The 57,671-nt window shown below is 71.0% G+C and carries 3 protein-coding genes (1 of these 3 running past the window's edge); 2 read left to right on the top strand and 1 reads right to left on the bottom strand.

Annotated elements, in window-relative coordinates:
• The coding region annotated (locus D7X74_RS04485; RefSeq protein ID WP_147446468.1) for a non-ribosomal peptide synthetase crosses the window boundary (this coding region is incomplete at its 5' end): on the top strand, positions 1–25,586 show 25,586 of its 32,116 nt. The annotated region extends 6,530 nt beyond the left edge of the window.
• A gap of 355 nt (positions 25,587–25,941) precedes the next feature.
• Entirely contained in the window at positions 25,942–56,625 is a 30,684-nt protein-coding gene (locus D7X74_RS04480) for a non-ribosomal peptide synthase/polyketide synthase (RefSeq protein WP_120531667.1), read from the top strand.
• 73 nt (positions 56,626–56,698) lie between these two features.
• On the opposite strand, the gene D7X74_RS04475 is transcribed toward D7X74_RS04480, so the two are convergent.
• On the bottom strand, positions 56,699–57,496 hold the full coding sequence (locus D7X74_RS04475) for a DedA family protein (RefSeq protein ID WP_120531666.1): 798 nt from the start codon (positions 57,494–57,496) through the stop codon (positions 56,699–56,701).
• Between the last annotated feature and the right edge of the window lie 175 nt (positions 57,497–57,671).

Raw genomic sequence — 57,671 nt, 5'->3', positions numbered from 1 at the left:
ACGCCTCCACGCTGGAGGTCTGGGGACCGCTGCTCTTCGGCGGTCGGCTCGTCGTCTTCCCGCCCGTTCCGCCCACCGACCTGGACCTGCTGGCCCACGTCCTCCAGCACCATCGCGTCACCACGCTGCACCTGACCGCGGGCCTCTTCGCGCAGGTGGTGGACCTCAAGGCCGAAGCGCTCAAGGGCGTGCGGCAGATGCTCACGGGTGGCGACGTCGTCTCCGCGCCGCATGTGCGTCGCTTGGTGCAGGAGCTGGGCATCCCCGTCACCGCCTGCTACGGCCCGACGGAGACCACCCTCTTCGCCTCCACGCACCGCATGACGGACGCGGCCCAGGTGGGGAACACCATCCCCATTGGTCGGCCCATCGCGGACACGCAGCTCTATGTGCTGGACGCCAACGGCCAGCCGGTGCCCCCGGGCATCCCGGGCGAGCTGTTCATCGGCGGTGATGGCCTCTCGCGCGGCTACCTGTCGCGTCCGGACCTGACCGCCGAGCGCTTCGTCCCGAACCCCTTCTCCACCACCGCCGGTGAGCGCCTCTACCGCACGGGAGACCTGGCGCGCTGGAGGCCGGACGGGGTGATGGAGTTCCTGGGCCGCGCGGACAACCAGGTGAAGGTGCGTGGCTACCGCATCGAGCTGGCGGAAGTGGAAGCCGCGCTGCGCGCCCACGCGGACGTGCGTGAGGCCGTGGCCGTGGTGCGCGAGGACGTGCCCGGCGACAAGCGGCTGGTGGCGTACGTGGTCCTGCACCAGGACGTCGAGCCGGCCGCGCTGCGCGCGTTCCTGGCGCAGCGGCTGCCGGAGTACATGCTGCCGTCCGTTTTCGTTCCCCTCGCGGCCCTGCCCCTGACGGCGAACGCGAAGGTGGACCGCAAGGCGCTGCCGGCCCCGGAGGGCCTGCGCACCACGAAGCGCGAGTACATCGCGCCCCGCACGGAGATGGAGCAGCGGCTGGCCACGGTCCTGGCCCAGGTGCTGCGCGTCGAGCGCATCGGCGTCGAGGACAACTTCTTCGAACTGGGCGGCGACTCCATCATCAGCCTCCAGGTGGTCGCGCGGGCGCGTCAGGTCGGCGTGCAGCTCTCCGTGCGCGACCTCTTCCAGCACCCGACGCTGGGAGCCCTGGCGGTCGTAGCCAAGGAGAGCACGGTCAGCCTGGCGGAACAGGGCCCCGTGGTGGGCGAGGTGCCCCTCACGCCCATCCAGCTCGATCTGCTGGAGCGCGACCCTGAACACGCCTACCACTTCAACCAGCCGCTGCTGCTGCGGGCCCGTCAGCCCCTGCAGGCGGGCCCCCTGGAAGAGGCCCTGCGGCTGCTGCTGTCCCATCACGACGCCCTGCGCCTGGGCTTCAGCCGGGACGCGGGCGCGTGGCGTCAGCGCAACGCCGCCCCGGACGAGGCTCCCCTCTCGCTGATCCAGGTGGACCTGTCGTCGCTCCCCGCCGGTGACCGGCTGGGCGCCATGGAGGCGGAAGCCCGTCGTCTCCAGTCCAGCTTCGACCTGTCCCGGCCGCCGCTGGTGCACGCCGCCCTCTTCCACTTCGGACCTGACGAAGCCCAGCGCCTGCTGCTCGTCGTCCACCACCTGCTGGTGGACACCGTCTCCTGGCGCGTGCTCGTCGAGGACCTGGAGGGCGCGTACCAGCAACGGCTCGCGGGCCGGTCGCCCGTGCTGCCCGCGAAGACGACGTCCTTCCTGGCCTGGGCGCGCAAGCTGGAGGCGCACGCCCTCTCCGACACGCTCTCCGTGCAGACGCGGCTCTGGCTGGACGAAGCACGCCAGGACATCGCCCCGCTGCCCGTCGACGCTTCGGGCCCCAACACCTTCGAGTCGAGCCGCGCGGTGGCCGTCCGGCTGGAGACCGATGAAACGCGGCTGCTCCTCCAGGAGACGCCGGCCGGCTGGCGCGCGCAGATCAACGACGTACTGCTGACGGCGATGGCGCTCGCCTTGCGCGAGTGGACCGGCCAGTCGCGCGCGCTCATCGACCTGGAAGGCCACGGTCGCGAGGAGCTGTTCGCGGACGCGGACGTGTCCCGCACGGTCGGTTGGTTCACGACCACGGCCCCCGCGCTGGTGAAGCTGCCCGAGGGTGGCTCTTACGGTGACAGCCTGCGCTCGGTGCGCGACTCGCTGCGCAAGTGGCCGCACCACGGCCTCGGCTACGGGCTCTTGCGGTACATGGGCCCGCCGGACGTCCGTGAGCGGATGGCGGCCTTCCCCCGGGCACAGGTGGCCTTCAACTACCTGGGCCAGCTCGACGGCGCGTCCGCCGCCAGCACCCTCTTCACCCTGGGCGATGATCCGGTCGGCAGTCCGGTGGTGGCGCGCGCGTTGCGTCCGCACCTGCTGCTCGTCAACAGCTCGGTGCGCGAGGGACGGCTGCAACTGGACTTCGTCTACAGCCACCACCTGCACCACGCCTCCACCATCGAGACGCTGGCCCAGCACTTCCTCGCGTCCCTGCGCGCCCTCATCGCGCAGCGGCACTCCGAGGACGCACGCCAGATGTCACCGGGCGACTTCCCGCTGGCCCGCCTCGCGCCCGCGTCGCTCAACGCGCTGCTGGCGTCGCAGGGGCCCTCCGTGGAGGATCTCTACCCGCTCTCGCCGCTGCAGCAGGGCATGCTGTTCCACGCCCTCTACGAGCCGGACTCGGCCTTCTATTTCGAGCAGCGCTCCTGGTCGATCCACTCGGCCGTGGACATCGACGTGTTCCGCAAGACCTGGCAGGCGGTGGTGGACCGCAACCCCATCCTGCGCACGAGCTTCGTGTGGAAGGACCTGGACGCGCCCCTCCAGGTGGTGCACGCGCACGCCCCGCTGCCGTTTGAACAGCACGACTGGCGACACCTGTCCGAGGAGGAGCAGAAGGCCCGGCTGGAGCGGTTGCTCGTGGAGGATCGCGAGCGCGGATTCGACCTCGCCCGGGCGCCGCTGATGCGGCTGACGGCCATGCGTGCCTCCGACACGACCTGGCGCTTCATCTGGAGCCACCACCACCTGCTGCTGGACGGCTGGAGCTCCGGCCTCTTCTTCCAGGAGGTCTTCGCCCTCTACGACGCCTTCAGCACCGGCGCGACGCCCGCCCTGCCGACGCGGCCTCCGTACCGCGAGTACATCGCGTGGTTGCAGCGGACCGACCCCGCCGCGGACGAAGCCTTCTGGCGCGGCTACCTGGCCGGGCTGAGCACGCCCACGCCCCTGCCCGCCGCACACCCGGCGCTGACGGATGGCGGCGTGGCGGATCCGCGCAGCCTGGAAGTGGCGCTGTCGGCGGAGACCACGGCGGCGCTCCAGGCGTTCGTGCGCCAGTACCAGCTCACGCTCAACACCCTGGTGCAGGCCGCCTGGGCCCTGGTGCTCGCGCGCTACGGCGGCATGCAGGACGTCCTCTTCGGCACCACGCTGGCCGGGCGTCCTCCGGAGCTGGAGGGCTCGGAGTCCATGCTGGGCCTGCTCATCACCACGCTGCCGGTCCGCGTCCAGCTCCCCGAGGAACACGCGCCCCTGCTGCCCTGGCTCCAGAAGCTCCAGGAGCAGCAGCTGGGCATCCAGAAGCACCAGCAGACGCCGCTGGTCACCGTGCAGTCGTGGAGCGACATCCCCCGGGGCACGCCGCTCTTCAACACCCTGCTGGTCTACGAGAACTTCCCTGTCGACGAAGGGGTGCTGAAGCGCTCCACCGCGCTGGACCTGCGCGACCTCACCACGGGCGAGAGCACGCACTACGCGCTCTCCGCCTCCGCCATCCCGGGTGGCAACCAGCTCCGGCTGAACCTGGCGTATGAAGCGCGCCGCTTCGAGCCCGGGTCCATCCAGCGCATGCTGGGCCACTGGACCCAGGCCCTGGCGTCGCTCATCCAGACCGACGCCCGCCTGTCCGACCTGACGCTCGTCACATCCGAGGAGCGCGCGCGGCTGGTGGGTGAGCTGTCCGGCGACGTCCTGGAGTTCGAACGCGACGCCACGCTGCACGGCCTCCTTGAAGAACAGGTGGCCCGCACGCCGGACGCGGACGCAGTGGTGTTCGAGGAGACGACGCTCTCCTTCCGTCAGCTCGACACCCGCGCCAACCAGTTGGCCCGGCACCTGCGGTCGCTGGGCGTGGGCCCGGAGGTGACGGTGGGCCTGTGCCTGGAGCGCTCGGCGGAGGCCATCGTCGCGCTGCTCGCGGTGCTCAAGGCCGGTGGCGGCTTCGTGCCGTTCGACCCGACGGCCCCGGCCGCGCGCAAGTCGTTCCTGTTGAAGGACTGCGGCGCGTCCGTGCTGCTGACCTCGCGCGCCATCGTGGACGCGTGGAAGCCCGACGTGGCGCACGTGGTGCGGCTGGACTCCGAACAGGAGAAGGCGCACCTGGCGTCGCTCTCCGGGGAGGCCCTGCCCTCGTCGGCCCGTCCGGAGAGCCTCGCGTACGTCATCTACACGTCCGGCTCCACGGGCACGCCCAAGGGCGTGATGGTGCAGCACCGCTCTGTGCTCAACCTGCACCGGTCGCTGACGCGGACCATCTACGCGGGCCTGCCGCGCGGCCAGCGCATCACGGTCAACGCGCCGCTGTACTTCGACGCGTCCATCGAGCAGGTCCTCCAGCTCCTCGACGGCCACTGCCTGGTGGTCGTCCCCGAGGACGTGCGCCTGGATCCGGAGCGGATGCTCCCGTGGCTGGAGCAGCGGCGCATCGACGCGCTGGACTGCACGCCGTCGCAGCTCAAGCTCCTGCTGGCCGCGGGCCTGTTGGAGCGCGCGCACGTGCCGGCCCTGTTGTCGGTCGGTGGTGAGGCGCTGGACGAGGTGATGTGGCGGCAGCTCGCCGCGACGAAGCGCACGCGCGCCTTCAACGGCTACGGCCCCACCGAGTGCACCGTCGACGCCACGACGTTCCCCCTCCAGGGCGCTGCCCAGACGGTCCCGGTCATCGGCCGGCCCGTCCACAACCTGCGCGCCTACGTCCTCGACGAGCGTCAGCGGCTGGTGGCGTTCGGCATGCCGGGCGAGCTGTGCTTCTCCGGTGAAGGCGTCGCGCGCGGCTACCTGGGCCGGCCGAACCTCACGGCGGAGCGCTTCCTGCCCGACCCGTTCAGCCCCGAGCCCGGTGCACGCCTGTACCGCACGGGCGACAAGGCCCGCTGGCGCGAGGACGGCACGCTGGAGTTCATGGGCCGCCTGGACTTCCAGGTGAAGGTCCGTGGCTTCCGCATCGAGCTGGGCGAAATCGAAGCCACGCTGCGCGGCTACCCGGGCATCCGGGACGCGGTGGCGCTGGTGCGCGAGGACGTGCCCGGCGATGCGCGCCTCGTCGCCTACGTCGTGCCGGAGGTGGACACCGCGCCCCTGCGCGAACACCTGCGCAAGCACCTGCCGGAGTACATGGTGCCCGCCGCGCTGGTCGCCCTGCCCGTCCTGCCGCTGACGCCCAACGGCAAGGTGGACCGCAAGGCCCTGCCCGCGCCGGAAGCGTCGCAGCTCGGCGCGAGCACCTACGTGGCGCCCGAGACGCCGACCGAAATCGCCCTGGCCACGCTCTGGGGTGAGCTGTTGCGCGTGCCCGCCGTGGGCCGTCACGACAACTTCTTTGAACTGGGTGGCCACTCGCTGCTGGCCACGCAGGTGGTGTCGCGCATCCGGTCCACGCTGGGTGTGGAGCTACCTCTGGGAGACCTGTTCAGCGCTCCCACGGTGGCGGAGCTGGCCGCGCGGCTGGTCCATGCTGCTCGCGCCAAGACGCCGCCGCTCGTCCGGGCGGACCGGACGTCGGCGCCGCCGCTGTCGTTCGCGCAGCAGCGGCTGTGGTTCATCGATCAGTTGGAGCCGGGCACCACGCTCTACAACATGCCGCTGCCGCTGCGCTTCACCGGTGCGGTGGACGAAGGGGCGCTGCGCCAGAGCCTGGATGCACTGATCGCCCGGCATGAGGTCCTGCGCACCACGTTCCGCGTGGAAGCGGGCCAGCCCGTGCAGCACATCCACGTCGGGGCCACCGTGCCCTTCGAGTCCGTGGACCTCACGGACATCGCCGACACGACCGAGCGTCAGGCCGAAGCGAAGCGACGCGCCATCGCGGAGTCCCGCCGTCCGTTCAACCTGGAGCAGGGGCCGGTGATTCGCGCCCTGCTGCTCAAGTTGGACGCGCAGGAGCACGTGCTCGTGCTCCACCTGCACCACATCGTGTCCGACGGCTGGTCGTTGGGCGTGCTGGTGCGCGAGATGACGGCGCTCTACGAGGCCTTCCGCCACGGACAGGCCCCTGCTCTGCCGGAGCTGCCCGTGCAGTACGCCGACTTCTCCGTGTGGCAGCGCGGCTGGCTCCAGGGTGAAGTGCTGGAGGCGCAGCTCGGCTGGTGGAAGCAGCAGCTGGCGGGCGCGCCCCACGCGCTGGACCTGCCCATCGACAAGCCGCGTCCGGCCGTCGCCACCCAGCGTGGCGGCGCGGTGCCCGTGCACCTGCCGCGCGTCCTCGCGGAGAAGGTGGAGGCCCTGGCCCAGCGTGAAGGCGCTACGCCCTTCATGGTGTTGCTCGCGGCGTTCCAGACCGTGCTGCATCGGTACTCGGGACAGGACGACGTGCTGGTGGGCTCGCCCATCGCGAACCGTCGCCATGCGGAGACGGAGGGCCTCATCGGCTTCTTCGTCAACACGCTGGTGCTGCGCGGAAGCTTCGGTGCGCGGCCTTCGTTCCGGCAGCTCGTCGCGCAGGTGCGCACCACGACGCTGGGCGCGTATGAGCACCAGGACATCCCGTTCGAGCGGCTGGTGGAATCACTCCAGACGACGCGCGACCTGTCCCGCACGCCCCTGTTCCAGGTGATGTTCGCGTTGCAGAACGCGCCCCTCCCGGAGCTGGTGCTGCCCGGCCTTTCCGTGAAGGCCGCCGACATCGGGGGCCGAGGCACGTCCCAGTTCGAGCTGAGCCTGGACCTCAACCGTGAGGCGGACGGCTTCGTCGGACTCATCGACTACGCGACGGACCTGTTCGAGCGCTCCACCGTCGAGCGCCTGATGACTCACCTGCGGGTGTTGCTGGAGGGCGCACTGGAGCGTCCGGACGCACCGCTCGCGGACCTTTCCTTCGTGGATCCCGAGGAGCGTCAGCGACTGCTGGGTGACCTCAGTGGCACCGTCGCGGACTTCGACCGCGAGGCCACGCTGCATGGCCGGATTGAACGGCAGGTGGCCCGCACGCCGAACGCGGACGCCGTGGCGTTCGGGGACACGACGCTTTCCTTCCGGCAGCTCGATGCCCGCGCCAACCAGCTCGCCCGACACCTGCGCTCGTTGGGCGTGGGTCCTGAAGTGACGGTGGGCCTGTGCCTGGAGCGGTCGGCCGAGTCCATCATCGCGCTGCTCGCCGTCCTCAATGCCGGCGGAGCGTTCGTGCCGCTCGACCCCGCAGCACCCGCCGCGCGTCGGTCCTTCATCCTGGGCGACAGCCACGCATCCGTGCTGCTGACCACCCAGGCCCTGGCGGAGGCGTGGCGGCCCGACGTGGGCGCCGTCGTGTGCCTCGACGCTGAACAGAAGCCCTGGTCGGAGCTGTCATCGGAGGCACTGGCCTCCAACGTGGGCCCGGAGAACCTGGCCTACGTGCTCTACACGTCGGGCTCCACAGGTACGCCCAAGGGGGTGGCGGTGCAGCACCGCTCCGTGCTCCACCTGCATCAGGCGATGGCGCGAGACATCTACGTGCAGCCGCAGCGCGGCCTGCGCGTCAGCGTGAACGCGCCGCTGTTCTTCGACGCGTCCATGGAGCAGGTCATCCAGCTCCTGGACGGGTACTGCCTGTGCCTCGTCCCCGACGAGACGCGCAAGGACCCGGAGGCGATGCTCTCGTGGTTGGAAGCGCAGCTCATCGACTCGCTGGACTGCACGCCGTCGCAGCTCAAGCTCCTGTTGGACGCGGGCCTGCTCGAACGGGCCCACGTGCCGGCGCTGCTCATCGTCGGTGGTGAGGCGCTGGACGAAGTGACGTGGCGGCGGCTCTCCACGACAAAGCGCACGCGCGCCTTCAACGTGTACGGCCCTACCGAGAACACCGTCAACGCGACGGCCTGGGCCCTCCAGGACGCGGCGCAGTCGCTGCCCGTCATCGGCCGGCCGCTGGACAATGTGCGGGCGTACATCCTCGACGCGCAGCAGCGGCTGGTGCCCTTCGGCATGCAGGGCGAGCTGTGCCTCTCCGGTGAAGGACTCGCGCGCGGCTACCTGGGCCGTCCGGATCTCACAGCGGAGCGCTTCGTTCCGAATCCGTTCAGCACGGAGCCCGGAGCGCGGCTGTACCGCACGGGCGACAAGGCCCGCTGGCGCGAGGATGGGACGCTGGACTTCATGGGCCGCCTGGACTTCCAGGTGAAGCTGCGCGGCTACCGCATCGAGCTGGGGGAGATTGAAGCCACCCTGCGCTCGCACCCGGGCATCCGGGACGCCGTGGCCCTCGTCCGCGAGGACGTGGCCGGTGATGCGCGCCTCGTGGCCTACGTCGCGCCGGAGGTGGACACCGCGACGCTGCGCGAACACCTGCGCAAGCACCTGCCCGAGTACATGGTTCCGGCGGCATTCATGGCCCTGCCTGCCCTGCCGCTGACGTCCAACGGCAAGGTGGACCGCAAGGCCCTGCCCGCGCCGGAAGCCTCGCAGGTCGGCTCACGCAACTACGCAGCGCCGGAGACGCCGACGGAAGTCGCGCTGGCCGCGCTGTGGAGTGAAGTGCTGCGCATCCCCACCGTGGGACGGCACGACAACTTCTTCGAGTTGGGTGGCCACTCGCTGCTGGCCACGCAGTTGGTCTCTCGCGTGCGCGCCCACTTCGGGGTGGAGCTGCCCCTGCGCGCGTTCTTCGAACGGCCCACCGTGGCCGCGCTGGCCGCGCTGATTGATTCGTTCCAGGGCCCGGATGGCACGGGTGCGTCCCTGCCCGCGCTGGTGCGTGGGGAGCGGCCGGACGCGCTGCCCCTGTCGTTCGCCCAGCAGCGGTTGTGGTTCATCGAGCAGTTGGGTGCGGCGGGCACCGCGTACAGCCTGCCCATCGCTCTGAAGCTCGAAGGCACGCTGGACACCATCGTGCTGCTCGCCGCGTTCGATGAGCTGGTGCGCCGTCACGAAGCGCTGCGCACCACCTTCCATTCGGACGAGGGGGCGCCGTCGCAGGTCATCCACCCGCCCTTCCCCATGCCCCTGCGGCACGTGGACCTCACGGTCCTGGCGTCGAGGGAAGAGCGTGAGTCGGAGGCCAATCGGCTCGCACTGGAGGAGGCGCGGGCTCCGTTCGACCTGGAGCAGGGCCCGCTGTTCCGGGCGCTCCTGCTGAAGCTGGCCCCCCAGGAGTACGTGCTGGTGCTCAACACGCACCACATCATCTCCGACGGTTGGTCCGCGGGCGTCCTGGTGCGCGAAATGGGCGCGCTCTACGCGGCCTTCTCCGAGGGCCTGCCCTCCCCGCTGCCGGAGCTGGCGGTGCAGTACGCCGACCACACCCTCTGGCAGCGCGGCTGGCTCCAGGGCGACGTGCTGGAGCAGCAACTCGGCTACTGGCGCGAGCAGCTGGACGGCGCTGAACCGTTCCTGGATCTGCCCACGGACTTCACGCGTCCGGCGCAGCAATCCTTCCAGGCGGCGGACGAACACCTGGTGCTGTCGCGCGAGCTGACCGACGCCCTGGAGACGTTGGCGAAGCAGGAGTCCGCCACGCCGTACATGGTGCTGCTGTCGGCCTTCAAGCTGCTGCTGCACCGGTACTCCGGCCAGGAGGACGTGCTCATCGGTTCGCCCATCGCGGGCCGCCGTCACGCCGAGTCCGAAGCGCTCATCGGCTACTTCGCCAACACCGTCGTGCTGCGTACGCAGGTGAAGGACACGCTGACCTTCCGCGAGCTGCTCGCGCAGGTGCGCACCACGACGTTGGGGGCCTACGAGCACCAGGACCTCCCGTTCGAGAAGCTGGTGGAGGCCCTGAAGCCGGACCGCGACCTGAGCCGCACGCCGTTCTTCCAGGTGACGTTCACCCTGCAGAACTCGCCGATGCCGGAGCTGGTCCTTCCGGAGCTGACGCTCAGGGGCCTGGACAATGATCCGGGCATCATCCTCTTCGACCTGCAGCTCGTGATGAACCGCGGGCCCGACGGGTTCACGGGCGGGCTGCTCTACAACACAAGCCTGTTCGCGCAGCCCACGGCGGCGGGCATGGTCCAGCGGCTGGTGCTGTTGCTGGAGGCCGCCGTCCGCGCGCCGGATACGCGCCTGTCCGACCTGCCCCTGCTCACGAATGGGGAGCGCCGACAGGTCCTCGTCGAATGGAACCGCACGTCCCGCGACTACCCGCGTGACGCCTCCGTGGCCGCGCTCTTCTCCGCGCAGGCCGCACGCACGCCCAATGCCCTGGCGCTGAAGTCCGGCGAGCAGACGCTCACGTACGCGGCGCTGGACCGCGACTCCAACCAGTTGGCGCACCACCTGCGCCGCCTGGGCGTGAGGCCCGGAGACCGGGTCGGCCTGTGCCTGGAGCGCTCGTTCGAGCTCATCGTCGGCATGCTGGGCATCCTCAAGGCCGGGGCGGCCTACGTGCCGGTGGAGGCGAAGTATCCGGCCGACCGCATCACCTGGATCCTCCAGGAGGCGGGCGTCAGCGTGCTGGTGACGCAGGAGTCACTGGCGGATGAACTGCCGTCGGTGGCGGACCTCCAGGTCCTCATGGACGGGGACGCGGCGGTGCTGGCGAAGCAGCCGGAGACCGCGCTGGACGTGGAAGTGCCGGCCGAGGCGCTGGCGTACGTGATGTTCACGTCGGGCAGCACGGGGCGCCCCAAGGGCGTCAGCGTGCCCCAGCGCGGCATCGTGCGGCTGGTGCGTGGCAACGACTTCATCCACTTCGGGCCGGAGGAAGTCTTCCTCCAGTTGGCGCCGGTCGCGTTCGACGCGTCCACGCTGGAGGTCTGGGGTGCGCTGCTCAATGGCGCGAGGTTGGTGCTCGCTCCGCCCAAGGCGCTGTCCCTGGAGGAGACGGGTGCGCTCCTCACCACCGAAGGCATCACCACGCTGTGGCTCACCGCCGTGCTCTTCGAGCAGATGGTCAACGACCAGGGCGAAGCGCTGGCGAGGGTGCGGCAGGTGCTGGCGGGCGGCGACGTGCTGCCCGTGGAGCGCGTGCGCGACCATCTGGCGCGGATGCCTTCGGGCTCCGTGCTCGTCAACGGCTACGGTCCCACGGAGAACACCACGTTCTCCGCCACGTATGCCCTGGGTGCCGGGGACAGCGTGGGCCGGTCGGTGCCCATCGGTCGGCCGCTGGCGCAGTCCACCGCATGGGTGCTGGATGCTGCCCTCCAGCCCGTGCCGGTGGGCGTGCCGGGTGCGCTCTACGTCGGCGGCGATGGCCTCGCGTGGGGCTACCTGAACCGTCCGGACCTGACCGCTGAGCGCTTCATCCCCCACCCCTTCGCCACGGAGCCGGGTGCTCGCCTCTACAGCACCGGCGATCGCGTGCGTTGGCAGGCGGATGGGACGTTGGAGTTCCTGGGTCGCACCGACTTCCAGGTGAAGCTGCGCGGCTTCCGCATCGAGCCCGGCGAAGTCGAAGCCGTGCTGCGTCAGTCGCCGCACGTTCAAGAAGTGGTGGTCCTGGCGCGCAAGGACTCGTCCGGTGACAAGCGGCTCGTCGCCTACGTCGTGTCCACGGGAGAGGGTTTTGATTCCTCCGCGCTGAAGGCGTTCGTCCAGAAGCAGTTGCCCGAATACATGGTCCCCACGGCCTGGGTGGAGCTGTCCGCCCTGCCGCTGTCGGCCAACGGCAAGGTGGACCGCAAGGCACTGCCCGCCCCGGAGGCGCCGCGCGTCTCCGACGCGAAGGTGTCCGCGCCTCGCAACGCGATGGAGACGGCCCTCGTCGCCATCTGGGCGGAGGTGCTGCACCTGGAGACCGTCGGCATCCACGACGACTTCTTCGAGCTGGGCGGCCACTCGCTGCTGGCCACGCAGGTGGTGTCGCGCATCCGGTCCACGCTGGGTGTGGAGCTGCCGCTGGGAGACCTCTTCAGCGCGCCCACCGTGGCCACGCTGGCGGAGAAGCTGGGCAGCGCCAGCCGAACGCAGGCGCCCCCGCTGGTCCGCGCGGAGCGGACCACCGCGCCGCCGCTGTCGTTCGCGCAGCAGCGGCTGTGGTTCATCGACCAGTTGGAGCCGGGCACCAGCCTGTACAACATGCCGCTGCCGCTGCGGCTGACCGGTGCGCTGGACGAAGGCGCGCTGCGCAAGAGCCTGGATGCGCTGATGGCGCGGCACGAATCGCTGCGCACCACGTTCCGCGTGGAAGCGGGCCAGCCCGTGCAGCACATCCACTCGGAAGCCACCGTGCCCTTCGAGTCCGTGGACCTCACGGGCATCGCGGACGCGACGGAACGGCAGGCGGAAGCAGAGCGACGAGGCCTGGCGGAATCCCGCCGCCCGTTCAACCTGGAGCAGGGCCCGGTGATTCGCGCCCTCCTCCTGAAGCTGGGTGCGGAGGACCACGTGCTGGTGGTGCACGTGCACCACATCGTGTCCGACGGCTGGTCTCTGGGCGTGCTGGTGCGCGAAGTCACCGCCCTCTACGAGGCCTTCCGCCACGGCCAGACGCCGGCCCTGCCGGAGCTGCCTGTGCAGTACGCGGACTACGCCGTGTGGCAGCGCAACTGGCTCCAGGGCGACGTGTTGAAGGCGCAGCTCGGCTGGTGGAAGCAGCAGCTCGCGGGTGCGTCCCACGTGCTGGATCTACCCACCGACAAGCCGCGTCCGGCCGTCGCCACCCAGCGTGGCGACGCGGTGCACGTGCGCCTGCCGCGCGCGCTGTCCGAGCAGGTGGAGGCCCTGGCGCAGAAGGAAGGCGCTACGCCCTTCATGGTGCTGCTGGCGGCCTTCCAGACCGTGCTGCACCGGTACTCCGGTCAGGACGACGTGCTGGTGGGCTCCCCCATCGCGAACCGTAGCCACGCGGAGACGGAGGGCCTGATCGGCTTCTTCGTCAACACGCTGGTCCTGCGTGGAAGCTTCGGCGCCCGGACGACGTTCCGGGAGCTGCTGGCCCAGGTGCGCGCCACGACGCTGGGCGCGTACGAACACCAGGATCTCCCCTTCGAGCGGCTGGTGGAGTCGCTGCAGACGACGCGTGATCTGGCCCGCACGCCGCTGTTCCAGGTGCTGTTCGCGTTGCAGAACGCGCCCCTCCCGGAGCTGGCGCTGCCCGGCCTGTCCGTGTCGGGGGCTCACTTCGGCGGACGGGATCTGTCCCTGTTCGAGATGAGCCTGGACCTGAACCGGGACGCGGATGGCTTCGCCGGAATGCTCCAGTACGCGACGGACCTGTTCGAGCCCGCCACCATCGAACGGCTCGCGACGCACCTGCGCGTGCTGCTGGAGACCGTACTCGTGCGGCCCGATGTGCCGCTGGCCGACGTGCCGCTCAGCTCGCCGGAAGAGCACGCCCGGCTCGTGAGCATCGCGCGTGGGGACGTCGTGGACTTCGACCTGGAGTCCACGCTGCATGGGCTCATCGAAGCGCAGGTGGCCCGTACGCCGGACGCGGACGCCCTGGAGTTCGAGGGGACGACGCTGTCCTTCCGTCAGCTTGACGCCCGCGCCAACCAACTGGCCCGGCACCTGCGCTCGCTGGGCGTGGGCCCGGAGTCGACGGTGGCACTGAGCCTGGAGCGCTCCACGGACGCCATCATCGCGTTCCTCGCGGTGCTCAAGGCGGGCGGCGCGTTCGTGCCGCTCGATCCGGCAGCCCCCGCCGCGCGCAAGGACTTCCTCCTGCGCGACTGCGGAGCCTCCGTGCTGCTGACCACCCGGGCCCTGGCCGAAGCGTGGCAGCCCGACGTCGAGCACGTGGTGAAGCTGGATGTCGAACAGACCTGGCTGGCGGCGCTCTCCGACGAGCCGCTGCCTGCCTCGGCCGGTCCGGACAACCTCGCGTACGTCATCTACACGTCGGGTTCCACGGGCACGCCCAAGGGCGTGATGGTGCAGCACCGCACCGTCGTCCACCTGCACCACACGCTGGTCCGGAAGATCTACACGCAGCAGCGTCCGCTGCGCGTCAGCCTGAACTCGGCGCTGTACTTCGATGCCGTCATCGAGGCGTTCATCAAGCTGCTCGCCGGCCACTGCCTCTGCATCATCCCCGAGGACACGCGCCGGGATCCGGAGCGGATGCTCACGTGGATCGAGCAGCAGCGCATCGACCTGCAGACCAGTACGCCCTCGCAGATCAAGCTCCTGCTGGAAGCGGGAATGCTGGAGCGCGCCTGGGTGCCGTCGCAGTTCCTGGTGGGCGGCGAGGCCATGGACGAAGCCCTCTGGCGCCTCTTCGCCGGGACGACCCGCACGCGCGCCTTCAACGGCTACGGCCCCACCGAATGCACCGTGGCTGTCACGGCGTACGACGTCCAGGGCACCCCCCTGCCCCGGCCCGTCATCGGCCGGCCGCTGGACAACCTGCGCGCCTACGTCCTCGATGAGCACCAGCACCTGGTGCCCTTCGGCCTGCCCGGCGAGCTGTGTTTCTCCGGCGCGGGCATCACGCGCGGCTACCTGCGCCGCCCGGACCTCACCGCGGAGCGCTTCATCCCGGATCCGTTCAGCACGGAGCCCGGTGCACGCCTCTACCGCACGGGCGACAAGGCCCGTTGGCGCGAGGACGGCACGCTGGACTTCATGGGCCGCCTGGACTTCCAGGTGAAGCTGCGCGGCTACCGCATCGAGCTGGGCGAGGTCGAAGCCACCCTGCGCTCGCACCCGGACATCCGGGATGCCGTGGCCCTCGTTCGCGAGGACGTGGCCGGCGATGCGCGCCTCGTCGCGTACGTCGTGCCGGAGGTGGACACCTCGACGCTGCGCGAACACCTGCGCAAGCACCTGCCCGAGTACATGGTGCCCGCCGCGTTGGTCGCCCTGCCCGCCCTGCCGCTGACGCCCAACGGCAAGGTGGACCGCAAGGCCCTGCCCGCGCCGGAAGCGTCGCAGGTCGGGTCGCGCAACTACGCAGCGCCCGAGACGCCGACGGAAGTCGCGCTGGCCGCGCTGTGGAGTGAAGTGTTGCGCATCCCCACCGTGGGACGCCATGACAACTTCTTCGAGCTGGGCGGCCACTCGCTGCTGGCCACGCAGTTGGTCTCTCGCGTGCGCGCCCACTTCGGGGTGGAGCTGCCCCTGCGCGCGTTCTTCGAGCGGCCCACCGTGGCCGCGCTGGCCGCGCTGATTGATTCGTTCCAGGGCCCGGATGGCACGGGAGCGTCCCTGCCCGCGCTGGTCCGCGCGGAGCGGCCGGACGTGCTGCCCCTGTCGTTCGCGCAGCAGCGGTTGTGGTTCATCGAGCAGCTCGGCACGGCGGGGACCGCGTACAGCATCCCGGTGTCGTTGAAGCTCGAAGGCCCACTGGACACGACCGTGCTCCAGCACGCGTTCGATGAACTGGTGCGCCGTCACGAAGCGCTGCGCACCACCTTCCGTCCGCACGAGGGCTCACCGTCGCAGGTCATCCACCCGCCCTTCCCCATGCCGCTGCGCCACGTGGACCTTACGTCCATCGCATCGCCGGAGGAGCGTCAGGCGGAGGCCCTGCGGATCGCCAACGACGAGGCGCGCATCCCGTTCAACCTGGAGACGGGGCCGCTGGTCCGGGTGCTCGTGTTGAAGCTGGGCCCCACGGAGCACGGCCTGGTGCTGACGCAGCACCACATCATCTCCGACGGCTGGTCCACGAGCGTCCTGGTGCGGGAGATGGGCGCGCTCTACGCGGCCTTCTCCAAGGGCCTGCCTTCGCCCCTGCCGGAGCTGGCGGTGCAGTACGCCGACCACTCGCTCTGGCAGCGCGGCTGGCTGCAAGGCGATGTGCTGGAGCAGCAGCTCGGCTACTGGCGTCAGCAGCTCGACGGCGCCGCGCCGTACCTGGACCTGCCCACGGACCATCCGCGTCCGGCACGGCAGTCCTTCCAGGGCGCGGACCAGACCGTGTCCCTGCCGCTCGCGCTGAGCGAAGCGGTGGAGGCGATGGCGAAGCGGGAGTCCGCCACGCCGTACATGCTGCTGCTGGCGGCCTTCAAGCTGCTGCTGCACCGGTACTCGGGCCAGGAGGACGTGCTCATCGGTTCGCCCATCGCGGGCCGCCGCCACGCCGAATCCGAAGCGCTCATCGGCTACTTCGCCAACACCGTGGTCGTGCGCACGCAGGTGAAGGACACGCTGACCTTCCGCGAGCTGCTGGCCCAGGTGCGCACCACGACGCTGGGCGCGTACGAACACCAGGACCTTCCGTTCGAGAAGCTGGTGGAGGTGCTGAACCCCGAGCGTGACCTGAGCCGCACGCCGTTCTTCCAGGTGACGTTCACCCTGCAGAACGCGCCGATGCCGGAGCGGGTGCTCCCGGAGTTGACGCTCCGGCCGATGGACAGCGAGCTGCGCTACAGCCTCTTCGACCTGCAGTTGTTGCTGGGCCGTACCCCCGACGGCTTCGGCGGGACGCTGCTCTACAACACCGCGCTGTTCGCGCCCGAGACGATGGCGGGGCTCGTCCATCGATTCCAGGTCCTGCTGGACGCGGTCCTGGCTTCGCCCGATGTCCCCGTGGCGCGGCTCCCGCTCATCACGCCCGAGGAGCGCCAGAAGCTGCTCGTCGGGTGGAACTCCACGTCCCGCGACTACCCGCGCGACGCCTCCGTGGCCGGGCTCTTCTCCGCGCAGGCCGCACGCACGCCGGATGCTCCCGCGTTGAAGTCCGGGGACAAGACGCTGACGTACGCGGCCCTGGATCGCGCTTCCAACCAGTTGGCGCACTACCTGCGCCGGTTGGGCGTCAGGCCGGGCGACCGCGTGGGCCTGTGCCTGGAACGCTCGTTCGAGCTCATCGTCGGCATGCTCGGCATCCTGAAGGCCGGGGCGGCCTACGTGCCGGTGGAGGCGAAGTACCCGGCGGACCGCATCACCTGGATGCTCCAGGAGGCGGGCGTCAGCGTGCTCGTGACGCAGGAGTCACTGGCGGATGAGCTGCCGTCGGTGGCGGACCTCCAGATCCTGATGGATGAGGAAGCGGCCATCATCGCGAAGCTGCCGGAGACCGCGCTGGACGTGGACATGCCGGCCGAAGCGCTGGCGTACGTGATGTTCACGTCGGGCAGCACGGGGCGTCCCAAGGGCGTCAGCGTGCCCCAGCGCGGCATCGTGCGACTGGTGCGCGGCAACGACTTCATCCACTTCGGACCGGAGGAGGTCTTCCTCCAGTTGGCGCCAGTCGCGTTCGACGCGTCCACGCTGGAGGTCTGGGGCGCGCTGCTCAACGGCGCGAAGCTCGTGCTGGCCCCGGCGAAGGCCCTGTCCTTCGAGGAGACGGGCGCGCTGCTGGTGGGCGAAGGCATCACCACGCTGTGGCTCACCGCCGCGCTCTTCGAGCAGATGGTCAACGACCAGGGCGAAGCGCTGGCGAGGGTGCGGCAGGTGCTGGCGGGCGGCGACGTGCTGCCCGTGGAGCGCGTGCGCGACCACCTGGCGCGGATGCCCTCGGGCTCCGTGCTCGTCAACGGCTACGGTCCCACGGAGAACACCACGTTCTCCGCCACGTATGCCCTGGGTGCCGGGGACAGCGTGGGCCGGTCGGTGCCCATCGGTCGGCCGCTGGCGCAGTCCACCGCATGGGTGCTGGATGCTGCCCTCCAGCCCATGCCGGTGGGCGTGCCGGGTGCGCTCTACGTCGGCGGCGATGGCCTCGCGTGGGGCTACCTGAACCGTCCGGACCTGACCGCCGAACGCTTCATCCCCCACCCCTTCGCCACGGAGCCGGGTGCGCGCCTCTACAGCACCGGCGACCGCGTGCGTTGGCAGGCGGATGGGACGTTGGAGTTCCTGGGCCGCACCGACTTCCAGGTGAAGATCCGCGGCTTCCGCATCGAGACCGGTGAAGTCGAAGCCGTGCTGCGCCAGTCATCGCAGGTGCGCGAGGCCGTGGTCCTGGCGCGTGAGGACGTGCCCGGGGACAAGCGGCTGGTCGCGTACATCGTGCCCACGGCTGACGCAGGCGACCTGGATCAGCTCAAGGCGTTCGCCCAGAAGCTGCTGCCGGACTACATGGTGCCGGCCGCGTTCGTCACCCTGCCCTCGCTGCCGCTGTCGGCCAATGGCAAGGTGGACCGCAAGGCGCTGCCCGCTCCGGAGGCGCCGCGCGTCTCCGACGCGAAGGTGTCCGCGCCTCGCAACGCGATGGAGACGGCACTCGTCGCCATCTGGGCGGAGGTGCTGCACCTGGAGACCGTCGGCATCCACGACGACTTCTTCGAGCTGGGCGGCCACTCGCTGCTGGCCACGCAGGTGGTGTCGCGCATCCGGTCCACGCTGGGTGTGGAGCTGCCTCTGGGAGACCTCTTCAGCGCGCCCACCGTGGCCACGCTGGCGGAGAAGCTGGGCAGTGCCAGTCGGACGCAGGCGCCCCCACTGGTCCGCGCGGAGCGGACCACCGCGCCGCCGCTGTCGTTCGCGCAGCAGCGCCTCTGGTTCATCGACCAGTTGGAGCCGGGCACCAGCCTGTACAACATGCCGCTGCCGCTGCGGCTGACGGGCGCGCTGGACGAAGGCGCGCTGCGCAAGAGCCTGGACGCGCTGATGGCGCGGCATGAATCGCTGCGCACCACGTTCCGAGTGGAAGCGGGCCAGCCCGTGCAGCGCATCCACGCCGAGGCCACCGTGCCCTTCGAGTCCGTGGACCTCACGGGCTCGACGGAGCCGCAGGCCGAGCTGGAGCGTCGGGCCCTCGCGGAGTTCCGCCGCCCGTTCGACCTGGAGCACGGACCGGTGATCCGCGCCCTGCTCATGAAGCTGGGCGCGGAGGACCACGTGCTGGTGCTGCACCTGCACCACATCGTGTCCGACGGCTGGTCTCTGGGCGTGTTGGTGCGCGAAGTCACCACGTTCTACGAGGCCTTCCGCCACGGACAAGTCCCGGCCCTGCCGGAGCTGCCCGTGCAGTACGCGGACTACGCCGTGTGGCAGCGAAACTGGCTGCAGGGTGACGTGCTGGAAGCGCAGTTGGGTTGGTGGAAGCAGCAGCTCGCGGGCGCACCCCACGTGCTGGACCTGCCCACCGACAAGCCGCGTCCGGCCGTCGCCACCCAGCGCGGCGACGCGGTGTCCGTGCGCCTGCCGCGTGCCCTGTCCGAGCAGGTGGAAGCCCTGGCCCAGAAGGAAGGCGCCACGCCCTTCATGGTGCTGCTGGCGGCCTTCCAGACCGTGCTGCATCGGTACTCGGGGCAGGACGACGTGCTGGTGGGTTCACCCATCGCGAACCGTGGCCACGCGGAGACGGAGGGCCTGATCGGCTTCTTCGTCAACACGCTGGTGCTGCGCGGCAGCTTCGGTGCGCGGCCCTCGTTCCGGCAGCTCCTGTCGCAGGTGCGCACCACGACGCTGGGCGCCTACGAACACCAGTACCTCCCCTTCGAGCGGCTGGTGGAGTCGCTGCAGACGACGCGCGACCTGGCCCGCACGCCGCTGTTCCAGGCGCTCTTCGCACTCCAGAACGCACCGGTGTCAGGGGCGACGATGCCCGGCCTCGCCGTGCAGCCCGCCGACTTCGGCAGCCGTGCGACCACCCTGTTCGAGCTGAGCCTGGACCTGAGCCGTGACGCGGACGGCTTCGCGGGCCGGCTCGAATACGCGACGGACCTGTTCGAGCCCGCCACCATCGAGCGGCTCCTCACGCACCTGCGCGTGCTGCTGGAGACCGTGGTCGTGCGGCCCGATGCCCCGCTGGCCGACCTGTCCCTCGATGCACCCGAGGCGCAGGCGCGGCTCCTCGACCTGGGACGCGGCGACGTCGTGGACTTCGACCTGGAGTCCACGGTGCACGGCCTCATTGAACAGCAGGCGGTCCGCACGCCGGACGCGGACGCCGTGGTGTTCGAGGGGACGACGCTGTCCTTCCGTCAGTTCAACGCCCGGGCCAACCAGCTCGCCCGGCACCTGCGCTCGCTGGGCGTGGGGCCGGAGAAGACGGTGGCTCTGAGCCTGGAGCGCTCCGCGGACGCCATCGTCGCGTTCCTCGCGGTGCTCAAGGCGGGCGGCGCGTTCGTGCCGCTCGACCCGGCGGCCCCTGACGCGCGCAAGGCCTACATCCTGGAGAACAGCCGCGCCTCCGTGCTGCTGACCACCCAGGCCCAGGCCGAAGCGTGGCGGCCCGACGTCGCCCACGTCGTGAAGCTGGATGTCGCACAGGCCCACATCGCGACCCTCTCCGAGGAGCCCCTGCCTGCCTCCGCGGGCCCGGACAACCTCGCGTACGTCATCTACACGTCGGGTTCCACGGGCACGCCCAAGGGCGTGATGGTGCAGCACCGCTCTGTCGTCCACCTGCACCACACGCTGGTCCGGAAGGTCTACACGCAGCAGCGCCCGCTGCGCGTCAGCCTCAACTCGGCGCTGTACTTCGATGCCGTCATCGAGGCGTTCATCAAGCTGCTCGCCGGCCACTGCCTCTGCATCATTCCGGAAGACACGCGCCGGGATCCGGAGCGGATGCTCACGTGGATTGAACAGCAGCGCATCGACCTGCAGACCAGCACGCCCTCGCAGCTCAAGCTCCTGCTGGAAGCCGGAATGCTGGAGCGCGCCTGGGTGCCGTCGCAGATCATGCTGGGCGGCGAAGCCCTGGACGAAGTGACGTGGCGGTTGCTGGCCACGACGGGCCGCACGCGTGCCTTCAACGGCTACGGTCCCACCGAGACCACTGTTTGCGTCACGACGTACGACATCCAGGGCACCGCCCTGTCCCAGCCCGTCATCGGCCGGCCGCTGGACAACCTGCGCGCCTACGTCCTCGATGAGCACCAGCGCCTGGTGCCCTTCGGCCTGCCCGGCGAGCTGTGCTTCTCCGGCGCGGGCGTCACGCGCGGCTACCTGGGCCAGCCGGAGCTGACAGCGGAGCGCTTCGTTCCGGATCCGTTCAGCACCGAGCCCGGCGCGCGCCTCTACCGCACGGGTGACAAGGCCCGCTGGCGCGAGGACGGCACGCTGGAGTTCATGGGCCGCCTGGACTTCCAGGTGAAGCTGCGCGGCTACCGCATCGAACTGGGCGAGGTCGAAGCCACCCTGCGCACGTACCCGGGCATCCGGGACGCGGTCGCGGCGGTGCGCGAGGACGTCCCCGGCGATGCGCGGCTCGTCGCCTGGGTCGTGCCGGAGGTGGACACCGCCCCCTTGCGCGAACACCTGCGCCGGTTCCTGCCCGACTACATGGTGCCGGCCACGTTCTTCACCCTGCCCGCCCTGCCGCTGACGCCCAACGGCAAGGTGGACCGCAAGGCCCTGCCCACGCCGGAAGCGTCGCGGATCCCCACCCGCATCACCGACGCGCCCGGGACGCCCACCGAGGTGGCCCTGGCCGCGCTGTGGAGCGAGCTGTTGCGCGTGCCCGCCGTGGGCCGTCACGACAACTTCTTCGAGCTGGGCGGCCACTCGCTGCTGGCCACGCAGGTCGTGGCCCGGGTGCGTGCCCGCTTCGGCGTGGAGCTGCCGGTCCGTGCGCTGTTCGAATCGCCCACCGTGGCGACACTCGCCCTGCGCCTGCCGGACGCTCCGACGGCCACCGTGCTGCCGCCGCTGATCCCGGCCGCGACGCCTGGGCCGCATCCGCTGTCGTTCGCGCAGCAGCGGCTGTGGTTCATCGATCAGCTGGACCCGGGCAGCCCGCTCTACAACATGCCCACCGCGCTGCGCCTGTCGGGCACGGTGGACGTCCCGGCGTTCCAGCAGGCCTTCGACGCCCTGATCCAGCGGCATGAATCGCTGCGCACCACGTTCGAGGCCCACGAAGGCGAGCCCCGTCAGCGCATCCACCCCGCCCCGGCGCGAAGCCTGTTCGTGGTGGACCTCACCACCCTGCCCCAGGAAGCGCGCGAGGCCGAAGTGCTCCGGCTCGCGAGCGAGGACGCCCTGCGTCCGTTCGACCTGGCCGCGGGCCCGCTGGTGAGGCTCACGCTGCTGAAGCTGGACGCGAGCGAGCACGTGCTGCTCCTGTGCCTCCACCACAGCATCAGCGATGGTTGGTCCATCGGCGTGCTGGTGCGCGAGGTCGTGGCCCTCTACGAGGCCTTCCGTCAGGGGCTGCCGTCGCCGCTGCCTCCGCTGCCGGTGCAGTACGCGGACTACTCCGTGTGGCAGCGCAACTGGCTCCAGGGTGATGCGCTCAATGCGCAATTGGGTTGGTGGAAGCAGCAGCTCGCCGGTGCGCCGCAAGCGCTGGCCCTGCCCACCGACAAGCCCCGTCCCCCGCAGCGCTCCGCACGGGGCGCCATGCTCCCGGTGCACGTGCCTCCGGCCCTGAGCGAAGCGGTGGAGGCCCTGGCGCAGCGTGAGGGCGCTACGCCCTTCATGGTGCTGCTGTCGGCCTTCCAGACCCTGCTGCACCGGTACTCCGGTCAGGAGGATCTGCTGGTGGGCACGTCCATCGCGGGCCGGCGCCACGCGGAGACGGAGGGCCTCATCGGCTTCTTCGTCAACACGCTGGTGCTGCGCGCCCGCTTCGACGCGCGTCCCTCGTTCCGTCAGGTGCTCACGCAGGTGCGCGCCAACACGCTGGGCGCGTACGAACACCAGGACATCCCGTTCGAGCGGCTGGTGGAAGCGCTCCAGCCCGCGCGCGACCTGTCGCGCACGCCGCTCATCCAGGCCCTCTTCGTGCTCCAGAACACGCCGGAGTCGGAAGCGCGCCTGCCGGAGCTCACGCTGCGGCCGGTGGAGGTGGAGCTGAACTCGACGAAGTTCGACCTGGACCTGAGCCTGAGCCGCACGGCCCGGGGCTTCGAGGGCGCCCTCTTCTACAGCACGGATCTCTTCGAGGCGGCCACCGCCCGGAGGTTGACGGAGCACCTGGTCCAATTGCTGGAAGGCGCCATCGCCACGCCGGACGCCGCCGTGGAGACGCTGCCCCTGCTGTCCGCGGACGAGCGTCAGTGGGTGCTGGAGGAGTGGAGTGGCGAGACGGCCGACTTCCCGGCCGACCTGTCCTTCCACACGCGCTTCGAGCAGCAGGTGACCCGCACGCCCAAGGCACCCGCCGTGGTGATGGGTGACACGACGGTCTCCTTCCACCAGCTCAACGTGCGCGCCAACCAGCTCGCCCACTACCTGCGCACGCTGGGGGTGGGCCCCGAGGTGCCGGTGGCGTTCAGCCTGGAGCGCTCGCCGGAGGCCCTGGTCGCGCTGCTGGGCATCCTCAAGGCGGGCGGTGCCTACGTGCCGCTCGACCCGGCGGCCCCCGCCGCGCGCAAGGCCTTCATCCTGGAGAACAGCGGCGCATCGGTGCTGCTGACGACCCAGGCCCTGGCGGAGACGTGGCAGCCGACGGTGCGTCATCTGGTGCGGCTGGACACGGAGGCACGGCGCATCGATGCGCTGTCGCCGGGCAACCCGCGCGCGGACGTGCGGCCCGAACACCTGGCGTACATCCTCTACACGTCCGGCTCCACGGGCACGCCCAAGGGCGTGATGGTGCAGCACCGCTCCGTGATGCACCTGCATCGCGCCATGGCGGACGTCCTCTCCGCAGAAGGCCCGAAGGTCATGCGGGCCAGCCTCAACGCGCCGCTCTACTTCGACGTGTCCGTGGGGCAGCTGTTGCTGCTGCTGGATGGACACTGCCTGTGCCTCGTCCCGGAGGACGTGCGCCTGGAGCCGGAGCGGATGCTCGCGTGGCTGGAGCAGCAGCGCATCGACGTGCTGGATTGCACGCCGTCGCAGCTCAAGCCCCTGCTGGAGGCGGGCCTGCTGGAGCGCACCCACGTGCCGGCGAGCATCCTCGTCGCCGGTGAAGCGGTGGATGAAGTCACCTGGCGCGTCCTCGCCGGGACGACGCGCACGCGCGCCATCAATGCCTATGGCCCCACCGAGGGCACGGTGTACGCCACCTCGTGGAGCATGCAGGGCGCGCCGCAGCTGGCGCCCGTCATCGGCCGGCCGCTCGTCAACATGGGGGCGTTCGTGCTCGACGCGAGCCTGAACCCCGTGTCGGTGGGCGTGCCCGGGGAGCTGTTCATCTCCGGCGAGGGACTCGCACGCGGCTACCGCGCCCGGGCGGACCTCACCGCGGAACGCTTCATCCCCCACCCGTTCAGCACCCGGCCCGGTGCGCGCCTGTACCGCACGGGCGACCGGGCCCGCTGGCGGCAGGACGGCACGCTCGACTTCATGGGGCGCGTGGACTTCCAGGTGAAGCTGCGCGGCTTCCGCATCGAGCCCGGTGAAATCGAAGCCGCCCTGCGCACGCACCCGGGCATCCGGGACGCGGTGGCCCTCGTCCGCGAGGACGTCCCGGGCCTGCCGCGCCTCGTGGCCTACGTGGCCCCCGCCGTGGACACTGCTCCGCTGCGCGGCCACCTCCAGCGCTCGCTGCCGGAGTACATGGTGCCGGCCACCTTCGTCGCGCTGCCGGCGCTTCCGCTCACGACCAACGGGAAGGTGGACCGCTTGGCCCTGCCGGCCCCGGTGGATGGGGCGGCGAGTTCGGGGGGCCTGATGGGTCCGCGCGATGAGACCGAGGCACGGCTCGCGCTGCTCTGGGCGCAGGCCCTGGGCGTGTCCGCCGTGGACGTGCGCAGCAGCTTCTTCGAGCTGGGTGGCCACTCGCTGCTCGCGGTGCGCTTGCTGGCGGCGGTGAACCGTGAGTCGGGCCGTCGCCTCCCGCTGTCGGCGCTCTTCCAGGCGCCCAGCGTGGAGCGGTTCGCGCGGTGGATGAATGAGGCGCAGGACACCCGGCCCTTCTCGCCGCTGGTGCCCTTCGCGAAGGAAGGCCCGGGCACCGCCCCGCCGTTCTTCTGCGTCCACCCGGTGGGTGGCAACGTGCTCGCGTACGCGGAGCTGGCGCGGCGGTTGGGCGCGGACCAGCCCTTCTACGGCCTGGAGGCGCGGGGCCTGGACGGCACGAGTGCACCCCTGGGGACGGTGGAGGTGATGGCCACCAGCTACGTGCAGGCGCTGCGCACGGTGCAGCCTTCCGGCCCCTACCACCTGGGCGGCTGGTCGCTGGGCGGCGTCATCGCGTACGAGATGGCGCACCAACTGCGCGCGGCGGGCGAGGAGGTGGCGCTGCTCGCGCTCATCGACTCGTACGTCCCGGAGACGGTGGCGGCTTCGGAGCCGGCCCTGGAGCGCACGCTGGCCGTGGGCTTGTTCGCCCAGGACTTGATGGGCGTGTCCCTGGCGGAGCTGGAGCTGGACATGGCGGAGCTGGCGACGCTGGAGCCCGAAGCGGCCCTCACGCGGGTGCTGGAGTCCGCGGTGCGTGCCGGAGCACTGCCGCCCGGCGTGGACAGCGCGAACCCGGCCGCCCTCTTCCGTGTCTTCGAGGCCAACCTCGAAGCGGCCCGGCGCTACCGCCCGCCCGCGATGGAACAGCAGGTGCTGCGCGTGCAGGCGGACACGGGTTCGGGTGACGGCGGCTGGTCGGCGCTTGTCGGTGAACGGCTGGAGTCGTACCGCCTGCCGGGCAACCACTACACGCTGCTGCGCGAGCCCACCGTGCAGACCGTGGCGGACCTGTTGAAGAAGGCCCTCCGCGATCCGCACGGAAAGTAGCGGCTGCGGAGGTGCCATAGGGCATCAGCCCCCCGCTCCCTCGCTTGAGGGAGCGGGGCGGAATCCGCGACTTCACCCCAGGTGACACCGTCCGCCGGACTCGGAACGTGACCTCCTCGGATCCTGTCGCACCGGTGCTGACACCGGACGCGATGATCACGATGCAGAGGAACTTCATGGGCTGGTTGGAAATGACCCTTCGGCCACGCCTGATTTTTCGCCCCTCCACGCCTCGCTTCCTGAGTGGGCTGGCGACAACGATCCTGTAGCGGGAACCGGCACAGGGAGTGCCTGAGGAGCACACGCGAGGGCTGCTAAGAAGTGTCCGCGTTTTCGACACTCTGGATGGCTCCCCGTGCCTGACTTCTCGCGAACCCTTCCTGGCGTCCTGTTGAATCTCGTGGTGGGGCCCTCGGCCCACGCGCCGCTCTACACCTTCCTCGGGGAGGCGGACGGCGAAGAGACCGTGCTCAGCGCGTTCGAGCTGGACGTGCGCGCACGTCGCATCGCCGCGGCGTTGCAGGCACGGGGCGCGGTGGGCGAGCGAGTGCTGCTGCTCTACCCGCCGGGCCTGGACTACGTCGCAGGCTTCTTCGGCTGCCTCTACGCGGGCGCGGTGGCGGTGCCCGCCTATCCGCCGGACCCGATGCGGCTGGAGCGCACCCTGCCCCGGCTGCGCGCCATCATCCAGGACGCGCAGGCGTCGGTGGTGCTCACCACGTCGGGCATCCTGGAGCTGTCGGACTTCGTCTTCGAGCAGGCGCCGGACTTCCGCTCGCTGCACTGGATGGCGACGGACGCGCTGCCGGAGGGCGCTGAGAAGGACTGGCGCACGCCGGACGTGGACGCGGAGTCGCTCGCGTTCCTCCAGTACACGTCCGGGAGCACGGGCACGCCCAAGGGCGTGATGCTCACGCACGCGAACCTGCTGCACAACCTGGGGCTCATCCACCACGCGTTCCAGGCGCGGGCGGACAGCGTGGGCGTCATCTGGCTGCCGCCGTACCACGACATGGGCCTCATCGGCGGCATCCTGGAGCCGCTGCACGGAGGGTTCCCGGTGACGTTGATGTCGCCCATGGCCTTCCTCAAGCGGCCCATGGCGTGGCTGGAGGCGGTGTCGCGCTTCGGGGGCACCATCAGCGGCGGTCCAAACTTCGCGTTCGACCTGTGCGTGAGGAAGAGCACGCCCGAACAGCGGCGGGCCCTGGACCTGAGCCGCTGGGAGGTGGCGTTCTGCGGCGCGGAGCCCATCCGTCCGGAGACGCTGGATCGCTTCGTGGAGGCGTTCGGACCCAGCGGCTTCCGGCGCGAGGCGTTCTATCCCTGCTATGGCCTGGCGGAAGGGACGCTCATCGTCTCCGGAGGCGAGAAGTCGACTCCGCCGGTGTCGGTGACGATCTCCGGAAGCGCGCTGGAGCGCCACCGCGCGGAGGAGTCCGGCGCGGGTGAACCGGGCGCGCGGACGCTGGTGGGCTGCGGCCGGACGCTGTTGGAGCAGCGGATCGCCATCGTGGATCCGGACACGCTGGAGCGGCGAGCGCCCGGTGAGGTGGGCGAGGTCTGGGTGTCGGGCCCGAGCGTGGCACGGGGCTACTGGGGCCGTGAGGACGCGACGCGCGAGACGTTCCAGGCGCGCATCGCGCGGGAGGACTCGGGGCCGTTTCTTCGCACGGGCGACCTGGGGTTCCTGCGGCCCGAGGGTGAGCTGTACGTCACCGGCCGGCGCAAGGACCTGATCATCCTGCGGGGCCGCAACCACTACCCCCAGGATCTGGAGGCGACGGTGGAGACCGCGCACCCGACGCTGCGGCCAGGTGGTGTCGCGGTGTTCTCGGTGGAGGTGGCGGGCGAGGAACGCGCGGTCGTCGTGCAGGAGATCGACGTGCGCCGGCTGGAGAGCCTGCGCCAGCAGTTCGAGGCGGTGGACGCGGCGCTCGGCACCATCCGGCAGCGGCTGGCGGAGTCGCATGAGGTGCAGGCGCACGCGGTGGTGCTCATCGAGCCGGGCAGCCTGCCCAAGACGTCCAGCGGCAAGGTGCAGCGGCACGCGTGCCGCACGGGCTTCCTGACCGGAACGTTGCAGGAGGTGAGGACATGGCGGGAGGCCTCCGATTCCATGGTTGCCTCTGTGTCCCAACAGGCGGCGCTCGGCAGGGACACGATGGTCCCGGCCTCGAAGCAGGACGTCGCGGCGGAGCGCCCGTCGTCCGGAGTCGCCGCCTCCCAGCCCGTGGTGTTCAGCAAGGACGCGACGGCCCGGCCCTCTGAGCAGGACGTGGTGACATGGCTGCGTGCCGTGGTCGCGCGACACTTGCGCATGCGCCCCGAGGACATCGACGTCTCGGCGCCGGTGACGCGCTTCGGGTTGGACTCACTGGGCGCGGTGGAGCTGGCCCATGAGGTGTCCGCGGGCACGGGGCTGCGCGTCCCCATGGAGTGGCTCCTCCAGGGGCCCAGCATCACGTCCCTGGCTCAGCAACTGCTGACCCTCCGGGATGAAGCGGGTCCGGGGGCCAGTGCACCGCGCCGTCGGAACGTGGAGGGCGAACGCGCGGTGTCCTTCGCCCAGGCGGGACTGTGGTTCCTGGATCGGTACGCCCCGGGCGATGTGACCTACAACCTGCCCGCGGCCGTGCGGCTGGAGGGCGCGCTGGACGTGGCCGCGCTGGAGGGCAGCCTCGCGGCGCTCGCGGCCCGCCATGAGGCCCTGAGAACCACCTTCCGGGAGGTGCATGGACGGCCCTCGCAGGTCATCGCCCCGGACGTCGCACTGCCCCTCACGCGCGTGTCCCTGGAGTCCCTGCCGGCCGGAGCCCGCGAGGCCGAGGCCTCCCGCCTGGCGCACGAAGAGGCCCGCCACCCGTTCCTCCTGGCGCGAGGCCCGCTGGTCCGCACCACGCTCCTGACGCTGGACGCACGCACGCACCTGCTGGTGCTGGTCATGCACCACACCGTGTCGGACGCCACCTCCATGGCGGTGATGGTGCGCGAGCTGTCCGCGCTCTACGCCGCACGGCTCGAAGGCCGCCCGTCGCCCCTGCCCGCCCTGCCTCTGGGCTACGCCGACTACTCGGACTGGCAGCGGGAATGGCTGGACGGGGGCCGGCTGGAGTCCCAGTTGGAGTATTGGCGCCAGCAGCTCGCCAACGCGCCTCGACTGCTGGAGCTGGCCACGGATCGGCCGCGTCCAGCCGCGCGTGGGACCGCGGGCGCCCGGGTGCCGGTGGTGCTGGAGGCCGGACTCGCGGCCTCGGTGCGGACGCTGGCGGTGCGCGAGGGCGTGACGCCCTTCATGGTGCTGCTCGCGGCCTTCCAGACGGTGCTCGCGCGCCGCTCAGGGCAAGCCGACATCAGCGTGGGCACGGCCATCGCGGGCCGGAGCCGCGCGGAGCTTCAGGGCGTGGTGGGCTTCTTCGTCAACGCGCTGGTGATGCGCACCCGGCTGTCCGGTGAGCCCACCTTCCGGGAGCTGCTGGGCCGGGTGCGGGAGACGGCCCTGGGCGCGTACGCGCATCAGGATGTGCCCTTCGAGAAGGTCGTGGAGGCCCTCAAGCCCCCGCGCGATCGCGGACACACGCCGCTGTTCCAGGTGATGTTCAACCTCCAGGGCGCGCAGGTGGATCCGCCCGCACTGCCGGGCCTCCAGTCGCGCCTGCTGGACGTGCACACCGGCACGGCCATGTTCGACCTGACGCTGTCCCTGGCCGAGTCGCCTCAAGGCTTCGAGGGCTTCCTGGAGTACGCCACCGATCTGTTCGACGCGGACACCGCGACCCGGCTGGCCGGACACCTGCGCGTGCTGCTGGAGGCCGCGATCGAAGCGCCGGACGCGCCGCTCTTCCGCCTGCCGTGGCTTACGTCCGATGAGCGCCAGCAGGTGCTCGTCGCGTGGAACGACACCGTCCGCCCCTACCCCGCCGACAGCACCGTCGCGGCGATCTTCGCGGCGCAGGTCGCGCGTCGCCCGGACGCCATCGCGGTGGAGTCCGAGGACGAACGGCTGACGTACGCGCAGCTCGACGTGCGGGCCAACCAGCTCGCCCATGTCCTCCGGGCCCACGGCGTCGGACCGGACGTGCCGGTGGCGGTGTGCCTGGAGCGCTCGGTGGGCTTCGTCGTCACGGTGCTCGCCATCACCAAGGCGGGCGGGGCCTATGTGCCGCTGGATGTGTCCTACCCCGCGCAGCGGCTGGGCTTCATGCTGGAGGACTCCCGGCCGAGCCTGCTCCTCACCACGCGTGAGCTGCGCGGACGGTTGCACGTCCCCGATGCGTCCCTGCCCTGCCTCTTCGTGGAGGAGCTGACGCTGGAGGGTCAGCCCTCCACCGCGCCGACGGTCGACGTGGGACCGCGCCACCTGGCGTACGTCATCTTCACCTCCGGCAGCAGCGGTCGGCCCAAGGGCGTGGGCGTCGAACAGCGCGGCCTCGTGCGACTCGTGCACGCGGCGCAGTACTCGCGTTATGGCTCGCGCGACACGTGGTTGCTCTTCGCGCCCGTGTCCTTCGACGGCTCCGTGCTGGAGCTGTGGACCCCGCTGCTTCACGGCAGCCGGCTCGTCATCTTCCCCGGCAATGTGCCCGCGGGAGACATGGACACGCTTGCCCGGGTGGTGGAGCGCCATGGCGTCACCTTCGCCCACCTGCCCTCCGGCCTCTTCTCCCAGTTGATGGAGCACCGGCCCGACATCCTCGGGCGCCTGCGCGAGCTGCACGCGGGCGGCGACATCGTCTCCGTGCCGCACGTGCGTCGGGCGGTGGAGACGCTGGGACGGCCCTTCACCAACGGCTACGGTCCCACGGAGTGCTCGGTGGTCGCCACCACCTTCACGGTGGAGCGGCCGGAGCAGATCGGCGCATCGGTGCCCATTGGTGCGCCGCTCGCCAACACGACGGTGTACGTGCTGGACGCTCGGCTGGAGCCGGTGCCCGTGGGCGTGCCGGGCGAGCTGTTCCTCGGCGGTGATGGCGTGGCCCGGGGCTACGTGTCGCGGCCGGACCTGACGGCGGAGCGCTTCATCCCGGATGCGCAGGGCACCACGCCCGGCGCGCGGCTGTACCGCACGGGCGACCTGGTCCGCTGGCTTCCCACCGGGGTGCTGGAGTTCCTGGGTCGGGCCGACCATCAGGTGAAGGTGCGCGGCTTCCGCATCGAGCTGGCGGAGGTGGAGGCCGCGCTGCGCGAACAGCCCGAGGTGCAGGAGGTCGCGGCGGTGGTGCGCGAGGACGTGCCCGGGGACAAGCGGCTCGTCGTCTACGCGATGCCGCGTGCCGGGCACTCGCTGGAGACCGCGCGGATGCGCGAGGCCCTGCGACAGCGGTTGCCGGAGTACATGGTGCCGTCGGTGTTCGTGACGCTGGCCACCCTGCCCCTGAATCCCAGCGGCAAGGTGGACCGCAAGGCCCTGCCCGCGCCGGACGCCGCGTCCACCGGACGGCAGGACCGCTTCGTGGAACCCACCCATCCGCTGGAGCAGCGCATCGCCCCGGTGTGGGCCCGTGAGCTGTCCACCGACCGGGTGGGCGTGCACGATCACCTCTTCGACGATCTGGGTGGCACGTCGCTGTCCGTGGTGCGCATCGCCGCGCGCTTGAGCGAGGAGCTGGGCCACGACGTGCCCGTGGTGTGGCTGTTCGAACACCCCACGGTGGAGGCGCTCGCGCAGCGCCTGGAGCGCGAGTCCCAGGGGCCGGGAGCCGCCGAGGCCCCCATGCCCGGTCACCGCCCCCGCGAGGCCCCGCAGGCCAGCGCCTCGGGTTCCATCGCGATCATCGGCATGGCCGGCCGCTTCCCGGGTGCGAAGACCGTGGCGGAGTTCTGGAGCAATCTGCGCGGGGGCGTGGAGTCCATCTCACGCTTCACGCCGGAGGAGCTGGAGCACATGCCCGGCCTGCCGGAAGGGCTGGAGCTGTGGCACCACCCGGCGTTCGTCCCGGCCGCCGGCATCCTGGAGGGCGTGGAGCAGTTCGACCATGCCTTCTTCAACATGTCCCTGCGCGAGGCCCAATTCACGGATCCGCAGCAGCGGCTGTTCCTCCAGACGGCGTGGACCGCGCTGGAGGACGCGGGCGTGGATCCGGAGCGCTTCCCCGGGGCCATCTCGCTGTACGCGGGGGCCTCCGGTTCCGGCTACTCGGAGACCGTGCGGCAGGCGATGCCGCTGGATGCGGCGTCGTTCCTGGAACTGCAAGGCACCGCCACGCACGAGAGCCTGGCGACCAAGACGTCCTTCAAGCTGGGGCTGACCGGTGAGAGCACGCTGCTCTACACCGCGTGCTCCACGGGCCTCGTCGCGGTGCACCTGGCCTGCAAGAGCCTCCGAGGGGGCGAGTCCGATGTGGCGCTCGCGGGCGCGACGCGGCTGGCGGTGCCGCAGCGCACGGGCTACGTGCACCAGGAAGGGCTCATCTTCTCGCCGGATGGCCACTGCCGCGCGTTCGACGCGAAGGCGAAGGGCACGCTGTCCGGCAACGGCGTGGGCGCGGTGGTGCTCAAGCGCCTGGAGGACGCGGTCCGGGATGGCGATGCCATCTACGCCGTCATCCGGGGCTCGGCCCTCAACAACGACGGCCTGCACAAGTCCGGCTTCACCGCGCCCAGCGTGCGCGGACAGGCCGCCGTGGTGACGCAGGCCCTGACCAACGCGGGCGTGTCGCCAAAGGCCATCGGTTACGTGGAGGCCCACGGCACCGCGACCCCGCTGGGCGACCCGATTGAAGTGGCGGCCCTGACGCGCGCCTACGGCCTGGGGCCGGAGCACCGGGGCACCATCGCGCTGGCGTCGCTGAAGACGAACGTGGGCCACCTGGACACGGCCGCGGGGCTCGCGGGCCTGATGAAGGCCGCGCTCGCACTGCACCACGGAGAGATTCCGCCCAGCCTCCACTTCGAGCAGCCCAACCCGCAGATCGACTTCGAGGCGAGCCCGTTCTTCGTCAACACGGCGTTGAGGCCGTGGCCTCGCGGTGAGAGGCCCCGCTTCGCCGCGGTCAGCTCGTTCGGCATCGGCGGCACCAACGCGCACGCCGTCCTCGGGGAAGCCCCCCTGCGGCGGAGCGGCGCGACTTCGCGTTCCCACCAGCTCGTCCTGCTGTCCGCGCGCACGCCGGAGGCACTGGAGGCGGCGACGCGTCAGCTGGAGGCGCATGTGCTCGCGGGGATGGAGGGCCAGTCCCTGGCGGACCTGGCCTTCACGCTCGGCGTGGGCCGCAAGGTGTTCGAGTTCCGCAAGGCGCTGGTGGCGAAGGACGGGGAGGATCTGGCGCGGCAGCTTCGCAAGCCGGTGGCAGCGGTGAAGGGAGCGCCGCGTGCGCCGCGCGTGGCGTTCGTGTTCTCCGGCCAGGGCGCGCAGCAGGTCGCCATGGGCCGCGAGCTGGCGGAGGCCTCGCCGGCGTTCCGCGCGCACCTGGGGGCGTGCCTCGCGCTGTTGGATGCGCCGCTGCGTGAGCGCGTGTCGGAGCTGCTGCGTCCGGCGGAGGGCGCGGACGTCAAGGCGAGCCTCGCGGACACGCGCGTGGCGCTGCCCGCGTTGTTCAGCGTGCAGGTGTCCCTGGCGTGGCTGTGGCGAGACCTTGGGGTGACGCCGCACGCGGTGCTGGGTCACAGCTTCGGGGAGTACGCGGCGGCATGCGTCGCGGGCGTGCTGTCCCTGGAGGACGCGATGCGCCTCGCGGTCACGCGCGGGGAGCTGATGCACCACCTGCCTCCGGGCGCGATGCTCGCGGTGGCGTTGCCCCAGGAGCAGGTGCTGCCGCTGCTGTCGGAGCGACTGTCGGTCGCGGCAGTGAATGCGCCGGACCGGTGCGTGGTGTCCGGGCCGGTGGAGGAAGTGGAGCGGCTGGAGGCGGAGCTGCGCCAGCGCAAGGCGGGAGCAGTGCGGATGCCCGCGCCGCATGCGTTCCACTCGGCGGATGTGGAGCCGCTGATGCCGGAGCTGGCGCGGGTGGTGGCTTCACTGCGCCGTTCGGAGCCGGCGGTCCGGTACGTGTCCGGCCTCTCGGGCACGCTGACGCGGCCGGGACAGCTCACGGATCCCGACTACTGGGCGCAGCAGATGCGCCAGCCGGTGCTCTTCAGCGACGCGGTGGGAGCACTCCAGGAAGAGGGCTGCGCGGTGTTGCTGGAAGTAGGGCCCGGCCAGGACCTGACGCCACTGGTCCGCTCGAACCTGAGCATGGACGGCGATCGCGTCCGCGCGCTGGCGTCGCTGCGCCGGGGCGGGACGACGACGGAGACGCAGTCCTGGCTCCAGGCCGTGGGCGAGCTGTGGACTGCAGGCGTCCTCGTGGATTGGAGCGCGTTCTACGCGCACGAGCAGCGACTGCGGCTGCGCCTGCCGACGTACGCGTTCCAGGAGAAGGCCGCATGGGTCGAGCCACGCGCCCGCGCCCTGCCCTCCCACTTCATGGCCCCGGGACAGCGCGCCATATCGGCGGCCCCTGTTCACTCCGACGCCGCGAATCTGGAGACACCGCCCTCGATGCCCACGGCTGGCATCGGGAACGCGGAGGCTCCCTCCACGGTGCCCACGGCGAGCGCAACGTCCTCCGCCGTGCGTCCCCTGCTGCCGGGCCTCACCGCGCACACGGCGTCCACCGCCGTGGTCCCCGCCCCTGTTCCCGCGGGCCGTGAGGACGCGCCGCGCGGTGAACTGGAAGAGCGCGTCGCCGCGCTGTGGCGTGAGCGCCTGGGCATGGACTTCGTCGGCCGCGACGACAACTTCCTCGAAATCGGCGGCAACTCGCTGACGGCCGCCCAGCTCCTCAACCAACTGCGCGACACCTTCGGCGTCCAGTTGCCGCTGGCCGCGCTCTTCGAGGCTCCCACCGTCGCCGGCATCGCCCAGCGCCTGGAGCCGCTGCTGCTCCAGGCCCCCCAGGCTCCCGTCACGGCGGAGCTGCCCCTGGTGCCCCGTCCCCGCACGGAGACGCTGCCCCTGTCCTTCGTGCAGGAGCGCGTCTGGCGCCTGGAACAGCACCTGCCCGGCCTGTCCGCGTACACCATCCCGTTCGTCCTGCGGCTTGAAGGCGTCGTGAACGCCGACGTCCTGGAGCGAGGCATCCAGGAGATCGTCCAGCGCCACGAAGCGCTGCGCACCACGTACGACGTGGTGGACGGCCGCCCCGTGCAGCGCTTCCACGCGAAGATGCACGTCCCCCTCACGCGCGTGGAACTCCAGGGCCCACCGGAGACACGCGAGGCCGAGGCCCTGCGCATCGCCCGCGAGGACGCCGCCGCGCCGTACGATCTCGTCAAGGGCCCCGTGATGCGCGCCACGCTGGTGCGCCTGGAAGCCCGGCACCACCTGCTGGTGGCCGGCATCCACCACATCGTCTGCGACACGCTCTCCATCGCCCTCTTCGTCCAGGAGCTGGGCCAGCTCTACGACGCCTTCATCGAAGGCCGTCCGTCGCCCCTGCCCCCGCTGCCCATCCAGTACGCGGACTTCGGCGCATGGCAGCGCCAGAGCATCGCGGAAGCACGCCTGCCCGAGCAGGAGCAGTGGTGGCGTCAGCGGCTGGCCGGAATGCCCCGGCAGATCGACCTGCCCACCGACCGGCCCCGCCCCGCGAACAGCCCGCTCACCTCCGCGCGCCTGGACGTCGAGTTCCCGTCGACGCTCGCCCGGGAGCTGTCCGCCTTCGCCAAACGCGAGGGCATCACGGGCTACATGACCGTGCTCGCGGCGTGGCAGACGCTGCTGCACCGCTACAGCGGGCAGTCGGACCTCATCGTCGGCACGCCCATCGCGAACCGCACCCGGCCGGAGTTGTTCCCGCTCATCGGCTACGTCGCGCACTCGGCCGCGTTCCGCACCCGCTTCGTGGGCGACCCGACCTTCCGCGACCTGCTCGCGCAGATCCGCGAAGAGGTGAACGACGCCCAGGCGCGTCCGGATGTGCCCTTCGAATACCTGGTGGAAGCGCTCATCCCCGGCAAGGACATCGGCAAGGGCCGCATGGCCGACTCCGTGTTCGTCTTCCACTCGGGCGCCAGCGCTGGCGCGACGACGCTGGAACTCAAGGGCATGCGCGGCTCGCTGGTGGAGGTGCCCGACACGCCCGTCCAGTGGGGCGCCACGCTGGCCGACCTCACGCTGGTGCTCTTCGAGTCCACCGGCCGCCTCCACGGCGCGCTGGAGTACGCGACGGAGCTGTTCGACACGGGCACCGTGAAGCGCCTGATGGAGCACTTCCAGGTGCTGCTGTCCGCGGCGATCTCCCAGCCCGACACGCACCTCTCCCGCCTGCCCCTGTCCACGGAAGCCGAGCGGCGCGCCTGGCCGCGTCCCCGCACCGTGGCGGGCTTCACCTCCGTGCCCGCCCTCCTCGCGGACCGGCGCGCCCGTCAGGCGGACACCGTCGCGGTGTCACGCGGTGAGCAGCACTGGACCTGGGCCGCGCTGGGTGCCCGGGCAGGCGCCCTGGCCACGCGGCTGAAGTCGCTCGGCGTGAAGGCCGGGACTCCCGTGGCCGTGAGCCTGCGCGCCTCACCGGAGAAGCTGGCCGCGCTGTGGGGCGTGCTGGAGGCCGGAGGCGCGGGGGTCGCGCTGGGGCCCTCCGACCTGGGCGGCCTGCCGGGCTACGCGACCGACGGCGCGCGCGTGCCGGTGCTCATCACCTCACGCGACCTCGTCACCTCCGTGCGTGTGGAGGCTTCGCGCGTGCTGTACGTGGAGGACGTCCTCGACACCGGGGAGCCCTCGCTTCCTCACGAGGATGCCGCGAACGCGGATGCGCTGGCGTGGCTGTTGGATCGGCGCGCGGGACAGCCCGCGTGGGCCCTGGGCCACCGCGAGCTGGCGGAGTTCTTCACGGGCCTGGACGCGCGACTGTCCCCCACCGAAGGGGGCACGTGGCTGGCCGCGAGCGAGTCGGCGCCGGACCGGCCGGACCTGGAGGCGCTGTGGGCGCTCTCCCGAGGACTGCGCGTGGTGTTCCCACCGGAGCAGGTGACTGCGCGGCTGGTGCACCTGCACGGTGGCGGTCCTCGCGCGAAGGCGATGGACCTGAGCCTCATCTACTTCGCCAACGACGAGGACTCGATCACCGGGCCCAAGTACGAGCTGTTGATGGAGGGCGCGAAGTTCGCGGACGCGAACGGCTTCTCCGCCGTGTGGACGCCGGAGCGGCACTTCCACTCCTTCGGAGGCCTGTACCCGCAGCCGGCGGTGATCTCCGCCGCGCTCGCCGCCATCACGAAGAACCTGCGCCTGCGCTCCGGCAGCGTGGTGCTGCCGCTGCATGATCCGCTGCTCATCGCGGAGCAGTGGTCCGTGGTGGACAACGTGTCCCAGGGCCGCGTGGGCCTCTCCGTGGCCACGGGCTGGCACGTGCACGACTTCACCTTCGCGCCGGCCAACTACGAGAACCGGCGCGACATCCTCCTGCAGAACCTGAAGACGCTGCGAGCGCTGTGGCGCGGCGAGAAGGTGACCCGGCCGGCGGGTGGCGGCACGACGGTGGAGCTGTCCCTGCGTCCCAAGCCGGTGCAGAAGGAGCTGCCGGTGTGGCTCACCGCGACGGTGAACCCGGACACCTTCCGGCTGGCGGGCGAGCTGGGCGCGGGCGTGCTGACGGGCCTGATGTCGCACTCGCTGGAGGAGCTGAAGTCGAAGGTGGCCCTCTACCGCGACGCGTGGCGCCGCAACGGACACCCGGGCCGCGGCCACATCACCTGCATGCTGCACACGTACCTGGGAGACGACGAGGCGGAGGTGTTGCGCACGGTGCGTCAGCCGCTGCTCGACTACTTCCGAAGCTCGGCGGACATCTCCACGTCCCTGCTGCGGGCGCAGGGCTACCAGGGCGACATCGAGAAGCTGTCCCCGGACGACATCAACGCGCTGCTGGAGCACACCTTCGAGCACCACGCGAAGACGACGGGCCTCATCGGCACGGTGGAGAGCGGCCTGAAGCGGCTGCGCGAGGTGCGCGAGGCGGACGTGGACGAGGTGGCCGCCCTCCTCGACTTCGGCCTCGAAACTCCGGTGGTGCTGGAGGGCCTGCGCCGGCTGGCCACGGTGCGCGAACGGATGGACGCGGAGGGCACCGCCCGCCAGGAGCAGGTGCTGGTGGAGGGCGAACAGGGCGTGGAGGGGCTCCTCGCGCTCGCGAAGCAGCCCGGTCCGGTGCTGATGCACGCGTCGGCCCGGCTCGCGCGCACGCTGGCGGACCTGTCCGGGGCCCGGGAGTCCCTGGGCGCGGTGGGCGCGCTGGTGCTGGAGGACGCGTCGGTGGAGCTGGCCTCCGCGCTGCACCAGACCGCGGGCGTGGAGGTGCTCCTGTCCGGAGGCACCAGCGACGGTGCGCTCCTGCCCCGCGCGCCCGACGAACGAGTCCCCTCCAGCCTCCAGGCCTGGGTGCTGGACCCGGCGGGACAGCCGGTGCCCGTGGGTGTGGTGGGAGAGCTGGCCCTCGCGGGCGCGGGGCTCCCCGGAGGCCTGTGGAAGGCCGAGGAGGAGGCGCGTCACCGGTGGATCCCGCATCCGACGGAGGTCTCCGCGCGGCTGTTCCGCACTGGCCGCCACGCGCGTCTGCGCGCGGATGGCCGGGTGGATCCGGTGACGCTGCGCCTGCCTCCGCCCGTGACGCGTCCACGCACGGAGGCGCCCCCGCGCCCCGTCGCAAGCCCGGCTGCTCCCAGCGGGCCGCCGCCCATCCCGAGGGCGCCCAGGAACCCGCCGCCGCCGCTGTCCTTCGCGCAGCAGCGGCTGTGGTACCTCCAGCAGTTGGAGCCTTCGAGCAGCGCGTATAACAACGCGTCCTCCTTCCGCCTCACGGGGGAGCTGGACGTCGCCGCGCTCCAGGCCGCGCTGAACGAACTGGTGGCCCGGCACGAAGTGCTGCGCACGACGTACGCCCTGCGGGATGACCGCGCGGTGCAGCTCGTCCATCCGGCGCAGGGCCTGCCCCTGCCGTTCGTGGAAGCGACCGGCGACACGCCCGAGGCCCGCGAAGCGGAGATGGTGCGGCTGTGCCAGGGGTTCATCACCCTGCCCTTCGACCTGGAGAAGGTCGTCCTCCGCGCGTGGCTCGTGCGCGTGGAGCCGCGGGTGCATGTGCTGGCGCTGGTGCTCCACCACGCGGTGTCCGACGCGTGGTGCACCATGGTGCTCGCGCGCGAGCTGACGGTGCTCTACGCGACGTACAGCGCGGGCATGAAGTCCTCGCCGCTGCCGCCGCTGCCGGTGCAATACGCGGACTACGCGGTGTGGCAGCGGGAGTGGCTGGAAGGCGCGGTCATGGAGGAGCAGGTCGCGTGGTGGAAGCAGCGACTGCTCGGGGCGCCCACGTTGGAGCTGCCCACGGACCGACCGCGTCCGGCGATGCAGTCCTTCGCGGGAGCGCTGTACCGCTTCCAGCTCCCGGCCGAGGTATCGGAGCCGCTGCTGGCCCTGGGGCGCAAGCAGGGCGCGACGTCGTTCATGGTGATGATGGCGCTCTTCCAGACGCTGCTGTCGCGCTACTCGGGCCAGGACGACTTCGTGGTGGGCACGCCCATCGCGGGCCGCACGCGTCCCGAGGTGGAAGGGCTGATTGGCTGCTTCGTGAACACGCTGGCCTTCCGCACGAAGCTGGAGGGAGCGCCGTCGTTCGCGGAGCTGCTGGGCCGGGTGCGGGCCCAGGCGCTGGAGGCGTACGCACGTCAGGACGCGCCCTTCGAGCGCATCCTGGACACGCTGGGCCTGCCGCGCGACCTGAGCCGCACGCCGCTGTACCAGGTCGTCCTCAACGTGCTCAACACGCCGGAAGCCAAGGCCCAGCTGCCGTCGCTGGAGCTGACCCCGGTGGAGGTCTCCACGGACACGTCCAAGTTCGATCTGGGCCTGGAGATCTGGGAGAACCGCACGGGCATCACCTGCCGCTTCGAGTACGCCACCGCCCTCTTCGACGAGGCGACCGTGGCGCGGATGGCGGAGCACCTCCTGGAGCTCGCGCGTCAGGTCACCGCGAATCCGGAGGCACCGCTCGCGCACCTGCCCATGATGGGCGAGGCGGAGCGGCAGCAGGTCCTGGTCGAGTGGAACGCGACGGGCGGCGAGTACCCGCGTGACGCCAGCATCCATGACCTGTTCATGGCGCAGGCCGCGCAACGGCCCGGAGCCGTGGCGCTGGAGTTCGGGGACACGCGCCTGACGTACGCACAGCTGGATGCGCGCACGAACCAGTGGGCGCACCTGCTGCAAGAGCACGGCGTGGGCCCGGACGTCCTGGTGGCGGTCTGCCTGGACCGCTCGGTCGAGCTGATCGTCTCGCTGCTGGCCATCCTCAAGGCCGGGGGCGCGTACCTGCCGCTGGACGCGGCATACCCGGCGCAGCGTCTGACCGCGATGCTGGAGGACGCACCGCCGAAGCTGCTGCTGACCACGCGGGAGGTGCGCGCGAAGCTGGCCGTGGACGACGCCCTGCCCTGCCTCTTCGTGGAGGAGGCGCGGCTGGAGGCGCGGCCCACGTCACCCGTGCACTCGGGAACGCACTCGCGCCATTTGGCGTACGTGGACTTCACGTCGGGCAGCACCGGGCGTCCCAAGGGCGTGGCGGTGGAGCACCGGGGCGTGCTGCGGCTCTTGCACAACGCGTCCTTCACGGAGCTGGGACCGAAGGCGGTGTTCCTGCACATCGCGCCCATCTCCTTCGATGCTTCGACGCTGGAGATCTGGGGACCGCTGCTCTTCGGCGGGAGGCTCGTCGTCTTCCCGGCCAGCTCGCCGTCGGACCTGGAGTTGCTGGCCAGTACGATCCACCGGTATCGCGTGACCACGCTGTGGGTGACCTCGGGCCTCTTCTCGCAGGTGGTGGATCTGAAGCCCGAGGCCCTGTGGGGCGTGCGGCAGGTGCTCACCGGAGGCGACGTCATCTCCGCGCCCCACGTGCGCACCGTGGTGCAGGACCTGGGCATCGCCGTCAGCGCGGCCTACGGCCCGACGGAGACGACGGTCTTCGCGTCCACGCACCGCATGACGGACGGGGCCCAGGTGGGTACGTCCATCCCGATTGGCCGGCCCATCTCCGAGACGCAGTTCTACGTCCTGGACGCGCACGGACAGCCGCTGCCCGCCGGAATCCCCGGTGAGATCTTCATCGGCGGAGATGGCCTCGCACGCGGCTACCTGTCGCGGCCGGACCTGACCGCCGAGCGCTTCGTCCCGAATCCCTTCTCCACCACGCCGGGCGACCGCCTCTACCGCACCGGAGACCTGGGGCGCTGGAGGGCCGACGGGGTGATGGAGTTCGTGGGCCGGGCGGATGACCAGGTGAAGGTGCGGGGCTTCCGCATCGAGCTGGGCGAAGTGGAAGCCGCGGTGCTCGCCCACCCGGACGTGCGCGAGGCCGTGGCGTTGGTGCGCGAGGAGGTGGCCGGCGACAAGCGGCTCACCGTCTGGTTCGTCGCGGACCGGGAGCTGGAGCCGGGCACGCTGCGCGAGTTCCTGACGCAGCGGCTGCCGGAGTACATGCTGCCGTCGGCGCTGGTGCCTCGCGATGCGTTGCCCCTGACGCCCAACGGCAAGGTGGACCGCAAGGCGCTGCGCGCGGTGGAGATCACCCAGCCCGTCGCGAGCACCTACGAAGCACCCGTGACGCCCACGGAAGAGGCCCTGGCCGCCATCTGGGCGGAGCTGTTGCGCGTCCCCGCGGTGGGACGCAATGACAACTTCTTCGAACTGGGTGGCCACTCGCTGCTGGCCATGCAGGTGGTCGCGCGCCTGCGGGCACGGTTCGGGGTGGAGCTGCCGCTGCGCGCGTTCTTCGAGCGGGCCACGGTCTCGGTGCTGGCCGAGCGGATCGACTCGCTCCGGGGTGTCGCTGGAACCACGTCGGCCCCGGCCCCGCTCATCGCCGTGAAGCGGCCGGACGTCCTGCCCCTCTCGTTCGCGCAGCAGCGGCTGTGGTTCATCGACCAGTTGGAGCCGGGCAGCAACGTCTACAACATCCCCATCGGCTTGAGCTTCCACGGCACGCTGGACGTGGACGCCCTGCGCGCAAGCCTCGATGCGCTGATGGCGAGACACGAAGCCCTGCGCACCACGTTCCGGGAGGAAGGGGGCCAGCCCGTCCAGGTCCTCCACGCGAAACTCCAGGTGCCGTTCGAGACGGTGGACCTGACGCACGTGCGGGATGCGCAGGCCCAGGCCCTGCGCCTGCGGGTGGAAGAAGCACAGCGCCCGTTCAGCTTGAGCGAGGGACCGCTGATGCGCGCCCTGCTGCTGAAGCTCGGAGCGCAAGAGCACCAACTGGTGCTGAACACGCACCACATCGTCTCCGACGGCTGGTCCCTGGGCGTCCTGGTGCGTGAGATCAACGCCTTCTACGAGGCGTTCCTCCAGCGCCGTCCCCCTGCCCTGCCGGCCCTGCCCGTGCAGTACGCGGACTTCGCCGTCTGGCAGCGCGAATGGCTCCAGGGCGAGAAGCTGGAGGCGCAGCTCTCCTGGTGGAAGGAAGCCTTGGCCGGAGCCTCCGGCGTCCTGGAGCTGCCCACGGACAAGCCCCGTCCCGCCGTCCCCGCCCAGGGGGGCGCGATGGTGCCAGTGCGCATCCCGCGAGCCCTGAGCGAGCAGGTGGAAGCGCTGGCGAAGCAGGAGAACGTCACGCCGTTCATGGTGTTGCTCGCGGCCTTCCAGACGTTGCTGCACCGGTACTCCGGGCAGGACGACGTGCTGGTGGGCTCGCCTGTCGCGAACCGGCGTCAGGCGGAGACGGAGGGCCTCATCGGCTTCTTCGTGAACACGCTGGTCCTGCGGGCCCGCTTCGGTGAGGCGCGCACGTTCCAGGAACTGCTCGCGCAGGTGCGCGCCACGACGATGGGAGCGCAGGAGCACCAGGACGTCCCGTTCGAGAAGCTGGTGGAGGCGTTGCAGCCGGCGCGGGACCTGGGACGGACGCCGTTCTTCCAGGTCCTCTTCGTGCTCCAGAACGCGCCGCTGCCGCAGCTGTCGCTGCCTGGCGTGACGATGCGGCTGATGGAGACGGACTCGGCGAGCGCACGCTTCGACCTGGAGCTGTCGCTGTTCCGCAACCCAGAGGGCTTCGAGGGCGTGCTCCTCTACCGCACGGACCTCTTCGAGCCCGAGACAGCGGCGCGCATGGTCCGGCACCTGGAGCTGTTGGTCGGAGCGATGATCGCTTCCCCCACCCTCCCGCTGGATCGACTCCCGCTCGTCTCCCAGGACGAACGTCAGCAGGTCCTGGTCCGGTGGAACGACACGCGCGTGGAGTCACCGCGAGGCGAGCGCATCCACGACCTCTTCGAGCAGCAGGTCGCGAGGACGCCGGACGCCGTCGCCGTCGTGTTCGAGGGACAGCAGCTCACCTACGCGCAGCTCGACGCGAAGGCCAACCAGCTCGCGCACCACCTGGGCTCGCTGGGCGTGAGCCCCGAGTCACTGGTGGGCGTGTGCCTGGAGCGCTCGCTGGAGCTGGTCGTGGCGCTGCTGGGTGTGCTCAAGGCGGGCGCGGCCTACGTGCCGTTGGATCCGGCCTACCCGCGCGATCGCCTCCAGTGGATGTTGGAGGACACCCAGGCGCCCGTGCTGCTGGTGCAGGAGCACCTCGTCTCCAAGCTGCCCCTGGAGGGTTCGGGGACCCAGGTCGTGAGCCTGGACACCGGCTGGGAGCGGATCGCCCAGCACCCCACGACGCCTCCGGCGGCTCGGGGCTCCTCCGATTCACTGGCCTACGTCATCTTCACGTCGGGCAGTACGGGCCGTCCGAAGGGCGCGATGAACGCGCACACGGGCGTCGTCAACCGCCTGCGCTGGATGCAGCAGGCGTACGGCCTCACGTCGGAAGACGCGGTGTTGCAGAAGACGCCGTTCAGCTTCGACGTGTCCGTCTGGGAGTTCTTCTGGCCGCTGATGGCGGGAGCGCGGTTGGTGGTGGCGCGTCCCGGTGGTCACCAGGAGCCGGCCTATCTGGTGCGGCTGTTGGCCGAGCAGCGCATCACCACCGCTCACTTCGTGCCGTCGATGCTGCGTGTCTTCGTGGAGGAGCCGGGCCTGGAGGGCCTGACGCACCTGCGCCGCGTGGTGTGCAGCGGCGAAGCCCTGCCCGCGGATCTGGTGCGCCGTGCCTTCGCGCGACTGCCCGTCGCGGAGGTGCTCAACCACTACGGCCCCACCGAGGCGGCTGTGGAGGTCACCTCCTGGCACTGCCCGCGCACGGAGGACCTGCGCCGCGTGCCCATCGGTCGTCCCGGGGCGAACACGCGACTCTACGTGCTCGACCGCCAGGGCCAGCCCGTGCCGGTGGGCGTCTCCGGTGAGCTGTTCCTCGCGGGCGTGCAGGTGGGCCGGGGCTACTGGCGTCGCCCGGAGCTGACGGCGGAGCGCTTCCTTCCGGATCCGTTCAGCCCCACGCCCGGCGCGCGCATGTACCGCACGGGCGACGTGGCGCGCTGGCTGCCGGACGGCACGGTGGAGTACCTGGGCCGCGCCGACTTCCAGGTGAAGCTGCGCGGCTTCCGCATCGAGCCCGGCGAAGTCGAAGCCGTGCTGCGGCAGGTGCCCGGGGTTCAGGAGGCGGTGGTGCTGGCCCGGGAGGACGTGCCCGGTGACATGCGCCTCGTGGGTTACCTCGTGCCCTCTGGGAACACGCTGGAATTGGACGCGGTGAAGTCCTTCGTCGCGAAGCAACTCCCCGAGTACATGGTGCCCTCCGCGTGGGTGCCACTGCCGTCCCTTCCGCTCAACGCCAACGGCAAGCTGGACCGCAAGGCCCTGCCCAGGCCGGAGGCAGGCGCGGAGCGCACGCGCGTCTACGTGGCCCCCCGCGACCCGACGGAGCAGGTGCTCGCCTCGCTCTGGGAGTCAGTGCTGGGCGTGAAGCAGGTGGGCGTCCAGGACAGCTTCTTCGAGTTGGGAGGCCACTCGCTGCTGGCGACGCAGGCGGTGTCGCGCATGCGCGCGGCCTTCAACGTCGAGCTGCCCCTGCGAGCCCTCTTCGAAGCGCCCACGATCGAGGCGCTGGCCCGGAAGGTGGAGTCGGCCCGGCAGTCGGGCCATCGCGCGACGCTGCCTGCGCTCGTGAAGCAGGAGCGCACGGGCGAGGAGCCGCTGTCCTTCGCGCAGCAGCGCCTCTGGTTCCTGGATCAGCTCCAGCCGGGCAGTGCCTTCTACAACCTGCCCGCGGCCGTCCGGCTGTCGGGCCCACTGGACGTGGAGGCCCTGCGCCGCACCTTCGATGAACTGGTGCGGCGTCACGAGTCCCTGCGCACGACCTTCCAGGTGCGTGACGGTCAGCCGGCGCAGGTCGTCACGCCGTCGGTGAAGTCCGTGCTGGAGTCGGTGGACCTCGAAGCGCTGCCCGCCACCGAGCGTGAAGCCGAGGTCCAGCGTCGAGCGCAGTCGGAATCCCTGCGTCCGTTCGACCTGAGCCAGGGCCCCCTGTTCCGGGCGAAGCTGCTGCGGCTGAGCGCCACCGAGCACGTGCTGGTCCTGGTGATGCACCACATCGTGTCGGACGGCTGGTCCGTAAGCGTGTTGGTGAAGGAAGTGGGCGCCCTCTACGGGGCCTTCAAGCAGGGCCACGGGTCGCCGTTGCCGGAGCTGCCGGTGCAGTACGCGGACTACGCGGCGTGGCAGCGCGGCTGGCTGCGCGGTGACGTGCTGGAGGCGCAGCTTTCCTGGTGGCGTCAGCAGTTGGAAGGCGCCCCGCCCGCGTTGGAGCTGCCGACGGACAAGCCGCGTCCGGCGGTGCAGCGTTACCGGGGCGCGAGCCAGTCGGTGGCGTTGCCGCGCTCGCTGGAGGAGCAGGTCAAGGCGCTGGCCCAGCGCGAGGGCGTCACGTCCTTCATGCTCCTGCTGACGGCCTGGCAGGTGGTGCTGTCGCGCTACAGCGGGCAGCAGGACATCAGCGTGGGAACGCCCATCGCGGGCCGGAACCAGACGGAGCTGGAAGGGCTCATCGGCTTCTTCGTCAACACGTTGGTGATCCGTGCGCGACTGGAAGGCAGTCCGACCTTCCGGCAGGTGCTGCGCCAGGTGAAGGAGACGACGCTGGGCGCGTACGCGCACCAGGAGGTGCCGTTCGAGAAGCTGGTGGAGGAGCTGAAGCCAGAGCGCGACCTGAGTCGCACGCCACTGTTCCAGGTGTCCTTCACGCTGAACGCAGCGGTGCTCGCGGAAGGCCAGTCCCTGCCGGGCGGTCTGTCCCTGCGAGCGATGGAGACGGAAGGCTCGGCGTCGAAGTTCGACATGACGCTGTCCATGGCGGAGACGGGCCAGGGGCTGGCGGCGACGCTGACGTACAACACAGACCTCTTCGAGGAAGGAACAGCGAAGCGGCTGCTCAATCACCTGGGCGTCCTCCTGGAAGAAGTGACGACCCGTCCCGACACGCGCGTCGCGGAGGTGGCCCTGCTGCGAGGCGCCGAGGCACAGCGGGTGCTGGTGGAGTGGAACCAGACGCAGGCGGAGTTCCCACGAGAGTCCACGTTGCATGGCCTCTTCGAGGCGCAGGCGCGGAAGACGCCGGACGCGGTGGCGATCGTCAGCGAGGAAGGGACGCTCAGCTACCAGCAGGTGAACGAAGCCGCCGAAGCACTGGCGGACAAGCTGCGCGCCTGGGGCGTGGGCCCGGAGGTGAAGGTGGGCCTGGCGCTGGAGCGTTCCGCCGCGCTGGTGATCGCGCAGGTGGCGACGCTGAAGGCGGGAGGCGCCTGGGTGCCGCTGGACGTGGAGTATCCGGCGGAGCGGCTGGGCTTCATGGTGAAGGACAGCGGCGCGGCCCTGGTGCTGGCACATGCGACGCGTGCGCACGAACTGCCCGCGACGTCCGTGCGCGTGGTCCACGTGGAGGAAGCGCTCGCCGCGACGGCCCCCGCGCAAGGCCTCGCCCGCGACGAAGCCTGGGCATCCGTGGATGCCGACGCCCTGGCGTACGTCATCTACACGTCGGGCAGCACCGGCACGCCGAAGGGCGTAGGCGTGGGCCACCGCGCCGTCGTCAACCACCTGCACTGGCGGCAGGTGCGCTTCCCGATGAGCGGGAGCGACGCGTTCCTGGCGAAGGCCTCCAGCAGCTTCGACATCTCGGTGTGGGAGGTCTGGGCCCCGCTGGTGAGCGGTGCACGGCTCGTGTTGGCGAAGCCGGGAGGCCAGCGCGACACGGAGTACCTGGTGAAGGCAGTGGCGGAGCACGGGGTCACCCACCTGCACTTCGGACCGACGCCCCTGGGAGCCTTCCTGGAGGCCTCGGGCGTGGAGGGATGCGCGCGCCTGCGGTACGTCTTCTGCGGCGGTGAGGCACTGGGGGCGGAGCTGCACCGGCGCTTCGTCACGAAGCTGGGCGCGAAGCTGGTGCACCAGTACGGCCCGACGGAAGCGTGCATCGACTGCGTGGTGTGGGAGACGCCGCGCGAGGCGGTGGAGGTGGTGCCGCTCGGTCGGCCCATCGCGAACACGGACGTGTACGTGGTGGACGCAGCGGGCCGCGCGGTGCCGGTGGGCATCGCGGGCGAGCTGCTCGTGGGCGGTGAGGGCCTGGCCCGTGGATACCTGGGCCGAGTGGACCTGACGGCGGAGCGCTTCATCCCGGACGGGCTGAGTGGCCGGGCCGGAGCGCGGCTGTACCGCACGGGAGACAAGGCCCGCTGGCGGGAAGACGGAACGCTGGAGTACCTGGGCCGGTTGGACTCCCAGGTGAAGGTGCGCGGCCACCGCATCGAATTGGGTGAGGTGGAGGCCGCGCTGCTCGCCCACCCGGACGTGCGCGAGGCCGTGGTTCTCGTGCGCGAAGACGTGGCCGGCGACAAACGGCTCGTCGCCTGGTTCGTCGCGGAGCGCGAGCTGGAACCCGGCACGCTGCGCGAGTTCCTGAAGCAGCGGCTGCCGGAGTACATGCTGCCGTCAGCGCTGGTGCCGCGTGAAGCATTGCCCCTGACGCCCAATGGCAAGGTGGACCGCAAGGCCCTGCGCGCGCTGGCCATCTCCCAGCCTGTTTCGAGCGTCTACGAAGCACCCGTGACGCCCACGGAGGTGGCCCTGGCCGCCATCTGGGCGGAGCTGTTGCGCGTCCCTTCGGTGGGACGGAATGACAGCTTCTTCGAACTGGGCGGCCACTCGCTGCTGGCCACGCAGGCCGTGGCGCGCATCCGGTCCACGTTGGGGTTGGAGCTGCCGCTGAGCGACTTCTTCACCACCCCGACGGTGGCCGCCCTCGCCGAACGGCTGAGCCGAGCCACGTCCAAGACCCAAGCCCAAGCCATCACCCCGTCGGTCCACGCGAACGCCCCGCCGCTGTCGTTCGCGCAGCAGCGGCTGTGGTTCATCGATCAACTGGAGCCGGGCAGCAGCCTCTACAACGTCCCCATCGCCCTGGGCTTTCACGGCACGCTGGACGTGAACGCCCTGCGCGCGAGCCTCGATGCGCTGATGACGAGGCATGAAGCCCTGCGCACCACCTTCCACTCCGAAGGCGGGCAGCCCGTCCAGGTCATCCACGCGGACTTCCACGTCCCGTTCGCGACGGTGGATCTGACGCACGTCCGGGATGCGGAGGCCCGGCAGGCGGAAGCCCTGCGGCTGCGCAGGGAGGAAGGGCGTCGCCCGTTCAGCTTGAGTGAAGGGCCGCTGATGCGCGCCCTGCTGCTGAAGCTGGGAGCGCAAGAGCACCAGGTGGTGCTGAACACGCACCACATCGTGTCCGACGGCTGGTCGCTCGGGGTGCTGGTCCGCGAGGTCACCGTCTTCTACGAGGCGTTCCTCCAGAACCGTCCCCCTGCCCTGCCGGCCCTGCCCATGCAGTACGCGGACTACGCTCGCTGGCAGCGTGACTGGCTCCAGGGCGAGACCCTGGAGGCGCAGCTCTCCTGGTGGAAGGCCTCCCTGGCCGGAGCCTCCGGCATCCTGGAGCTGCCCACGGACAGGCCCCGTCCCACCATCCCCTCCCAGGATGCCGCGCTCGTGCCGGTGCGCATCTCGCCGGAGCTGAGCGAGCAGGTGGAAGCCCTGGCGAAGCAGGAGGGCGTCACGCCCTTCATGGTGTGGCTCGCGGCCTTCCAGACCCTGCTGCACCGGTACTCGGGACAGGACGACGTGCTCGTGGGGTCCCCCATCGCGAACCGTCGGCAGGCGGAGACGGAGGGCCTCATCGGATTCTTCGCCAACACGCTGGTCCTGCGCGCCCGCTTCGGTGAAGCGCGCACGTTCCGCGAGCTGCTGGCCCAGGTGCGTGCCACCACGCTGGGCGCCTACGAACACCAGGACGTCCCCTTCGAGAAGCTGGTGGAGGTGTTGCAGCCGGAGAGGGCCGCGGGCCGCACGCCCCTCTTCCAGGTGACGTTCACCCTCCAGAACGCGCCGATGCCGGAGCTGAAGCTGCCGGCGTTGACGCTCCGCCCGCTGGAGGACGCCCCGATCCTCATCCACTTCGACCTGCAGTTGCTGCTGAGCCGGAGCCCGGAGGGGTACTCGGGGGCGATGGTCTACAACAAGGCCCTCTTCACCCAGCGCACCGTGGCGGGCCTGGTCCAGCGCCTGCGGTTGCTGGTGAAGGACGCCGCCCGCGCGCCCCAGACGCGGCTGTCGATGCTGCCCCTGCTGACGCCCATCGAGCACCGTCAGCTCCTGCTCGACTGGAACGGCACGGAGCGCGACTACCCGCGTGACGCCTCGGTGCCCACGCTCTTCTCCGAGCAGGCCGCGCGCACGCCGGACGCCGTCGCGCTGAAGGCCGGCACCCGGACGCTCACCTACGCGGAGCTGGAGGCGGAGTCGAACCAGCTCGCGCACCACCTGCGCTGGTCCGGGGTCAGGCCGGGCGACCGGGTGGGTCTGTGCGTGGAGCGCTCGCCCGCGCTCATCACCGCCATGCTGGGCATCCTCAAGGCCGGCGCCGCCTATGTCGCCATCGAGGCCCGCGATCCCGCCGAGCGCATCACCTGGATCCTCCAGGAGGCGGGCGTCAGCGTGCTCGTCACGCAGGACGCGCTGGCGGACAGCCTGCCCGTGGTGGCGGGACTGCTCGTGTTGCTGGATGAGGAGGCGGATCGGATCGCGAAGCAGCCCGTCACGCCGCTGGATGTGCCAGTGCCCGCGGAGGCGCTGGCCTACGTGATGTTCACCTCGGGAAGCACCGGACGTCCGAAGGGCGTCAGCGTGCCGCACCGGGGCATCATGCGGCTCGCGCGCCACAACGGCTTCCTCGAAGTCGGACCCGGAGACGTGTTCCTCCAGCTCGCGCCCGTCGCCTTCGATGCCTCCACGTTGGAGGTCTGGGGCGCGCTGCTCAATGGCGCGAAGCTGGTGCTGGCCCCGCCGAAGACCCTGTCCCTGGCGGAGCTGGGCGAGCTGCTGGGCCGCGAGGGCATCAGCACGCTCTGGCTCACCGCCGCCCTCTTCGAGCAGATGGTGTCCCAGCAGGGCCAGGACCTGGCGCGCGTGCGTCGCGTGCTCGCGGGCGGCGACGTGCTGCCCGTGCAGACGGTGCGCGATCACCTCGCGCGCCTCCCGGAAGGCGCGGTGCTGATCAACGGCTACGGCCCCACGGAGAACACCACCTTCTCCGCGACGCACACGCTGCGCGCGGGAGACACCGTGGAGCGCACGGTGCCCATCGGCCGTCCGCTGGGGAACTCCACGGCGTGGGTGTTGGACAAGGGATTCCAGCCGCTGCCACCCGGAGCGCCGGGCGAGCTGTACGTGGGCGGTGACGGCCTCGCCTGGGGCTACCTCCAGCGACCGGACCTCACCGCGGAGCGCTTCGTCCCCCACCCCTTCACCCGTGAGCCCGGTGCACGCCTGTACCGGACGGGAGACAGGGTGCGGTGGACGGAGGACGGCACGCTGGAGTTCCTGGGGCGCGCCGACTTCCAGGTGAAGCTGCGCGGCTTCCGCATCGAGCCCGGCGAAGTCGAAGCCGTGCTGCGGCAGGCGCCCGGAATTCAAGAGGCGGTGGTGCTGGCGCGCGAGGACGTGCCCGGCGACAAGCGGCTCGTGGGCTACGTCGTGCCCTCCTCGGACGGGCTGGAGCTGGACGCGGTGAAGTCCTTCGTCGCGAAGCAGCTTCCCGAATACATGGTGCCCTCCGCGTGGGTGGAGCTGAAGGCCCTGCCGCTCAACGCGAACGGCAAGGTGGACCGCAAGGCCCTGTCCGCGCCGGAGGCCCCGGTTGCCTCGGAGCGACGGGCCCAGGCTCCGCGAAACGCGCTGGAGGCGAGCCTCGTCGCCATCTGGTCGGAGGTGCTGCACGTGGAAGGCGTCGGCATCGACGACAACTTCTTCGACCTGGGCGGCCATTCACTGCTGGCCACGCAGGTGGTGGCGCGCATCCGGACCGTGCTGGGCGTGGAGCTTCCATTGGGCGACCTGTTCACCGCCCCCACGGTGGCCGCGCTCGCTGAACGGCTGGGCGGCGGTGTCCCCCAGGCGCACATCGCGCCCCTCACCCGGGCGGACCGCACGAGCGCCCCGCCGCTGTCGTTCGCCCAGCAGCGGCTGTGGTTCATCGACCAGTTGGATCCGGGCAGCAGCCTCTACAACGTCCCCCTGGCCCTGCGGTTCGAGGGTGCACTGGATGTGGGGGCCCTGCGCGAAAGCCTCGATGCGCTGATGGCCCGGCATGAATCGCTGCGCACCACCTTCCGCACGGAGGCGGGCGAGCCCGTCCAGGTCCTCCACGCGAAGCTCCGCGTGCCGTTCGAAACGGTGGACCTGACGCACGTCCCGGAGGCGGAGGCGCGACAGGCGGAGGCCCTGCGGCTGCGGCAGGAGGAAGCACGCCGTCCGTTCAGCTTGAGCGAAGGGCCGCTGATGCGCGCCCTGCTGTTGAAGCTCGGAGCGCAAGAGCACCAGTTGTTGCTGCACCTGCACCACATCGTTTCCGACGGCTGGTCCCTGGGGGTGCTGGTCCGTGAGGTCACCGCCTTCTACGAGGCGTTCCATCACGGCCGTCCGCCTGCCCTTCCGGAGCTGCCCGTGCAGTACGCGGACTTCGCCGTCTGGCAGCGCGACTGGCTCCAGGGCGAGCGGCTGGAGGCACAGCTCAAGTGGTGGAAGGACTCGCTGGCCGGAGCCTCGGGGGTCCTGGAGCTGCCCACGGACAAGCCCCGTCCCAGCGTCCTCACCCCGGAGGGCGCGATGGTGCCGGTGCGCATCTCGCGGACCCTGAGCGAACAGGTGGAGGCCCTGGCGAAGCGGGAGAACGCCACGCCGTTCATGGTCTGGCTCGCCGGACTCCAGACGGTGCTGCACCGGTACTCGGGACAGGACGACGTGCTGGTGGGTTCGCCCATCGCGAACCGGCGTCACGCGGAGACGGAGGGCCTGATCGGCTTCTTCGTCAACACGCTGGTCCTGCGCGCCCGCTTCGGTGAAGTGCGCACGTTCCGCGAGCTGCTGGCCCAGTTGCGCACCACCACGCTGGGAGCCCAGGAGCATCAGGACGTCCCGTTCGAGAAGTTGGTGGAGGAGCTGCAGCCCGCGCGGGACCTGGGCCGCACGCCGTTCTTCCAGGTGCTCTTCGCGCTCCAGAACGCGCCGGTGCCGGAGCTGTCGTTGCCCGGTCTGTCACTGCGGCCGCTGGAGACGGGTTCGGGAACCGCACGCTTCGATCTGGAGCTGGCGCTGTTCCGGAACCCGGAGGGCTTCGAGGGCATGCTGCACTACCGCACCGCCCTCTTCGAGCCCGCCACCGCGACGCGGATGGTCCGTCACCTGGAGGCGCTGGTCGAAGCGATGGTCGCCGAACCCGCTGCGCCACTGGAGCGGTTGTCGCTGCTCACGCAGGGGGAGCGGAGGCAGGTGCTGGTGGAGTGGAACGCGACGGGCGGCGAGTACCCGCGCGAAGCGTGCATCCAGGACCTGTTCATGGCGCAGGCCGCGAGCCGTCCGGACGCGGTGGCGCTGGAGTTCGGGGACGCGCGGCTGACGTACGCACGACTGGATGCACTGACGAACCAGTGGGCCCACCTGCTGCGCGAGCACGGCGTGGGGCCGGATGTGCTGGTGGCGGTGTGCCTGGAGCGCTCCGTCGAGCTGATCGTCGCGCTGCTGGCCATCCTGAAGGCCGGGGGGGCGTACCTTCCGCTGGACGCGGCGTATCCCGCGCCACGGTTGGCCGCGATGCTGGAGGATGCACCGCCGAGGCTGCTGCTGACGACGCGCGAGGTGCGCGCGAAGCTGGCGGTGGATGACGCCCTGCCCTGCCTCTTCGTGGAGGAGCTGCGACTGGAGGCACGGCCCATGTCACCCGTGAAGGCGGGGACGCATTCGCGCCACCTGGCCTACGTGGACTTCACGTCCGGCAGCACCGGCCGTCCCAAGGGCGTGGCGGTGGAGCACCGGGGCGTGATGCGGCTCTTGCACAACGCGCCCTACGCGAAGCTGGGTCCGGATGAGACGTTCCTGCTCATCGCGCCCATCTCCTTCGACGCGTCGACGTTGGAGGTCTGGGGTCCGCTGCTCTTCGGCGGGCGGCTCGTCGTCTTCCCGGCCAGCTCGCCGTCGGATCTGGCGCTGCTGGAGCTGGTGGTGCGGCGGCACGGGGTCACCACGTTGCATCTGACCGCGGGCCTCTTCGCCCAGGTGGTGGACCTGAAGCCCGAAGCCCTCAAGGGCGTGCGCCAGTTGCTCACCGGAGGCGATGTCGTTCCGGCGCCGCAGGTGCGGCGGGTGGTGGAGACGTTGGGCATCCCCGTCACGGCCTGCTACGGCCCGACGGAGACCACCCTCTTCGCGACGACCCACCGGATGATGCCCGGCACCCGGGTGCCGGAGACGATCCCCATTGGCCGGCCCATCGCGCAGACGCAGGTGTACGTGTTGGATCCGCACGGACAGCCGGTGCCTCCGGGCATCCCGGGCGAGCTCTTCATCGGCGGAGACGGTTTGGCGCGCGGATACCTCGCGCGGCCGGACCTGACGGCGGAGCGCTTCGTGCCCAACGCCCTCGCGGCACATGAAGGCGAGCGCCTCTACCGCACCGGCGACGTGGCGCGGTGGACGCCGGACGGCGTGCTGGAGTTCCTGGGCCGCATGGACGCGCAGGTGAAGGTGCGTGGCTACCGCATCGAGCTGGCGGAAGTGGAGGCCGCGCTGCGGGCGCATCCAGACGTGCGCGAGGCGGTGGCCCTGGTGCGCCAGGACACGCCGGGCGACAAGCTCCTGGTGGCCTACGTCACGGGCGGCACGGAGCCGCTGGACGGCCCGGCGGTGCGCGCGTTCGTGCAGGAACGGCTGCCGGAGTACATGGTGCCCTCGGTGGTGATGGCACTGGACGCGCTGCCGCTGACCACGAACGGCAAGCTGGACCGCAAGGCCCTGCCGGCCCCCAGCGCCGCGGTCTCACGCACGGGGTTCACGGCTCCCAGCACGCCCACGCAAAAGCGGCTCGCGACGCTGTTCGCGGAGGTGCTCGGCGTTGAACGGGTGGGAAGCACGGACAACTTCTTCGAGCTGGGAGGCCACTCCCTCCTGGCGACGCGGCTGGTGGCACGGGTGCGCTCCAGCTTCGGCGTGGAGCTGCCGCTGCGAGCCCTCTTCGAAGCGCCCACCGTGGCGGCCCTGGCTTCGAGGTTGGACTCCCGTCCGGAGCCCGGCGGGACGCAAGCTCCGGCACTGGTCCGGGTGGAACGTCCGGAGGTGCTGCCCCTGTCCTTCGCGCAGCAGCGCCTGTGGTTCATCGACCAGTTGGATCCGGGGAGCGCGCTCTACAACATCCCCACCGCGCTGCGCCTGTCCGGCACGCTGGAGGTCACCGCGCTCCAGCAGGCCTTCGACGCGCTGGTGCAGCGGCACGAATCCCTGCGCACGACGTTCGAGTCGCACGAAGGGGATCCGCGCCAGCACATCCACCCTGCCCCGTCGCGAACGCTGCGCACGGTGGACCTGCGCGCATTGAGCAAGGATGCCCGCGAGGCCGAGGCGATGCGCCGCGCCTCCGAGGACGCCCTGCGGCCCTTCGACCTGGAGCGTGGACCGCTGGCCCGCTTCACGCTGCTCACGCTGGACGCGCGCGAGCACGTGCTGCTGCTGTGCCTGCACCATGCGATCTCCGACGGCTGGTCCTTCGGAGTCCTGGTGCGCGAGGTGGTGGCCCTCTACGAGGCCTTCCGTCAGGGCCACGGCTCACCGCTGGCCCCGCTGCCGGTGCAGTACGCGGACTACGCGCTCTGGCAGCGCTCCTGGTTCCAGGGGGACGTGCTCGACACGCAGCTGAAGTGGTGGCGGCAGGAGCTGTCGGGGGCCCCGATGGTGCTGGCGCTGCCCACCGACAAGCCCCGTCCCGCGCAGCGCTCCTCGCGCGGGGCCACGCTTCCGGTGCGGCTGTCACCGGCGCTGAGCGACGCGGTGGAGGCCCTGGCCCAGAGGGAGGGCGCCACGCCCTTCATGGTGCTGCTGGCGGGCCTCCAGACCCTGCTGCACCGGTACTCCGGGCAGGACGACCTGCTGGTGGGTTCGTCCATCGCGGGTCGGCGCCACGCGGAGACGGAGGGCCTCATCGGCTTCTTCGTCAACACGCTGGTGCTGCGCGCCCGCTTCACTCCGGCCCTGTCGTTCCGGGAGTTCCTGTCGCAGGTGCGCGCCACCACGCTGGGCGCGTATGAGCATCAGGACGTCCCATTCGAGCGGTTGGTGGAGGTGCTCCAGCCCGCGCGGGACCTGTCCCGCCCGCCGCTCATTCAGGTGATCTTCGCGCTCCAGAACCTGCCGGACGCGGAGGTGCGCCTGCCGGAGCTGACGCTGCGGCCGGTGGATGTGTCGCTCGCGACCGCGAAGTTCGAGCTGGACCTGACCCTGAGCCGCACACCGGAAGGCTTCCAGGGCCTGCTCGCCTACAGCACGGACCTCTTCGAGGCCGACACGGCCGGGCGCCTCATGGAGCACTGGAGCCTGTTGCTCGAAGAGGCCCTGAGCGCGCCCGACGCGGCGCTGGACGCCCTGTCCCTGCCGGAAGCCCCGGCCCAAGGGCGGCAGGTCGAAGCCCCAGTCGTGGCGCTCCTGGCTCCCGACGAAAGCCCCACGCAAGCCCGTGGCAGCGAGGCGCCAAGGAACGAAGCCGAGGCCCAGCTCGCGCGCCTCTGGGCCGAAGCCCTGGGCGTGGCCACCGTGGATCCGCGCGACAGCTTCTTCGAACTGGGCGGCCACTCGCTGCTCGCCGTGCGCCTGATGGCGGCGGTGAACCGTGAGACGGGCCGCAGGCTGCCGCTGTCCGCCCTCTTCCAGGCCCCCAGCGTGGAGCGGTTCGCGGCGTTGCTGGAACAGCACGGGGACGCGGGCACGAACTCGCCGCTGGTTCCCTTCGACGCCGGAGGCACGCCGGGCACCGCCCCGCCGTTCTTCTGCGTCCACCCGGTGGGCGGCACGGTGCTCACGTACGCGGCGCTCGCGCGGCGGCTGGGACCGGACCAGCGCTTCTACGGCCTCCAGTCCCGGGGCCTGGATGGCACGAGCGCCCCCCACCGCACCATCGAAGCCATGGCCGCGGACTACGTGCGTGCCCTGCGCGAGGCACAGCCCGCCGGCCCCTACTTCCTGGGCGGCTGGTCCCTGGGCGGCGTCATCGCCTACGAGATGACCCGTCAGCTTCGCGAGGCGGGCGAGGAGGTGGCGCTGCTCGCGCTGCTGGACTCCTACGCACAGGAACCCGTGCCCGCGTCGGAACCCCTCCTGGATCGCACGCTGGCCGTGAGCCTGTTCGCGCAGGACCTGATGGGCGTGTCCCTGGGGGATCTGGAGCTGGATCTCGGCGCGCTCGCGGACCTGGAGCCCGAAGCCGCGCTCGCCCGGGTGCTGGAGGCCGCGGCCCAGGCGGGGGCCCTGCCGCCCGGAACGGATGCCGCGAACGCGGTGGCCCTCTTCCACGTCTTCGAGGCCAACCTCGAAGCCTCCCGTCGCTACCGCGCGCCTGCCATGGATCAGCGGGTGCTGCGCGTGCAGGCGGAGGCGCAGGCCACCACCACGGACGACGGGGGCTGGCGCGCGCTGGTGGGAGCACGGCTGGAGTCGCACCGCCTGCCGGGCAACCACTACACGCTGCTGAGCGAGCCCAACGTGCAGCGCGTGGCGGACCTCCTGAAGAAGGCCCTCCGCGAGCGCTGAAGGCCCGCAACGAAGAACCCCGCTCCCTCAAGCAGAGGGGGCGGGGTCCGGAGGCGGCGTCATCGCTTCCGCGCTACTTGAGCACGTTGGTCGACGGCTCGGAGGGGGAAGGCGCCTTGTCCGCGGGGACGTCGAAGAAGCTGCTGCTGCTGGGGGCTCGCGTTTGCGCCACGCTGTTCTCCAACGACTCCGGCACGGGCGGCAGGGCCACGGGCGGCATCTCGGCACGGGCGGCGGCCTCCGCCGCGAGCTTCGCGTTCCGACGGCGCCGGTACAGGAAGTAGCCCACGCCCAGCACCGCCAGCGAGCCCAGGACGACGACCTGCCCCTCCTTCATCTTCCCAAGCAGCGTCTCCAGCTCACCGCCGAAGTGGAAGCCGAGCCACACGAACGCCGGCGCGGAGAGCAGCGCCGCCACGCCGTCCCACAGGATGAAGCGCCAGTACGCCATGCCCACGGAGCCCGCGGTGAAGTACGTCACCGCGCGCACGCCCGGCATGAAGCGGGCGATCATCACGATCTTCTGGCCGTGCTTGACGAAGAGCGACTCCACCTTCGCGCGCTTCTCCGGCGTGACGATCTTCGCGAAGAAACCTCCACCCTTCGCATCCGGGTTGCGCCCCAACCGGGACCCCAACCTGCGCCCCGCCAGGTAGATCAGGCTGTCGCCCACCAGGATGCCCAGGAACCCCACCGCCATCATTCCAGGCAGGCTGGCCGCGCCCTTGTGCGCCAGCAATCCGCCCAGGATGAGCGTGATGTCCTCCGGCGCCGGCACCCCCAGGCCACACGCCACCAGGATGGCGAAGACCGCCCCATAGGCCAGAAGCCCCTGGGAGTTCAGCAGCAGGTTGGTAAGCAGCTCTTCCACGCGTCGTTCCGTCCAATCACTCGCCGAAGGGTCGCCCGGCAACCACCCGGGCCTGCCCCTTCAGCACCCAGCCATCAACCGGGTGCGGGTCTTGAAAACTCCGGCCGCCAAGCCTCTCACCTCAAGCGCTCCGCCCCCACCACGAAAGCCCGACGCCTCGAAGCTTTCTCCCACC

Source organism: Corallococcus sp. CA047B (assembly GCF_003612065.1).
Lineage (GTDB): Bacteria > Myxococcota > Myxococcia > Myxococcales > Myxococcaceae > Corallococcus > Corallococcus praedator.
Note: the sequence above shows the minus strand (reverse complement) of the source record. Positions and strands in the feature narration are given on the sequence as shown.